We start from the raw sequence: 57671 nt of genomic DNA, 5'->3' as shown, positions 1-57671 counted from the left end.
GGGTGCGCGTGGAGCGGTGCGGGCCGGGAAAGGGCCGACGAGCCGACCCGGCCATGTCAACGAGTGACAGAAAGTGTCGGATATCTTACGTCTCGTGAGATGGCTGCGGTCGACCCCGTTACTGACGCGCGAGCAGGGTGCGCAGCGCCCGGACCACCTCCGCCGGCGCCTCCTCGGCCATGAAGTGCCCGCAGGTGACCGTCTGGTGCGACAGATCTGGCGCCCAGGCCCGCCACAGCCCGGCCGCGTCGTAGCCGAGCGCCGCGCCCCAGTCCTGCTGCAGCACCGTGACGGGCATCCGCAGCTGGTTGCCGGCCACCCGGTCGGTGGTGTCGTGGGCGACGTCGATCCCGGCGGACGCCCGGTAGTCGGCGACGATCGAGGTGACCGCGGCCCGGGACGCGCTCAGGTACGCGGCCCGCACATCCGCCGGCAGGGCCGCCGGGTCGCGGGTCCAGGCGTCCAGGAAATGGCCGAAGAAGGCGTCCGGGCTGCCGCCGATCAGCTCCTCGGGCAGGCCGGGCGGCTGCGCCATCAGATACAGGTGGAAGGCGACCGCGGCGGTGGCGCCGTGCAGCACGTCCCACATGTCCAGGGTGGGCAGCACGTCGAGCAGGGCGAGCTGGCTGATCGCCTCCGGATGGTCGAGACCGGCGCGGAACGCGACCAGGGCGCCCCGGTCGTGCCCGGCCAGCGCGAAGCGCTCGTGGCCGAGAGCCCGGGCGAGCGCCACGACGTCGGCCGCCATGGTGCGTTTGGCGTACGCGCTGCCGTCGACGTCGACCGGCTTGTCGCTGTCGCCGTAGCCGCGCAGGTCCGGGCAGATGACGGTGTGGTCGGCGGCCAGGTCGGCCGCGACGTGCCGCCACATGAGGTGGGTCTGCGGAAAGCCGTGCAGCAGCACGATCGCGGGTCCGGAGCCGCCCACGGCGACGTTGAGCGTCACGCCCTCGGCGACGGTGACCCGCCGGTAGTCGAATCCGTTGATCCTCGGGTCCACGGGGAACCTTTCTGGTGAGCAGGTGTCGGCGGGGCCGGTGGGCCCGTCGCCGTGGTACCTGGTCGAGCCTGCCCGGCAGTGATCAGCAGGTGGTCAGCGTCGGATCAGTGCCGACAGTCCGGGGCCGGCCGGGTGGACCCGCCTAGATTGGTGCCATGACCAGGCGGCGGCACCCGTGGCGGTGACCTTCGGCGTGCTCGGGCCGGTGACCGCCGCGACCGAGCAGGGCCCGGTCCTGCTCAAGGGGCCCCGTCAGCGCACGGTGCTGGGGCGGCTGCTGATCGCCCGGGGCCGGGTCGTGCCGGTGGACCGGCTCGTCGACGACCTGTGGGAGGTTCCCCCGGAGGGTGCGGTGGGCGCGATCCGGACCTTCGTCGCCGACCTGCGCCGGGCCCTGGAGCCCGACCGGCCGCCCCGGCAGCCGCCCCGGCTCCTGGTCACCGAACCACCGGGGTACGTGCTGCGGGCCGCCCCGGACGCGGTGGACGCCGGACGGTTCGAGGCGGCGGTCGGCGAGGCCGGCCGGCTGCTGGCGGCGGGACTGCCCGCACCGGCCCTGGCCGCGCTCGACGCGGCGATCGGGCTCTGGCGCGGGCCCGCGTACGCCGACTGCGCGGGTGCGGCGTGGGCCGTCGCGGAGATCAACCGCCTGGACGAGCTGCGGATGCTCGCCGTCGAGCGGCGGGCGGAGGCTCTCCTGGCGCTCGGTCGGCCGGACGAGGCCGCCGCCGACCTGCCGGCGCACCTCGCCGCCCATCCGCTGCGCGAGGATGCCTGGCGGCTGCTCGCCGTGGCCCGGTACCGCTCCGGGCGACAGGGCGACGCGCTGGCCGCGCTGCGCCAGGCCCGGGACGTCCTGGTGACCGAGTTGGGCGTGGACCCCGGGCCCGAGCTGCGCCGGCTGGAAGCCGACATCCTGGCCCAGGCGCCGCACCTCACCGGGCCCGCCGCCGTCCCGCCCGCCGCCGCCTCGCCTGCTCTGGATCTGGCCGGACCCGTCCGATCCGTGTGGACGGGACCGGTGCGGGAGCGTCCGTTCGTCGGCCGCGACGCGGAGCTGGACCGGCTGCGGCAGGCCGCCGAGGTCGCCTTCCGGCACGGCCAACCGACCCTCGCCCTGCTCAGCGGGGACCCGGGCGCCGGCAAGACGGCACTGGCCGAGACGCTGACCCGACGGCTCGCCGCCGACGGCTGGGCCACGGCGTGGGGCCGCAGCCCGGAGTACGAGGGCGCCCCGGCGGCCTGGCCGTGGACGCAGATCACGGACGCGCTCGCCGGACCGACCGCCCCCACCGACGGCGCCGGCACCGACGACGCGGTCGATGGCGCCGGGGCCACGAGCGATCCCGCGGTGGCCCGGTTCCGCCGGCACCGCGCGGTGGCGTCGCTGGTCTCCGCGGTCGCCGACCGGCGGCCGGTGCTGCTGGTCCTCGACGATCTGCACCGCGCCGACGGGGACACCCTGGACCTGCTGACCGTGCTGCTCACCGGCCCACAGCCGGCCACCGGGCCGGTGCTGATCCTCGGCACCTACCGGGCCACCGAGATCAGCCCGGAGCTGACCGCCGCGCTGGCCCGCGCCGCCCGGTTGGAGCCGGTGCGGGAGTACCTCGCCGGCCTGTCCGCGTCGGCGACCGGTGACCTGGCCCGCGTCGTGGCCGGGGCGGAGCTGGACCCGCCCACCGTTCGGTTGATCCACCAGCGCAGCGGCGGGAACCCGTTCTTCGTACGGGAGCTGGCCCAGCTGTACGCGGTCGAGGGCGGCCGGGCGCTGGCGGCGGTGCCGCCCGGGGTGCGCGACGTCATCCGGCATCGGCTGGCGCAGCTGCCCGCGCCGACCCGCACCGTGCTGCGGCAGGCGGCGGTACTCGGGCGGGACCTCGACCCGGAGGTGCTCGGCGCGCTGGCCGGCGACCCCACGACCCTGCTGGACGCCGTGGACCGTGCGTTGCGGGCCGGCTTCCTCAGCGAGCAGGAACCCGACGGGCGGCTGAGGTTCACCCACATTCTCGTCCGCGACACGCTCTACGCCGACCTGTCCGCGCCGCGCCGCGCCGCCCTGCACGCGGCCGCGGCCGAGGTGTTGCAGCGGCGCCAACCGACCGATCCCGCCGCGTTGGCGCACCACCTGCTGCACGCCGGTGGACCGGAGGCCGCCCGGAGCGCCGCCGGCTACGCCGGTACCGCCGCGGAACAGGCCGAGCGGGCCGGCAACCCGCACGAGGCCGCCCGGCTGTGGGCGCAGGTGGTCGACGCGTACGACCGGACCGGCGGGAGCGGGCGGCGCGAGCGGCTGAACGGGGTGCTCGGTCTGAGTCGCGCGCTGGCCGTGACCGGCCGGCTGGACGAGGCGCGACGGCGCCGGGCCGAGGTGATCGCCGACGCCGAGTCGATCGGCGACCCTCGCCTGGTCGCGGAGGTGCTGGCCGGCTTCGACGTGCCCGCCATCTGGACCCGCAACGACGACGACCGGCTCTCCGGGCGGATCGTCCAGGCCGCCGAGCGCGCCCTGACCGCCCTCGGCCCGACCGGCTCCGCGCAGCGCAGCCGGCTGCTGAGCACCCTCGCGCTGGAGCTGCGCGGCACCACCACCGACCGTGGCCGCCGGGCAGCGCAGGAGGCCGAGGAACTCGCCCGGACCGCCGCGGACCCCGGCCTGCTGGCCTTCGCGCTCAACGCCCGCTTCATGCACGCCTTTCACCGCGTCGGCCTGGCCGGTGAGCGGACCCGGATCGGCGCCGAGCTGGTCGACCTGGCCGCCCGCCACCAGCTGGTGACCTTCGAGGTGCTGGGCCACCTCGTCGTGGTGCAGGCCCGCTGCGCGCTGGCCGACCCCGCCGGCGCCGACGCGCACGCCCGCGCCGCCGACCGCCTCGCGGAGCGGTACGAGCTGCCGCTGGTCGGTGTCTTCACCCGCTGGTACGCCGCGCTGCGGCTGGCGCTGGCCGGCGAGCGGGCCGCGGCGGCGGACGCGTACCGGGCGGCTGCCGACGGTCTGCCCACCGACGCGATGCCGGGCCTGAGCCGGGGGCTGCTCCCGCTCGCCCTGCTCGGGCTGCGCCTGGCCAATGCCGTCGGCCGGCCGGAATCCGGGCCGGACGGCGTCGTCGACCAGCCCGTCCCCGGGCTCCACGGCGAGGAATGGGCGGGCCTGGACTGGGGCCCCCACGAGCCGTGGGTCCGACCGGTGCTGCTCGTCGCCGCCGGCGACCGGGACGCTGCCGGAGCGGCCCTGCGCGCCCTCCCGGAGGGACCGCACGATCTGCTGCGCGAGGCGCGGCTCTGCCTCACCGCCCGCGCGGCGCTCGCCCTGGGCGACCGGGCCACGATGGAACGCGTCGCCGCCGAACTCCGGCCGGCCGCCGATGAGCTGGCCGCCGGCAGTGGGGTGCTCACCGTCGGCCCGGTGGCCGGGCACCTCGCCGACCTGGCCGCCGCCCTGGGCCGCGACGACGAGGCGGCCGGGCACCGCCGTACCGCCCGCGCGGTCACCGCCCGGGCCCGCGCCGCCGCCTCCCCGGCCTGACCGCAGGCGGCGGGATCACCCGCCGCCCCCGGCGACTTGCCGGTTCGCCGGGAACCGACCGGCGGGGTGCGGTCAGATGGAACCCGGCGGCGCGGCCACCGTCCGCCGTGGATCAAGGGGGTACGCGTGGAGGCGCTCGTCCTGATCGTGGTGCTGGGCGTCACCGTCCTCGTCGGCACCACGCTCGGCGGCCGGTACAGGGTCGCGCCGCCCGTCCTGCTCATCGCGTTCGGGGTGCTGCTCGGGCTGGCGCCGCCGCTGTCCGAGCTGACCCTGGAGCCGGACCTGGTGCTGCTGATCTTCCTGCCGGCGATCCTCTACCGGGAGAGTCTCACCATCAGCCTGCGTGAGATCCGTGCCAACTTCCCGGTGATCGGGCTGCTCGCCGTGGTGCTGGTGGTGCTCACCATGGTCACAGTGTCGCTGACCGCGCAGGCGTTCGGAGTGAACCCCGCCGCCGCCTGGGTGCTCGGGGCGGTCCTCGCGCCGACGGACGCCGCTGCGGTCACCGGGCTGGCCAAGCGGCTGCCCCGGAAGCTCCTGACCACCCTGCACGCGGAGAGCCTGATCAACGACGGCACCGCGCTGGTGCTCTTCGCGGTGACCGTGGGTCTGCTCACCCGGGAAGCGGAACCCGGCGCGCTCGGGATCGGCGAGGAGTTCGTCGGGGCCAGCGCCGGGGGAGTGATCGCCGGCCTGCTGGTCGGCGGCGCCGTGGTGCTGGTCCGCAAACGGCTCGACGATCCCCTGCGCGAGGGCGGGCTGAGCGTGCTGACGCCGTTCACGGCGTTTCTGCTCGCCGACGCGGTGCACGCCAGCGGCGTGCTGGCGGTCGTGGTCGCCGGGCTGGTGCTGGCCTACGCCGGCCCCCGGGTGATCCGCGCCCGATCGCGGGTGCTGGCGTACGCGTTCTGGGACCTGTCCACGTTCCTGATCAACGGTGGGCTGTTCGTCCTGCTGGGCACGCAGATACCCCGGGCGGTGCGGAGCATCACCAGCGCCTCGCCGCAGCGCGCGCTGACGATCGTGCTGGTGGTCACCGTGGTCGTCCTCGTCACCCGGCTGCTCTTCGTCTACATCACGGCGGAAGCGGTGAAGCTGCTGGACCCCCGAGTGGCGCGCACGAGCCAGGGAGGAGGCGGCTGGCGGGTCGGCACCGTCGCCGGCTGGTCGGGTTTCCGGGGTGCCGTCTCGCTCGCCGCCGCCCTGGCGGTCCCGACGGCGACGGTGTCCGGTCAACCGGTGGCCGAACGCGACCTGATCATCTTCGTCACCTCGCTGGTGATCGTGCTGATCATGCTCCTTCAGGGCACCACCCTGCCGGTGGTGGTGCGCTGGGCGGGGCTGGTCGGCGACCCCGAGCGGGCCGACGAGTTGCGGCAGGCACGCCAGCGGGCCACCGAGGCGGGCCTGGCCGCGCTGCCCGGAATCGCCGAGGAGGTCGGCGCCGACGAGGAGGCGGTCCGCCGGCTGCAAGCTGAGTACCAGCGGCACCTGGAGGACGCCAACGAGGGCACCGGGCGTACCGCCGAGGAGATCCGGATTGAACGCCAACTGCGCCTCGCGGTCCTCGACCACAAACGGCGGGAGATCACCCGGTTGCGCGACAGCCGGGAGATCGACGACCTCGTGCTGCTCGACCTTCAGTCCGGGCTGGACAACGAGGAGATCCGGCTGCTGGGCCGCGAGAGCACCGACTGATCGCGGCCGCCCGATGGCGACGGGCGTCGGGGGTGGGCGGATCGGCGGCGAGCCGACGGATTGGTGACAGTTCCCGGAACGCGTGTGGGGCGCGGGCCGGACCGCCGCGCGGGTACCGTGGACACGGTTCGGCGTTGGTCGATGCGTCCGGTCCGCGAGGGGGTGCCCATGACAACCGGGGCGACGGATGCCGACCTGCGGGTGGTCACCGAGCGGGAGTTCCTCGACGAGCTGACCTCGGTCACCCGCGAGCGCGGAGCGACCGAATTTCTCTACCTGATGGCGCAGGGCGACGGCGTCATCGGGGTGCAGTGGGAGCAGCCCGGCGTCGACCATCTGCGCCGCTACCGCCTGCGGGAAAACGGTGGCCCGCCCTGCCCGCACTGCACGATCTTCGAAGCGGTGCTGGCGCTGGCGCCCGTGCTGCCACTGGACCTGATGCGGACCGCCCGCACCCGACCCCAGTACGAGACGGTGCTGCGCACCGGCCGACTGCCCCACCTGGCGTTCGCCCGGCCGGTCGGCCAGCCCGGTGCGAGCTGGCTCGGCGACTGCCACGCGGTTCCCGGCGACCCGCACACCGACGCCGACTGCCCGCGGCACGCCGTGCCCGCACCGAGCGGCGACCCGCTGGACCTGCGCCTCGGGTCGCTGCCCCGGGCGATCCGGGAGCTGTACCCGCACGACGCCGCCGCGACGGCGGACCTCCAGCAGCGGCTGCGGATCGCCCGGGACTGGCGGGCCGACGCGCAGGCCGTCGCGAGCGGGGTCCGTGAGGCGGCGGCGACCTGGGCGTTCCTGCGCAGCTCCTGCGTGCTGGGTGTTCCGGTGCCCGGCGCCAACGGTCTCGTCCTCACCCTCCCGCCGGCTCAGACCCCGGACGACCGGCCGCTGGCCGAGCTGCACGCCGCGGCGGTTCGCGCGCTGCCCACCGGCGGCCCGGTGGCCTACCGGGAGCGGGCCTGCCTGGTGCCGGAGCCGGCCGCGGGCGCCCAGCGGATGCCGTCGTACGCGGGCGCGCTGGACCTCACCGGTGCCGGGCCGGTGCGCACGCTGCGACTGCCGGCGCCCCGCCGGCCGCTGAGCACCACCGGCCGAGGCGTGCTGCTGCTCTACGAGGCCCGGCACGCGATGGGCCGGCACTTCGCGAGCGCGCCGGTGCGTGACGACGCCTACTGGGAGTCCGAGGCGGCGTTGAACGTCTTCGAGTTCACCCTCCTGGAGCGGGTGGCCGGCCGGCACTACCAGGAGGCGGTGGCCGCCTACCTGCAGGCCCTGCGCCGGGAGGGCGACCTGCTCGCCCGCCCGCACAAGGTGCTCGACCGGCGCCGGCGCAAGGCGTTGTCGTCGGCTTTCGGCGGGCTGGACGACGAGGAGCTGCACCTGTGGGCGTCGGTCGCCTACCGCAACGCCATCCTGGTGCTGCTCGGCGACCTGAAGGCGTTCGCCGCACACCTGCGCCGCCAGGCCGCCTGACGCGAGGGAAGACCCCTGCGGGGACGGTTCAGAGCACCTGGGCGAGGAACCGTTGCAGCCGGGGATGCTCGGCCCGCTCGAAGATCGCCTCCGGCGGGCCGGCCTCCAGCACCACGCCCCGGTCCATGAAGGCCACGGTGTCGGCGACCTGCCGGGCAAAGCCCATCTCGTGGGTGACCACCACCATGGTCATGCCCCCGGCGGCCAGGTCGGCCATCACGCCGAGCACCCCCTTGACCAGCTCGGGGTCGAGCGCCGAGGTGGCCTCGTCGAAGAGCATCACCTCCGGCCGCAGCGCCAGCGCCCGGGCGATCGCGACCCGCTGCTGCTGACCGCCGGAGAGTTGCGCCGGCCGGGCGTCGGCCTTGCCGGCCAGCCCCACCAGCTCCAACTGGGCCCGCGCGACGGCCTCGGCCTCGTCCTCCCCGAGCTTGCGCAGCCGGCGCAGCGCCAGGGTGACGTTGCGCAGCACGCTCATGTGGGGAAAGAGGTTGAACTGCTGGAAGACCATGCCCACCCGCTGCCGCAGCGCGTCCGGGTCGTCGCGCAGCACGCTGCGCCCGTCGAGCAGCACGTCGCCGCGGTCCGGCTCGATCAGACGGTTGATGGTGCGCAGCAGAGTGGACTTGCCCGACCCGGACGGCCCTATCACGCAGGCTGTCGCGCCGCGTGGCACGGTCAGGTCGACGCCGCGCAGCACCCGGTTCGGTCCGAAGGCCAGGTGCACGTCGCGGACGTCGAGGCTGACCGAGGTCGTCGTGCTGGCGGTCATCGCCGGTCCCCTTCCGTCGCGGCAGAGAGCGCCGGCACGGTGTCGTCGTCCTCGTCGATCGGCGTGGTGGCCGGCCGGCCGTGGCGCAGCCGCCGGTCGATCCAGTTGACCGCGTGCGTCAGCGGAACGGTCAGCGCCAGGTAGCAGAGCCCGGCCAGCAGCAGCGCGGACTCGTTGCCGGTGGTGGCCGCGTAGTCCTGCCCGATCCGGAACAGCTCCCGCTGGCTCGCCACCAACCCGAGGAAGTAGACGAGGCTGGAATCCTTGATCAGCGCGATGAGCTGATTCACCCAGGCCGGCAGCACCCGCCGGATGCCCTGCGGAATGATCACCATCCGCATCGCCTCGGACCAGGAGAAGCCGAGCGCCCGCGCGCCCTCCAGCTGCGCGGCCTCCACCGACTGGATGCCGGAGCGGAAGATCTCCCCGATGTACGCCGCCGCGATCAGCGACAGCGCCAGAATGCCCAACGGGTAGGGGTCCGGTCCCCAGACCTGCATGCCCAGCGGCGCGAGCCCGACGCCGATCAGCAGGATCGTCGCTGCGGCCGGCAGTCCGCGGAACACATCGGTGTAGACGCGCGCCGGCCAGCGCAGCCACCGGCTGCGGGAGATGCCGGCGACGGCCAGGAGCAGGCCCAGCACCGAGCCGAGCAGGGCGGCGGAGACCGCCAGGATCAGCGTGTTGGGCAACCCGACGGTCAGCATCTCGGGTAGCGCCTCGCGCATCGCGTCCCAGTCGAAGAACGTCTCCCACAGGGTGCTCAACGGATCCATCGGTCGCCTCTCCTACCGCCCCGCTCGCTCGTCACCGGATGTCTCAGGACGCAGCCGACGCCGACGCCGACGCCGACGCCGACGCCGACGGTGCGGCCGGCACGGTCACCGTGCCGCTGCCCGGCTTGAAGTCCGCCGGTACCGGTCGGCCCGGGTAGTACTGCGCCTGCAACCGGCTCCAGGTGCCGTCCGCGATGACCTCGTCGAGGCCCTTGTTCAGCGCCTCCCGCAGCTTGTCGCTGCCCTTGGCGACGGCGTACGCGGTCGGCGCCGGGCTGAGCTGCTTGGCCGCCACGGTGATCTTGCCGTTGCTGTCGGTGGCCGACTTCTCGCCGATCTCGGCCGGGGCGATCCACGCGTCGGCGGTGCCCGCCTTGAGCTGGTTGATCGCGCCGTTGTAGTCCGGCACCCGGACCGGGTCGAGCCGCTCGCCGGTGGCGTAGTCGTCCTGCACGGTCCCCTGTACGACCACGACCCGCTTGCCGGCGAGCTGGTCGAAGCCGGTGATCGGTGAGCCGGCCGGCACGTCCAGGCCGAAGTAGCCGAAGTCGTAGCCGTTGCCGAAGTCGACCGTCTTCTTCCGCGCCTCAGTGATGGTGATCGAGGAGCTGCCGACGTCGAACTTGTGGTTGTTGACCTGGGAGAGCAGCGCGGAGAAGTCGGTGCCGACGAACTCGACCTTCAGGCCGAGCTTGCCGGCGACCGCGGTCAGCAGATCGTTGTCGAAGCCGGTGAACGTGCCGTCCTTGAGGTACACGTTCGGCGGCGCGTCGGTCAACGTGCCGGCGCGCAGCACGCCCGGCTGCGCCAGGCCGTACGGATTGCCGGCGGTGTCGGACGAGGCGTCGTCGCCGCAGCCGGTGAGAGCGGTGGCGGCCAGAATGGCGGCCGCGCCGAGGGCCGCAGCGCGGGTCAGGGCAGGAAGGATTCGCACAGGTGTCTCCGAAGGTTGCACAGCGGCGGGCACAGACGTGCGCCGCCGACGGTGCGCCCGGTCAGGGGCGTACCGCTGGGAATGGGTTCGAAAAGGGGTGCGCTAGGACGCGGCGCGGCCGGGACAGGCGGCGCTGCACACCCGCATCATGTCCACGTGCCGCCGCCGGGTCAGTGCCGGTGGTGGCCAGCCGGTGCGGGAATCCGCGGCGTCGGCCGATGGGGTGCTGCTGCTGAGGATGCGCATGGTTCTCCCGGGTCTGTGCTGACCTGGGTGCCAGGCCACGCTTGCACCGACGTCGTGCCGGTGCCTGGTCTTCACCCGGGGCACCCCACCGCGGAGGAGGGTTGCCGGCCAGCGAGCCGGGGCTTCGCGCTGGCGCTCATGACCTGCGCCGAGGCTAGCAGCCCGGGGAGGTGGATCGTCCAGTCGTTATGACCACGCTCACCGTCCGCGACGGGCGTCCGGCCGGCAGTCAGCTGGCGTGCACGTGCGGCCGGCGGCCGGGGTCGGGTTCCTGGCGGCGCAGGATCTCCCGGGTGATGGGGGCGATCTCGCCCTGGCCGAACGCCAGGTAGCGCAGGAAGTTGCCGGCCGGGTTGCCCTCGGTCCACTCGAAGTAGATGTGCGGGCACCGCCCCGCCCGGTCACGGATCTCCAGCAGCAGGGCGGCCACCGCGCTGGGCACCGAGGAGCTGGTCAGGCTGAGCACCGGGTACCGGTCGTGCTGCACGCTGCCGCGGATCAGCAGCTCGGTCTCGAAGTCCGACGGATCGGTGACCGTCACCTCGACGAAGATCACCGCGCTGTCGGCCGGGAAGTCGTTGTCCGCGATGGTCTGGGCGAGCTTGTCGCGGTACTCCGCGCGGTCCCGGGTGGCCGGCTCGTGTGCGATGAGGCGGATGCGACGCCCGCCGCACTCGTCGATCAGCCGGGTGGCCTCGTCGTCCAGCTCCACCCGGTCGACCCGGAGCTCGAAGGCCCGCATCAGCCGGGACAGCAGCGACACCACGATGATCCCGCCGATGAAGCAGGCCGCGATCTTCACGCCGTCGGGACGTTCCACCACGTTCGCCGCGGTGGTGTAGAGAAAAGCCGTCGCGATGATCCCGAACGCGACCGTCCGGCCGCGCTGGCGCCGCCGCCGCGCCGCGAGGGTCACCGCCGTCGCCGCCGACGTGATCAACACGAGGACCCCGGTGGCGTACGCGCCGCCCTGCGCGTCCACGCTCGCCCCGAAGGCGACAGTGATCAGGAACGCCACGGCGGTGAAGACCAGCACCAGCGGCCGGACGGCCCGGGCCCAGGTCGGGGCCATGCCGTAGCGGGGCAGGTAGCGGGGTACGAGGTTGAGCAGCCCGGCCATCGCCGAGGCCCCCGCGAACCAGAGGATGCCGATGGTGGACAGGTCGTAGACCGTGCCGAACACCTCACCGAGGTACTCGTGCGCCAGGTAGGCCAGCGCCCGGCCGTTCGCGGGCCCACCCGGCTCGAACGCCTCCGGCGGAATCAGGACGGTGGTGGTCACGCTGCTGGTGACCAGGAAGACACTCATGATCACGGCCGCGGTGGTGAGCAGCCGACGTGCGCCCCGGATGCGGCCCAGCGGACGGTCCTCCGAGTCCTGCCGATCGCCGCGGATGTGCGGCATCACCGCCACCCCGGTCTCGAAGCCGGACAGGCCCAGCGCCAACTTCGGGAACACCAGCAGCGAGAACCCGATCACCAGCAGGGGATCGCCGTGGCTGGTGGTCAGCGCGGTGGTCCAGTCCGCGACCGCGCTCGGGTGCGTCACCACCCGCCACAGGCCGACGGCGATCACCACCGCGTTCAGCGTCAGGTAGACCGCGACCAGGACGATGGCGATCCCGATCGCCTCACCGAACCCCTTGAGGAACACCGCGCCCAGCAGCGCCACCAACAGCAGCGTCACCAGGACCTCGTGTCCCTTGAGTCCGCTGGGCCAGAACGGGTTCTCGTCGATGTGCGCGGTGGCGTCGGCCGCGGAGAGGGTGATGGTGATGATGAAGTCGGTGGCCGCGAAGCCGAGCAGCACCAGCACGAACAGCTTGCCCGGCCAGTAGCTCAGCAGGCGTACCAGCATCGCGATCGAGCCCTCGCCGTGCGGGCTCTCCACCGCCACCCGCCGGTAGACCGGTAGCGCGCCCAGCAGCGTCACCAGCACCAGCACCAGGGTCGCCACCGGCGAGAGCGCGCCGGCGGCCAGCGCGGCGATGCCCGGCTGGTAGCCGAGCGTCGAGAAGTAGTCGACGCCGGTCAGGCACATCACCTTCCACCACCGATGGTGGCGATGCTCCGGCGGGCGCCCGTGCGGACCGTGCCGCTGCACCGTCTGCTCCGAACCGCCGTCGAGCAGCCAGGCCCGCAGCCGACCGGCCCGGCGGCCGGCGCGCCTGTCGACCCTCATCGGCGCTTCCCCCGTCGTCCGCCCACGGTCACCGCGAGTATCCGCCCGCCAGCCCGGGCGAGTCGGCCAGTGCGGGGATCCCACCCTCCCGGGCACCCCGGTCCGGCGGCGCGTCGGAGGGTTTCGGGCCGTGGGCACGGGGGAAGCAGCGCGTCCCGCCCTGGACCTGCCCGGGCGGTTCGGGCAGTCGTCGGTTGGTGCGTTCGGGAGGGAGCGGGTCATGGTCGGCGGCCGTCGGTTCCGCCCGGGCGGTGGCTTCGGCCGTCGGCTCGACGAGCACGAGGTCCGCGTCGGCGAGCCGCCGCAGAACGAGCCGACGACACCGCCCACCGGCGGCTTGGTCGACAGCGCCGTCTACGTCCGCGGGCACCGGTTCGCGTCGCCGGACGGTCTCGCCGAGACGTACCGCTGCCTTCAGGAGCAGGACGGCGCGATGGCCTGGATCGGGTTGTACCGGCCCGACATCGACCAGATCACGTCGCTGGCCCGGGAGTTCCGGCTGCACGACCTGGCGGTGGAGGACGCGATCAACGCCCACCAGCGGCCCAAGCTGGAACGGTACGGGCACACGCTCTTCGTGGTGCTACGCGCCGCCCGCTACGACGATCAGCGCGAAGAGGTCGAGTTCTCCGAGCTGCACCTGTTCATCGGACCCGGCTTCGTGATCACCGTCCGGCACGGTGAGGCACCGGACCTGGCCGCGGTGCGGCGGCGGATGGAGACCGACGCGCAGATGCTCGCCCAGGGCCCGGAGGCGGTCCTGTACGCGATCCTCGACCAGGTCGTCGACGGGTACGCGCCGGTGGTGGCCGGGTTGGAGAACGACATCGACGAGATCGAGACCGAGGTCTTCGGCGGCGACCCGAACGCCAGCCGACGCATCTACGGGCTCAGCCGCGAGGTCATCCAGTTCCAGCGGGCCGCCCGCCCGCTGCTCGCCGTGCTCGACGCGCTGGCGGCCGGCGCCGGCAGTTACGGCACCGACGAGGAACTGCGCCGCTACCTGCGGGACGTGACCGACCACCTCACCCAGGTGGTGGAGCGGGTGGACGGCTTCCGGCACCTGCTGCAGAACATCCTCACCGTCAACGCCACCCTGGTCTCGCAGCAGCAGAACGAGGAGATGCGCAGCCTCACCGCGGCCAGCTACGCGCAGAACGAGGAGCTGAAGAAGGTCTCCTCCTGGGCGGCGATCCTGTTCGCCCCCACGCTGATCGGCACCGTGTACGGGATGAACTTCACGCACATGCCGGAGCTGAACTGGCGCTACGGCTACCTGTTCGCGCTCCTGTTGATGGCCCTGGTCTGCGGCAGCCTCTACCTGATCTTCAAGCGGCGCGGCTGGCTGTGACCGGACCGTCGAAGGTCACTCGATGCCACGCAGGATGTGCCGTTCGTCCTCGCTGTCGTCGTCGCCCGCGCTGATCCGGCCGAGCAGCACGGCAGCGGCCCAGATGGTCAGGGGCGTGGCCGCTCCGGTCATGCCGCCGCCGGTCCGGTCGTCCCGGGTCTGGCTCCGCTCCGTACGCGGTGGCCTGCGCTGAGCCTGCATGGGCACTGCCTCTCCTCGTCGAAGCCGCCCCGGGCGACGCGGCGTGCGCTCGCGCCTCTCCGGCCGGGCCACCCGCGTGTGGGCAGGTCGCCGGTGCAGCAGCCATCTCGCACCATCCCACGCCCAGGCTCGTCCGCACCCCTGGTTTTCGGTTTCCCGACTCTCGCCGCCCCCCGGGGGCCCGCTGAGCAGTGGTGCGGTTGGGTCCGGGGGCCCGGCCCCGGCGGGTGCGCTCACCGCGCGGCCGGACCACGCTCAGCCGAGGAGGTCTCTCTTGACGAGTGCGGCCAGCTCCTCGAGTGGGGTGTCGCCGTCGCAGTCGAAGAGATGCACTTCGCCTTTCGGCCCCTTGATGTGAACTTCGATCCGCTTGTCGGGTCGCTTCTGCGCGAGGGCGCGGAACGCGCGGGCGATCCGCAGCACGGTCTCCGGTCCCTGCAGGAGCGAGACGAACGTCGCGGCGCCGGTGGCGCCCGTCACGATGAGTTCGACAATGCTGCCGCGTGGTTTGGGCCGCTGGCGGGCAGCACCGGTCGCGACCAGCTCGGTGGCCAACTCCGGCGGCACGCAAAGGTAAATCATGGTTCCCTCCTAGATCGCCTGATACATCGCCCAGACCATGGGATTTGGGTGCGTGATGTCCTCGTCCGAGGTGACACCGCCACGGACGGAGAAGATCCGCCACTCGTCGTACATCCGCAGCTGAAGTCGTCGCAACGCGAGGTCATGAGGAAGCGGGGAGGTCATCGCCTCCGCCAGAAGGTCGTCAAAAGCTGTTGCGAAGGAGCTGTCCGGGATGTCGTATCCGGTCGCGACGACCTCGCGTGCTCCGCCTCCGAGGATGCAGGCCGCAGCCAGGCCCACCGCTTCGCCGCCGAACAGTGATCGGCCCGCGCTCGAACAGCAGGACAGCACCACACGGGACGGCAGAGGCAGGTACGCGCTGCCGTCCTCGAAGCGACCGAAGAACTCGCCGGCATAGACAGCCAGGGAGTCTTCCCCCGGATCGAGCGATTTCGGGAGGTCCAGGCAGGCGCGCGCGGGGTCGCTCCAGGAGTGGGCGTGCCCCCGGTAGTAGAAGATTCCAGGCGGATGCCCCACGCACTCTTCATGCAGTGCAGCACGGAGCGCAGCCTTGGCGTCCCTGCTCGGGGTCGACGCGGCTCCGAAGTAACGCCGTGCGTTGGAGGTGAGAAAGGCGCTCGATCCGCTGAGATCCCCCTGCGGGTCGTCGACAGCCACGAGGAGTTCGAGTGGAGCGTTCGGCGGTTGGGTCGCGCGTCGCTCGTCGACCTGCTGCGAGATCGAGTGTCGGATGCGTGCCCGTTCGATGAGCCGGAACCCACCGCGATCCGCTCCGCCGACCTGCACCACCGGCCACGGAACGCCGCTCAGCCCTGACCCGGCCGCGATGACGAGTTCGACGGGTTGCTCGGCGGACGCCGCCGTCAGTGCCGTGACGAGAGACGGTGGCAGCAGGCGTCCGAGCGACAGCGACGCGATCCGTTCCTCGGCGGTCCCCCACTCGGCGAGGTGATGGATTGGATCGAAGTTCGGTGGAGCACCGTCTGACGTGGCGCCGAAGGCGAAGGCTCCCACATCGGCATCGATGCCGAGGAGCACGTCGTTGAGACTGTGGTCGTCGACCAGGTCGATCGCGCCGCATTCGAGGGGAACGCCGTGCTGGAACACCGACCAGTAGACGGATGAACCGTATCGGGAGATGCCCAACCACCACGGCACGCTGTCCTGGAAGCGGCGCCCGCCCGCGGAGGGCGGAGGCGGGACCAGCGTCGTGGCGTTCATGGCGTCCTCGAGCGCCAGGAAGAACGCGGCGGGCGCCGTGCTCTCCGACGGACCGGGGGCGGACACCTCGCCCGGCCTCTCCGAGCTCGTCACCTCGACCTGCGTCGCCGGATCGGGCGAGGTGACCGTTTCGATTGTCGCGGCGAGCGAGGCGCGGAGACGGTCCTTCTCGATGAACGCGGCGACGAGGTCCGGCTCGCCTTTCCGCACCGCGCAGTCCAGCGCGATCTGGCGTGCCGTCAGGTAGCGCGCCCACATCGACTCGCGCAGAGGATGGTCGCAGGATCCGTAACGGAGGTCCTCCGAGAGATCCCACGCTGCCAGCGCCTCGCTCAGCGCCTCCTCAGCCGCGCCTGCCCCGTGGAGCGCCCGTGCGCGTTGCTGCCGGATCGCGGCGTGTATCCAGTGTTCCGAGGGGGTGTCCGCCAGGATCTCCTGGGTGATGTCGCAGTGGACCAGCGCCTCCTGATAGCGGCCCGCGTCGTTGAGAGCCATGACGGCCCGTTCGGTGATCAGCGAGCCGGCCAGCCTGCCGAAGCTCCATAACGGCTCGAACCATTCGAGATCGCTGGGCAGTTGATCGCCCAGCTGGATGATGTCCATGGCGGTCATGACACGTCGCAGAGCCTCGTTGGTCTCCGCGGCCTCGTCCATCTGGGATCGCAACGTCCGGTAGGTCTCCCGATCGTCGGAGTTGAAGAGGCAGATCAACGCCAACGTCGCGTTTCGGCTCGCGAGCTCGGGTTTTTCGGTCGTGGTGAACGCGTGGTAGAAGAATTCCCCGGACAGTGACCACTGGGCGTAACGCAGGTATTCGCGGCCGAAAAGGTAAAGCGCGTTGGCGAGCAACGGATCGGGTCGACCGTTGCCGCTGGCGAAACCGCGTTCCACGTACCGCGCCGCCGCGATGGGAAACAACCCCACCACGGCCTGGTGGTGGTCCCTGCGGTCCAGGGCGGTGAGCGCCTCGAGATAGCTCAGCAGCTGAAACGCGGTGGCATTGTCGACCCGGGCATTTCCGTCTTCGTCTCTGAGATGGGCGGCCAACTTGTCGGCCGCGGCTCGGCTGGCCTCGTTGGACGACAAGCCGATTTCGGGCACAGCGGCACAGGCGACACGCTCCGCGCGCCTGACGGTGCGGGCGAGTGCGGTCGGGACCCAGGACATCTACCCTCCGGGCTGCATTGTCCGCGCGAGATATTCAGAATGTGAGCATGTCGATACGGGTCGTGAAACTGTCCCGCGCCGGGGGTGTATTGCCGTCAGTGGTTATGCGGACTGCGGGTGTGATCAATGGATCCTCCACCAGGAGGCCTGATCTTGCCACGCACGCAAAACAGCAATGTCGGAGTGTCCGGCTTCGGTCACTTGGGTTCCGATGACCGAGGCGGCTCATTCCCTCCCACGGTTATCTGTGGGCGGGGTGGTCAGGGCAGCGGGTGGGCGATGCCGCGGGCGTGGTCGGTGAGCGCCGCGCCGACCACGGTCGCGGCCACCGGCAGCACCTCCAGGCAGCGGCGCACCGCGGCGGCCATCAGCGCGTTCGGCACGCGCATGGAGAGCGTGCAGTGCGGCACCCAGCGTCCCGGCTGGTAGTGCTCGACCAGGGTGATGCCGGCGGCGGCGAGCCGGTCGTGCACCAGCCGGTGATGGGCCAGCAGCTCCGGGGTGACCGTCGGGCCGAGCCACAGCACCCTGCCGACGAACTGACCGGCGTGCTGGAAGTCGAGCCGCAGCGGTGCGGCCACGACCGTGCCGCGCAGCGCCGCGGCCACCTGCTCGGGGTCGAAGCGGGGCGCCACCGCGAGCGAGACGTGCGGGCGGTGGCGCTGTTCCAGCAGCGACCGCATGCTCTGCACGCCCTCGGCCTCCAGCGCGTCCCAGAGCACCCGGATCCGGCGGGTGGCATCCGGATCCAGGTACAGCTCCAACGCGGCGACCACGTGATCACCGTAACGGCAGAGGTTTGTCCGCCGGTCTCGGCGGTACCTGATCGGAAACAGACCAGGAGGCGTGGCCCGTGGACGTGAGTGACCTGCTGATTGAGGCGTACGACCGCCTGCCCGACCTCGTCCGCGCGGCGGTCGACGGTCTCACCCCGGAGCAGCTGCACCGGGCGCCCGGTCCGGGCGCCAACACGATCGGCTGGCTGATCTGGCACCTGACCCGCGTCCAGGACGACCACGTCGCCGACCTGATGGACACCGACCAGATCTGGGCGAGTGGTGACTGGGCGGGACGGTTCGGGCTCACCGCCGACCCGAGCGACACCGGCTACGGCCACTCGCCCGCGCAGGTCGCGGCGGTGCGGCCGGAGAGCGCGCAGGCGCTGATCGACTACTACGAGGCGGTCTCCGGACGGACCCGCCAGTTCCTGGCCGGTCTGCGGCCCGCGGACCTGGACCGCGTGGTCGACGAGGCGTGGGATCCGCCGGTCACCCTCGGCGTCCGGCTGGTCAGCGTCGCCGAGGACGACCTGCAACACGTCGGTCAGGCCAGCTACGTCCGCGGCCTGATCGGGGCCGACTGAGCGGCGGCGTCCGCCGGGCTCCTGGAACGCCCGTCGTCACCCGCTTCGGGTGAGCCGGCCTCACCCCGTAGCGGGTGATCCTGCGGGGAAGCGGGGGAGGGGGCGTGATGGGAACGACCGTGGCGGAATACCTGGGACGGCTGGACTCCGGCCGGCGTACCGACCTGCCGGAGACGACCGCCGGGACCCTCCGGCTGGACGCGCGCGAGGACGGCCATACCGAGCACTGGTACCTGACCGTCGCCGACCAGCACGTGCGGGTGACCAAGTCGGGCGACGACGCGGACCTGGTCGTCCGCGCCGCCCCGGCGGTCCTCGACCGGTTGGCGAGCGGGGAGACCCACGTGGCGACGGCGCTGCTGCGCAACGAGCTGACCGCGCAGGGCGACATCCAACTGCTGATGCTGCTGCGGCGCATCTTTCCCGGGCCGGCCGGCGCCCGCCATCCACGCGAGCTGGGCCGGGCCGCGATGGCCGGGCGGGAGGGGCGGCGGTGAGCCGGGAACGGGTGCACGTGATCGCGGGGAACGCCTTCGCGATCAGCGACGCACAGGGCGACGTGGTGGAGGATCCGACCACTCCGGTGGGGCTGTTCTCGTTCGACACCCGCTTCCTGTCCCGCTGGGTGCTCAGCGTCGGCGGTGAAGAGCTGAATGTGCTCTCCCGCGACGACATGACGTACTTCGAGACCCGGTTCTTCCTGGTCCCGGGCGCGGCGAGCCACTACGTCGACGCCGACGTGTCGGTCATCCGGCACCGCTCGCTCGACGACAGCTTCAATGAGCGCATCACGTTGCTCAACCACTCGACGCAGCCGGCCGAGTTCACCGTGCGGATGGACATGGGCAGCGACTTCGCCGACCTGGCCGACCTGGCCGACGTAGCCGAGGGTCAGGAGCTGCGGAGGCGGGCCGTCGAGGTCGCCGCCGACTCCGCGCGCAGCCAGCTCGTGCTGCGGTACGAGCGGGAGCGGTTCGTCCGCGAGACCCTCGTGAGCAGCACGGCTTCCGCCGACGTGGACGCGCGGGGAATGACCTTCCGGATCCGGATCGAGCCCGAGGGGAGGTGGGAGACCGACCTGCACGTCACCATGACCATCCGGGGCGAGGGCGGCCGGGACCTGCGCAGGGACCTGGAGTCACACCGGGAGCACGTACGCGGGGGGATGCGCGAGGATCTGGCGGCCTGGATGGACGGGGCCCCGCAGCTGGTGGCCGAACGCGCCGGCCTGGAGGACACCTACCGGGGCAGCCTGGCCGACCTGGGGGCGCTGCGGTACATGCCGCTGGCGTACAACGCCCGGGTGCCGGTCGGCGGCCTGCCGTGGGCGATGGCGCTCTGCGGGCGGGACAGCATCATCACCTGCCTGCAGACCATCGCGTTCACCCCCGAGCTGACCCCCGCGACGCTGCGGTTGCTGGCGCTGTTGCAGGGCGGCCAGCTCGACGACGCGCACGACGAGGAGCCGGGCAAGATCGTCGGCCAGCTCCGCTACGGCGAGTCGGCCGCGTTCGCCGACCGGCCGAACGCGCTGTACTACGGCGCGGCGGACACCACCCCGCTGTTCGTCGTCCTGCTCGACGAGTACGAGCGCTGGTCCGGCGACGCGGACCTGGTCCGCGAGCTGCACCATCCGGCCCGGATGGCACTGGATTGGATCGACGAGTACGGCGACCTGACCGGCGACGGGTACCTGCGCTACCAGCGTCGCAACGAGCGGTACGGCGTGCTCAACCAGTGCTGGAAGAACTCCCCGGACGCGATCATCGATTCGTGCGGGCGGCAACCGGCGCTGCCCCGGGCCACCTGCGAGTTGCAGGGCTACGCGTACGACGCGAAACGGCGTGGCGCGCGGTTGGCCCGGGAGCTCTGGGGTGACCCCGGGTACGCCGACCGGCTGGAACGGGAAGCGGCGGAGCTGAAGGACCGGTTCAACCGGGACTTCTGGCTACCGGAACGCGAGTACTACGCGTTGGCGCTCGACCCGTACGGCGAGCCGGTGGACGCGCTGTCGTCCAACATCGGGCACCTGCTGTGGAGTGGGATCGTCGCGGACGACCGCGCCGAGGCGGTCGCCGAGCATCTGCTCGGGCCACGGTTGTTCAGCGGCTGGGGAGTGCGCACCTACGCCACCGGGCAGCAGCCGTACAACCCGATGGGCTCACACCTGGGGGCGGTGTGGCCGTCGGACAACGCCCTGATCGCGGCCGGGCTGCGGCACTACCGCTTCGATGCGCAGGCGGGCCGGATCGCGGCCGGCATCTTCGACATGGCGCAGACGCTCGGCGGGGCGGTGCCCGAGCTGATCGCCGGCTACGAGCGCAGCCGGACGAAGTATCCCGTGCAACTGCCCGCGGCGGGTCGCCCGCAGTCGTGGTCCTCGGGCGCGCTGCTGATGCTGCTGGGCACCCTGCTGGGGCTGCGGCCGACCGGCGGCAACCTCCTGGTCAACCCGGCCCTGCCAGCGGGCTTCGGCAGACTCGAGCTGCTGGACATCCCGGGCCGTTGGGGCCTCACCGACGCGTACGCCGGAGACCGCTCGTCCACCGTTGCCGGCCGTCGCCGACTTCGCTGATCGGACCTGCGTCAGGGCAGGCCGTCGACGGTGACGCCAGTGTCGCGAGCGCTGTGCGCGGCGGGGGCGGGTGGGGTGGGGGTGCGGCGGGACAGGGTGCGATCGATTCCAACGAGGAGCAGGCCGAGCAGCCAGAACGCGATGGCGAGGAACACCGCGCTGATCGCCACCCCGTCGTAGCCCAGCTCGCCCACGTCCAGGAACGGGTACGGGTAGGCGTGCACGACCAGCCCTCGCAGCAGGGCGAAGCCGAGGTAGCCCAGCGGAAACGCCAGCCACCAGGCCGCGTACCGCGGGCGCAGCCGGCCGCGCTGGTCGAACAGCACCCAGTCGGCGACCGCCAGCAACGGCACCACGGTGTGCAGCAGCTGGTTGCCGAGTGCCTCGCCGACGGCCCGGTCCGGCTGGGCCATCGCAAACGGGCTGGCCGGGTTGGCCAGCACCAGGTGGTAGACCACGCCGGTGATGGTGATGTAGAGGGTGACCGCCCCGCGCAGCGCCGACGGTGGATCGGGTCGGTCCCGCCACGCGCTGAGGCCCGCGTATCCCGCGAGGGCGCCGACCGCGACGTTGCTCTGGATGGTGAAGTACGGCAGCAGCCCGGTGACGGTGGCCGGGCCGAGCGCGGTGAGGACGATCCCGGCCAGCACGCTGAGCACCACCACCAGGCGCAGGACCGCCGCCGCCGCGCGTCGCCGCCGCAGACTCATCGGGGCAAATTATCAGTACGAGGTGTCCCGCGCTCTGCTGGACGAGCCGCTCGGCCGTACCGTCCGAGGGCCGACGGGCGGTCGAGGCGCGCGCCCCGGCCGGTCAGGTCGGTGGGCCGACCGGCGGGGATTGCCGGCCGTCGCCCCGGTGCGGTGCGGTGTGGTCCGGTCCGGCAGCGGTGGGGCGCGTCTTCGGGGAGCCCGGCGTTTGTGGACGCCGACTCGGCGCGGCCCCGGGTCGCCCGTCGCTCGCCCCGCGCGGCGCGGCGGCCAGGACCCGCTCGCAGTAGCCGGGCACCCGCTGCCGGTCCCCGGCGGCGACGATCAGCCCGGAGAAGACCGGGTTGTCGAGTGCTCGACCGTGGTCGTTCCCGGCGATCGCCTGGTACGCCCGGCACAGGCCCGCCATCTCGGCCGCGACCGAGGAGGAGGGCGCTGGCCCGCTCGTGGCGGGTGCGCCCGACCTGGCCTCCCCACCGGTGACCGGGTCGGTAACGGGTGGTGGACCGACGGGCGCCGGCGGGGTGGCCGTGGGCGGCTGCGGCGGACGGGGCGCAGGGCCGCCGGTGGCCGCGGCCAGCGCCACCCCGCCGCTGACGATGAGGGCCAGGGCCGCCACGGCGGCCCTGGCACCGAATCCGGCCAGGCCGCGTGGATGGCGGGCAGGCCGTCGGGAAACGGTCGGTGCGCCCAGGGCGACGCCCTCCCCGGCCCGCCGTTCGGGATCCGGATGGAGGCGGCCGTGGCGCTCGCGACGAAAGGCCAGCACGGCGACGTCCTCGCCGGCCAGCTCCGCGGGGCGCGGCGCGGCGCGTGCCGCGGTCAGCAGCAGCACGACCGGTCGTGATCCGGTCGATGGCTCGATCGTCCCGCCGAGCAACCGCTCGGCGGTCTCCTGGTCCATCCGGTCCGCGTTCATCTCGTGTCCCTCAGCGCCGCCCACCTGCGTGGTGTCACATGTCGAGGCGGGAAGGGACCGGGTGACACGAGGTGGAGGGTGGGAACCGCCGGCGAACGGCGGCGGCGGAGTGGCCCGCTCAGCCCATGGTCTTGGCTCCGTCGATCGTCTCGCGCAGGATGTCGGCATGCCCGGCGTGCTGGGATGTCTCGGCGATCAGGTGCAGCAGCACCCGGCGGACGGTCCAGCTCGCCCCCGGCTCGAACCAGGGCGCCTGCGGCAGCGGGTGCGCGGCGTCCAGGTCGAGGGTGCCGATCAGCTCGTCGGTCCGGTCGGCGACCTGCCGGAACCGCTCGACCAACCCGGCCAGGGTCTCGCCCGGCGCCATCCGGAATTGGCCGACCCAGTCGATCTCCTCGCGCTGCATCGCCTCCGCGCCGCCGACGGCGAAGAGCATCCACCGCTCCTCGGTGCCGGCCACGTGCTTGATGAGGCCGCCGAGGCAGAGCTCGCTGGCGGTGCTGCAGGTGGCAGCCTGCTCGTCGGTCAGCCCGTTGACGGTGTGCAGGAGAAAGCCCCGGTGTCGGCGCAGCGTCTGCAGCAGGTCGGCCCGCTCCCCGGTGAGCCGCTCGGTGCTGATGGTCATGGCGCCGCCTCTCCGTCGATGTCCGCTCCACCCGAGCGTAGGAGGCGGCACCGACATCTTCGGACCGACACGACGGCCGCGCGGGCCGCCAGCGGTTGCCGATCCGGGCGCGGAGCGGTCCACTGAATGACATGGGTGTGATTAAGGTGGGCACGTCGTCCTGGGCCGACCAGTCGCTGCTGCGCTCCGGGTGGTACCCGCGCTCGGCCAGCACCCCGGCCGGCCGGCTCGCCTACTACGCCGGCCGGTTCCCACTGGTCGAGGTGGACACCTCCTACTACGCGATCCCCGCGCCGGAGATCGCACAGGGCTGGGTCGACGCCACCCCGGCGGAGTTCACCTTCGACGTCAAGGCGTTCAGCCTCTTCACCGGTCACCCGACACCGGTCGCCGCGCTGCCCCGCGACCTGCGCCCGGCCGCCGGCCCGAGCCGGATCCGTCGCCGCGACCTGCCCGAGCGGGCGTACGACGAGCTGTGGTCCCGGTTCCGGGCGGCGCTGGAGCCGATCGCGGCGGCCGACAAGCTGGGCGCCGTGCTGCTGCAGTTTCCGCCGTGGCTGGTGCGCAGCGCCGCCGCGGAACGCCGGATCGTCGAGCTGGCGCGGCGATGCCGGCCGTGGCGGGTCGCCGTGGAACTGCGGCACGGGTCCTGGTTCGACGAAGACGCCGCACCCGCCACGATGGACCTGCTGCGCGCGCACGACCTCTCACTGGTCTGCGTCGACATGCCGCAGGGCCACCCGTCGTCGGTGCCGCCGATCCTGACGACCACGGCGGAGCCGGCGATCGTTCGGTTCCACGGCCACAGCGACGCCTGGCGTGACGGCGACAAGCAGGACAAGTTCCGCTACGCGTACGCCGAGGAGGAACTGCGGCACTGGGCCGGGCTGCTGGCCGAGCTGGCCGGCCCGGCCGACGAGCTGCACGTGCTGTTCAACAACTGCTGCGCCGGTCAGGCGCAGCGCGACGCCACCCGGCTGGCCCAGTTGCTCACCGAGAACATCCTCGGCGTCGAGCCGGAGCGGCAGACCGTTCCGGCCCGCGCCACGTCGACCGGCTGACGTCCGGCAACCCGACGCCCGCCGGGCCGAGGCTCGGTCTGCGGGCCGTCAGGAGCGCCGACCTCGGGTCCGCAGCGCGTCCTCGGCCCGCTCGTCGATGTCCGCGTCGTCCGGGAAGGACCGTCGGCTGGGTGCCGGGTCCGGGGGCGCGCCCGGTCCAGCCGCGGTGGTACGGGTGGGTTCCACCGAGCCGAAACCGTGCCGACCGGCCGGGCCGGATTGGCCAGCCTGGGCGCCGGCGCGGCGCTCGCCGCGCCGCCCCTCGGGCACCGCGGTCTCCTCGCTGCCCTCGTCCATCGGCGAGTCCTCGTCCGCGCCCCAGGGCGGCTCCGCATCGAAGCCGTCCTCGGTCTTCCACGGCGTGACGGCCTCCGGCTCCAGCCGGTCGCCGCTGCCACTGGATCCCCTGTGCGCCGTCATGGCCACCCCGCTCGTCGGGTCCGCCTCCAGCGGCGGACGGTTGCCCTCCCCGGGCCGGTCCGGCTCGCCCGGTCGCACGCCGTGCCACCGCGCCCTTTCGCACCAGCGACACAGAGCCGGCCGGCGCCCCGCCGTCGAGGTGCCGGCGGGACGTCGGCCAGCCCGGCGCTCAGCGCCCGGCCATCGCCATCTGCCGCTTGCCGGCGCTCATGCCCGCCATCTTCGCCATCCCCTTCGGGGCGCTCACGAGCATGCCGGCCCGGCCGAGCATCCCCCGGAACACCTGGCCGGGTTTCTGCTGCTCACTCATGTACGCGGTGACCACCACCAGGGTCCCGGTCAGCGCCGGGATGGCCCACTGGAGCAGCTTCATCTGCCGTTGCGAGGCGGCCACGCTGGCCGGAGTCTGATGGTTCGGCTCGGTGGCGCCGTTCACCGGTGGGGCGCCCGCCTTCTCCAACCGCATGCCGATCAACCGGCTGTAGCCGGTCACCGCGAGTGCGCCGATCGTCAGCGCCGTCTTGATGGTGCTGGCGCGGGCGACCCCGGACTGACTGGCCACCCGTGGGCTCTCCGTCACCAGTTCACCGACCGCTCCGGCCAGGTGAGCGCCGATGGCGGCCGCGTTGACCGGGGTCCACTTGGACCATCCGGCTGAGGCGGCCGGGAGCCGCTGTGTGGTGTCACTGATCTTCGCCGCTGCGCCGTTGACGCCGAGCGCTCCCATGAGGGAGCCGCCGAACCAGGCCGCCAGACCCAGATCGTGCATCGAGCGCAGTGCGGTATGCCGTTCGGACATCTGATCCCCTTCCGCCGTGTCGGGCGCTGCGGCTTACCCGCCGCCCGGGCGGCTAACCCCGTCCCTGGCCGGCCGATCCGCGCCGCATCCGGCATGCCCGGGACATCCGGGCACGGGGTTGCCGCATCGTCGCCGGCAGGAGTCGTTCGGTCCGTGGTGGGTAGATCTCGACGGACGCTGAGGAGAGGGGAACGGGATGTCGCAGCCGGAGGAGAGCCGGGAGAAGACCGCCAGTACCGACGCGGTGCTCATGCACCCCGACAACGACCCGCACAAGAACACCGCGGAGGTCCCGCCGCGCAAGGACCACGGTGAGGTCCGGGTGGAGCGCGACGGGGACCTGGTGCCGCTGGATCAGGACGAGTGAGCGAGCCGGCCGGGCCACACGATGACCGGCCGGCACCTCTTCAGCGGCGCGGCAGGCCGCCGGCGAAGCGGGCGACCCGCTGTGCCAGCGGGATGCCCGCGCGGACCCAGGTGAAGTGGTCCAGCGCCGCGCCGGCCTGCGCCACTGTGTACCGCTCCCGGGTCAGCGGCGCCGCGGTGAGCTTCGCGCAGAGGTGGTCCATGGACTCGTGCGGCGTGTACTGGTCGTCGTCCACGCTGACCGCCAGCACCGGGGTTCGTACCGCGCGTACCGCCGCCTCGGTGTCCGTTCCGTCCAGTCGGGGGAAACGGCCGGTCCGCGCGGTGTACGCCCAGTCCCTGATCACCCCGCGTGCCTGCCGGCCGCCGAAACCCCAACCCGGCCAGACCCCGAGCAGCGCGGCGGTCGCGGCGATCCCCTGCGTGTACGGGAGCACGCCGAAGCCGCGCCGGCCCGGATAGCTTCGCCAGTAGGGGAGGCCGACGGCGACCAGCGCCAGTCCGTCCACCGCGTCACCGCCGTGCAGGGCGAGGTGCAGCAGCGCTGCCTGCCCGCCGAGCGAGTGCCCCAGCAGCAGCCGGGTACGCCCGTCCAGCCGCGGCTTGAGCGCGGCCAGCACGGCACCGACGTCGGCGGCCAGTTCGCTGTAGCCGTGCCGGTCGGCGCGGCTCGGCGCGGGGGTGCTCGTGCCGGTGCCGCGGAGGTCGACGACGACCACCGCCAGCCCGGCGGCGCGCAGCGCGGCCGCGAACGGCCGGTAGTAGCGGGCCCGGACCCCCATGGCCGGCCAGATCACCACCATCGGCGCACCCGCCGGTCCGTCCGGCTCCGGATACACCTGTACGCCGACGCGACCGCCGTCGACGTCGACGAACTCCTGCGCGTACTCCGTGTCCCCGCTCACCGGCCCAGCTTACGGGCCGACATTACCGGCGGGTAGCCGCCGCCGCCCGCTCTTCTCCGTGTACGCGACGGAGGCCCCGCCGGGGTGGCGGAGCCTCCGGTCGTGCTGTCGGTCAGGAGACGGAGATCGTCCCGTTGCCGGCCCGGACACACGCCACCGCGCGGGCGCTGGTGGTGGCGGCGCCGCTGAGGCACTGACCGAGCACCTGGTGCCCGGTGGCGTTCGGGTGCCACGACTCCTGGCAGGTCTGGAAGTAGCTGACGCAGGTGTTGGCGATGCGCTGGATCGCGATCTTGTCCTTGCCGGAGAGGCTGGTGACGAAGGTGCCGTTGGGGCTGTCCTGGAGCCGGATCGGGGTGGCCAGCGCGCCGGTCGGGCTGCTCGACGACTCGCAGAGCCGCGCGCCGTCGAAGGCCCGCTGCACGTTGAGGTAGACCAGGTCGGCGGCGGGGAACTCGGCGGCCAGGGTGTCCCGAGTGGACTTCACCAGCGTGCCGAGGCCCTGCGAGAAGCGGTGTCCGGGCAGCAGGCTGGCCCGGTGGATCGGGCAACCGGCCGCGTACCGCTCGGCTCCCAGGTCACGGAACTTGTCCCGGGTGTCGTCCCGGCCGTCCTCGGTGTGGAAGGTCGGGTTCAGGTCCATCGGCAGCGGGTTGGTGTAGTCCTGGAACACGATCCGGTGCTGCCCGTCCGCGTCCACCTGGTCGAGGGTGGTCAGCAGCTGTCGTACCGCGGCGGTGGTCTCCGCGGTCGCGGCGCTGAGCTGTGCGGCGGTGGCGAGGTCGGCGTCGGTGCACGGCTTCTGCTCCACCGGGCCGCCCAGGTACGCCCAGAACTCCCACCAGCCCGTCCAGGCGTCGGCGATGAACCGGTTGGCGCACTTCTCCGCCACGCTGCCGAAGGTGAACGAGCTGTTGTTCGACCCGAGGCCGATCAGCACCAGGTCGATGTCCTGGGTCTGCGCGACGGCGCGCAGCTGGTCGATCTGCGCGGCCACCGTACGGCCGTTGGCCCGCGCGCTCGACGCGGTGGCGATGTCGTGGGGCTGGCCGCCGGAGCAGGCCAGGTTGAACCGGTTCTGGATGCCCGGCAGGGTGGCCTGGTTCAGCGAGGCGTTCGCCGATCGGTGGCAGAAGAACGCGTTGTTGTTGGGCGCCGTCCAGCCGGGGAAGCCCTGGGCGACACCGTTGACGTCGACGACCGGGGTGTACGCCCCGGCGCCCTCGCCGCTGATGAAGCTGTCGCCGAGCGCCACCGCGGCGGTGGGCAGCGCGGCGGACGCGGGGGCGGGCAGCGCGACGGCGGTCGACAGCGCCGCCGTGACGATCGTGAGTGCCGCGGCGAGCGCGGTACGCCGGAACCTGGGCATGGGGCTCCCATCCATCGAAAGATGAAAGATTCTCTGAGAGCGCGATCAGATCACCCCCGTGCAACGGGCGTCAATGGCTCGTAACGGAATCGCGGCAGTCGGGAGGGCGACGCGGCGGCCGAGGCGCTGCACCGGGACCGGTACCTCGCCGCCCAACGCGCCTACCTCGCCGAGGCGGACCCGCTTCCCCGGGTCGACGCGACGGTCGACAACACCGACGTCACCGACCCTCGCCTGCTGCCGCGCTGACCGACCTGCCGGGCGGGTTGCCGCGGCGCCTCGACGCGGCCGCGCCGGCGGCGTTCAGACCGACACCCCAGATCAGCAGGACGCACAACCACTGCACCCACCGCAGCACGCTCATGTCCCCCGAGAGCAGGTTGCGCACGCTGCCGTACGGGGTGAGCCACGGCTGCGCGGGACGGAGGGCGTCCACACCGCCCAGCAGCGCGTACAGGCCCAGCGGCAACACGATGGTGGCGAGGAACGCGACGACCGGCGAACGCAGCAGCAGGCCCAGGCCGGTGCCCACCAACCCGGCGACGATCTGCACCAGCACACCGCCCACCGCGACGGTCCCGACGTGTCGCCACGGATCAGCGGCGACATCGGCCGGCGTGAGGGCGAGCGTCGCGGCGCAGACCAGCACCCCGCCAACACCGATGACGACGGCCGGCAGGCACACCGCGAGCACCGTGGGCGTGACCCGGACGGCGTCGGGCGCCCGACGCAGGTCCCGCACCAGCAGGATGCCGAACAGCGGCGTCAGGACCGACATCAAGCTCTGGACCGTGTCCGAGAGCGCGGCGAACGTCCGGTCGTCGGGAGCCGCCGCCGCGGTCAGCGCCACCGCGGCGAGCACACCCGCCAGCAGCGTGCCCGCGAGCAGCCAGCGGCGGGCGCGCGTACCGACGGCGCGCTGGAGAGGGCGCCGCATCGTCCCGTCCACCACGATCGCCTCCTGCGGGCCGGTCGTACCCGGATCGTTGGGGTTCCTCGATGCGGTCACCGGATCGGCCCGCGGTGGAACTCGGCGCGCCAACGGCGTACCCCGCTCTGGTCCTGGATCTCCTCCACCCGGACCGGCGCGAGCCCGGCGCCGGCGAACGCGTCGATCTCGACGCGGGTCAACGGCCAGGGCGGCGCGACCGGTGTGGGCTCCTCGTCGGCGCGGCCAGCGGCGATCACCAGCAGCGTGCCTCCCGGCGCGACCAACTCGCCCACCGCGCCGATCGCGGCGGCCCGGATCTCCGCCGGCAGCGCCTGCACGGTCATGCTCTCCACCACCAGGTCGAACGACCGTCGCCAGGCCGGTGGCGGGGCCAGCACATCGGCGACGCGGTAGTCCACCGTCGAGCCGGGGTGCCGGTCGCGGGCGGCGGCCACCGCGGTGGGGGAGATGTCGAAGGCCGCCGTTTCGAAGCCCAGCCCCGCGACGTGCTCAGCGTCCCGCCCGTACCCGCAGCCGACCACGACCGCCCGGCGGCCGGCACCCGTCAGACGCCGCTCGGTGGTCCACTCGACGAGCAGGCCGTGCGGGGCGTCGCGATCCCACGGGACGACCGCCTCGCCGCGCTCCGCCTCGGTGTAGAGCCGCTCGAACCAGCCCATCGGATCGCCGGCGGCCAGCGACGCCGCAGCCAGCCGTCCGGTCGCCTCGTCCTCTGCCATGTCCGCCCCCGCCCCGCGCCGGCGCGTGCCGCTCGCGATCGCCGGTCAGCCTAGCGACCGAACCGCCCGTCCGTGGCCCCGCGACCACCGCCCGGCCGCCCGGTCGGGGCTGGCCGCAGGCTGTTCGTTGGCTCACGTCCGGGCGCCGAGGCACGGCGGGTCGCGTAGGTCCTCCGAGAGTTGTCCCAGCCGCGGGCTAGGCTCGCTGCGGCGCGCCGCGCCGGCTGATGTCGCCGGTGACCGGCAGCACACCGCCGAGACCGGGGAGTACGACCAGTTGACCGCAGAGCCTGACACCCTGTACGGGGCCGATGACCTCACCCACCTCGAGGGGCTGGACGCTGTCCGCAAGCGGCCCGGCATGTACATCGGTTCCACCGACAGCCGTGGCGTGGGTCACCTCGTCAACGAGATCCTCGACAACTCCACCGACGAGGGTGTCGCCGGTCACGCCACCAACGTCGAGGTGACACTGCACGCCGACGGCTCGGTGCAGGTCGACGACGACGGCCGGGGCATCCCCACCGACGTGCACGCCAAATCCGGCATCTCCGGCGTCGAGCTGGTGCTCACCCGGCTGCACGCGGGCGGCAAGTTCGGCGGCTCCGGTTACAAGACCTCCGGCGGCCTGCACGGCGTCGGCGCCTCCGCGGTCAACGCCCTGTCCCGCCGGTTCGACGTGACCGTCCGCCGCGCCGGCAAGATTCACTCGATGTCCTTCCGGCACGGCGTGCCGGGGATCTTCGACGGCGACGGGCCGGACGCTCCGTTCACCGCCGGCCCCGGGCTCCAGGTGATCGGCGCGATGAAGCGCAGGCAGTCCACCGGCACCTCGATCCGCTGGTGGCACGACGCCCGCTACTTCGAGACCGGCGCGGCGCTCGACGTCGACGCGGTCCGGATGAAGCTGCGCAACACCGCCTTCCTGGTCCCCGGCGTGCTGTACCTGCTGCGCGACCTGACCGGCGAGGCGCCCGCCGAGGAGAAGTTCCACTACCCCAACGGGCTCAGCGACATGGTGGAGTTCCTCGCCCCGGCCGGCGACCGACCGGTCTCGGGCACCCTGCTCGTCAACGGCGAGGGGACGTACCGGGAGAACGCCGCCGACGCCAACGGCGTCATGCAGTCCAACGTGCAGCGCCGCGCCGAGGTCGAGGTGGCGTTCCGCTGGGGCACCGGCTACGAGCGCACCGTCGAGTGCTTCACCAACACCATTCGCAACGCGCACGGCGGCACCCACCGCAAGGGCTTCGAGCGGGCCCTCGTCCGCACCCTCGCCGACGCGATCCGCAACACCCGCGGCCTGCTCAAGGCCAAGGAGGAGCCGCCCACCCTCGACGACGTCCTGGAGGGGATGACCGCGGTCGTGCACGTGCGGATCCCCGAGCCGCAGTTCACCTCGCAGACCAAGGACGAGCTCTCCACCACCGGCATCACCAAGGTCATCCACACCCTGGTCGAGGCGCACCTCAAGGCGTGGCTGGAGGACCGGCGCACCAAGGCCGAGGCGCGCACCGTCCTGCAGAAGATCGTCGACGCGGCGCGGGTACGGCTCACCCAGAAGCAGCAGAAGGACGCCGCCCGGCGCAAGACCGCCCTGGAGGGCGCGTCGATGCCGCCGAAGCTGGTCGACTGCCGCGCCACCGGCATCGACCGCAGCGAGCTGTTCATCGTCGAGGGCGACAGCGCCCTCGGGACGAGCCGCATGGCCCGCTCCTCGGAATACCAGGCGCTGCTGCCGATCCGGGGAAAGATCCTCAACGTGCAGAAGGCCAACCTCCAGCAGGTGTTGGACAACGCCGAGTGCGCGGCGATCGTCCAGGTGCTCGGCGCCGGCTCGGGGCGCACCTTCGACCTCTCCGCACTGCGCTACGGCCGGGTGCTGATCATGGCCGACGCGGACGTGGACGGCGCGCACATCCGCACGCTGCTGATCACCCTCTTCGCCCGGTACATGCGCCCGCTGATCGAGGCCGGCCGGCTCTACGCCGCGATGCCGCCCCTGCACAAGATCACCACCAAGGGGCGCAACCCGCAGACCACCTACACCTACACCCAGGCCGAGATGGAGGCGACGGTCCGCAAGCTGGAGAAGGCCGGCAAGCAGATCGTCACCCCCATCCCGCGCTTCAAGGGCCTCGGTGAGATGGACGCCGACGAGCTGTGGGACACCACGATGAACCCGGCCACCCGCGCCGTCCGCCGGATCACCCTCGACGACGTGGACGCCGCCGAGCGGATCCTCGAACTGCTGATGGGGGAGAAGGTCGAGCCGCGCCGCAACTGGCTGATCGACTCGGCCGACCGGGTCGACCGCGAGGCGATCGACGCATGAGCACGCGTACCGTCCGAGGGGAAAGCTGAGTCATGGCACGCCGCAAGGAAAACAAGGTCGATCTCTCCTCGTTCGACCAGGCCGGCGCGCGGGTCTTCGACAACCCGCTGGTCACCGAGGTTTCCGACTCCTATCTGGAGTACGCGTTCTCGGTCATCCACTCCCGCGCCCTGCCCGACGCCCGCGACGGCCTCAAGCCGGTGCACCGGCGCATCCTCTGGTCGATGTACGAGCAGGGCTACCGCCCGGATCGCGGGCACGTGAAGTCCGCCCGGGTGGTCGGCGACGTGATGGGCAAGTACCACCCGCACGGCGACACGGCGATCTACGACGCGATGGTCCGTCTCGCGCAGGACTTCTCGCTCAACGTCCCGCTGATAGACGGGCACGGCAACTTCGGCTCCCCCGACGACGGTCCGGCAGCCGCGCGTTACACCGAGGCGCGGATGTCGCGGGAGGCGATGCTGCTCGTCGGTGAGCTGGGCGAGGACACCGTCGACGTCGAGCCCAACTACGACGGCTCGCTGACCCAGCCGACCGTGTTGCCGGCCGCCTTCCCCAACCTGCTGGTCAACGGCGCGTCCGGGATCGCCGTCGGGATGGCGACCAACATGATCCCGCACAACCTGGCGGAGGTGGTCTCCGCCGCCCGCTGGTTGATCAACCACCCGGACGCCACTCTGGACAAGCTCATGGAGTTCGTCCCCGGCCCCGACCTGCCCACCGGCGGCGTGCTGCTCGGCCTGGACGAGGTGCGCCGGGCGTACGAGACCGGGCGCGGCGTGGTGCGGATGCGCGGCAAGGTGGAGATCGGCCCGATCGAGGGCAGCCGGGGCCGCCAGGGCATCACCGTGGTCGAGCTGCCGTACGGCATCGGCGCGGAGAAGGTCATCGCGGCGATCACCAACGAGGTCACCAAGACCAAGCGGCTGACCGGCATCGCCGACGTCAAGGACCTCACCGACCGGGAGAGCGGCACCCGACTGGTCATCGAGTGCAAGGTGGGGGTCAACCCGCAGGCGTTGCTCGCCGACCTCTACCGGCTCACCCCGCTGGAGCAGTCGTTCGGCGTCAACAACCTGGTCCTGGTGGACGGGCAACCGCGCACGCTCGGGCTGAAGGCGCTGCTGGAGGTGTTCCTGGCCCACCGGTACGAGGTGGTGACCCGGCGCAGCTCGTACCGCCGCCGCAAGCGTCAGGAGCGGCTGCACCTGGTCGACGGTCTGCTGATCGCACTGCTGGACATCGACCGGGTGGTTCGGCTGATCCGGGGCAGCGACGACGCGCAGGCCGCCAAGGACGGGCTGATGAACCAGTTCGGCCTCTCCGACATCCAGGCCACCTACATCCTGGACACTCCGCTGCGCCGCCTGACCAAGTACGACCGGATCGAGCTGGAGGCCGAGCAGGAGCGGCTGCGCGCCGAGATCGCCGAGCTGTCCACCATCCTCGACGACGACAAGGTGCTCAAGAAGCTGGTCTCCGACGAGCTGGCCGCCGTGGTCAAGCAGTTCGGCACCGAGCGGCGTACCACGCTGGTCGACGGCGACCTGAAGGAGGTGCTGGCCGCGTCCGCGCCGGCCGGGCCGCTGGAGGTCGCGGACGACCCGTGTCAGGTGATCCTCTCCGCGACCGGGCTGGTCGCCCGGACCGCCGCCGAGTCGGAGGAGAGCGCCGAGGGGCGTCGCCGCAACGGTCGGGTCAAGCACGACACGGTACGCGCGATCGTGCACTCCACCGCCCGTGGGCGGGTGTTGCTGGTGACCAGCGCCGGCCGGGCCTTCAAGATCGACGTGCTGCCGTTGCCGGTGCTGCCCGAGCAGGCTGGCACGGTGTCGTTGCGGGGCGGCATGTCCGCCGCCGAGCTGGTGCCGCTGGAGGCGGGGGAGACGGTGGTCGGCCTGGCCCCGCTCGGCGGGCCGGCGGACGGCTCGCCGGGGCTGGCGCTCGGCACCCGGCAGGGCGTGGTGAAGGTCTGCGCGCCGGAGTGGCCGGTGCGCTCCGACGAGTTCGAGGTGATCGGCCTGCGGGACGGCGACGAGGTGGTCGGGGCGACCTGGCTGACCAGCGGGGCCGAGACGCTGACCTTCGTCACCTCGGAGGCGTCGCTGCTGCGCTTCGCCGCCGGGCTGGTCCGCCCGCAGGGCCTCAAGGGCGGCGGCATGGCCGGTATCAACCTGCCCGCCGGAGCCCGGGTGGTCTTCTTCGGCGCGGTCGCCACCGACGATCCGGGGCACGGTGAGCCGATGGTGGTCACCTCCACCGGGGCGACGGTGAAGGTGACGCCGTTCAAGGCGTACCCGGCGAAGGGGCGGGCGACCGGCGGTGTGCGTGCGCACCGCTTCCTCAAGGACGAGACGGACGTGGTGGTCGCCTGGGTGGGGCCGCGGCCGGTGGGCGCCACCGGCACCGGCGAACCGGTCGAGCTGCCGGCGGCGGATCCGCGCCGCGACGGTTCCGGCTTCGCCGTGATGCTCGGCCCGACGGTGGTCGGCCACCTGGTCGAACGCGACTGACCCGATCCCGGTCCGGGGTGGCGGGACGGGGATGGTGTTCACCGTCCCGCCACCCCGACGGGATCATGTGCCGCTGGGCACCCGCTCGCGCTCGCGCTCCGGGCCGGGCTGCCGGACGATCGTCGGCGTCGGGTGGGCCGGGCGGAGCGTGAGGAGACTGCCGACCAGTCCGGAGAAGAGCACCACCACGCCGAGCGCGATCGCGGTGGCCGACGGCAGCACCACCCGCAGCGTGTCGTGCGGGTTGAGGTCGCCGAAGCCGTCCAGCCCCCAGTACGAGACGGCGCCGACGGTGCCCGCCGTGCCGGCGGCGAGCAGCAGCAGACCGATGGTGACGCTGGTCTCCAGCCGCAGCAGGCGGATCCACCGGTCCGTCGCGCGCTGGGGGACCAGCCGCTCCTGCCGGCCGTAGATCTCGGCCAGTCCGCCGAAGAGCACGAGCTGCACGCCGACGAGCACCATCAGGCACGCGTACACCAGGGTGCTGACGTCGAGTCGGACCGAGCCCAGCGACAGCGGGCCCGGGGTGAGCGCGCCGACGCCGACCAGCCCGAGCAGGGCGAGCGACGTGCCCGGCCGGACCAGGGTCTTGCGCGGGGCGAACACCAGCAGGAACCGCAGGTGCCGCCAGCCGTCCCGCCAGGTGCGCAGGTGCGGCGGCCGGGACCGCCCGTCCGGCGACAGGGTGGTCGGCACCTCGACGATGTCGTAGCCGGCCAGCGCGGCGCGTACCACCAGCTCCGAGGCGAACTCCATGCCCGGCATGCAGAGCCCGAGCGCCCGGATCCGCTCGGTGTCGAAGCCGCGCATGCCGCAATGGAAGTCCCGGACCTCGCGTAGGCCGAACAGCGCCCGGCCGAGCCAGCTGAGCACCGGGTTGCCCAGGTACCGGTGCAGCGGTGGCATGGCGCCGGCCGCGATGCCACCCCGGAACCGGTTGCCCATGACGACGTCGTGCCCGGCTCGGAGGGCCTCGATGAACGGCCCGAGGTCCGACAACGCGTACGAGTCGTCCGCGTCGGCCATGATGATGTACCGGCCGCGGGCCTGCTCGATGCCGTTGAGCAGGGCGCCGCCGTAGCCGCGGATCGGAGCGGACACCACGCGGGCGCCGGCCCGCTGGGCGATGTCCTGTGAGCCGTCGGTGGAACCGTTGTCGGAGACCAGCACCTCCCCGACGACCCCGCACTCCTCGAGTGAGCGCAGTGCCTTGCGGACGCAGGTTTCCAGCGTCTCAGCCTCGTTGAGGCACGGCAGCAGCACCGTGACCTCGATCTCCCGTTCGTTCGTCATGATCCCCGTTGCTTTCGGACGAGATGGTGGGTGCGAGCCGTTCCGGCTCGCCGTCGGCCGGCGTGTGCCGGTCCGTCGAGACTGGTGTCGATCGCAGCCGTTGCCAGCCGACGGCGGCAGCGATCGGGAGGAACGCGAGCGCGGGCAGGCCGTAGCGGTGGTCGAACATGGAGGTGGCGACCGAGAAGACCATGATCCCGACGCCGATGCCGGCGTACAGGAGAGCGATCATGCTGAGTCGCAGCCGGCCCCGGCGCGGCCACAGCGCGCCGACCAGCGCGATCAGGACCATGGCGGCCATGACCGGCGCCGGGGTGACGCCGTATCGGCCGTACCCGTGCAGGAACCGGCTCGCCGCGTTCGCCTCCACGTCCCGGGAGGGCGCCGGAAGCGGCTCGTAGCCGGGGCGGGCGGTGCGCGGCACGCAGTTGAAGTCGGCCGCCCAGTTGGTCGGCGCCAGCTGCGGTCGCCACCAGTTGGCCAGGCACTCCTCCATCGGCTTGAGCCGGGTCGGCCAGAAGTAGCGCGCGGTGTCCGACGCGATGGCGGCCAGGTAGTCACCCGGCTGCTGCTTGATCACCTCGTGGGCGAACTCGTCGAGGTCCTCGGGTCGTTCGGCGTCGAGGATCGGGCTCTCGATGTTCCAGATGTACCAGTCCGGCCGGTCGGGCCGCTGGTCCAGCGGCTGCACCGGGCAGAGTTTGCGTAGGCCAGGGCGCAGCTCCAGCCGGTCGCAGTCGGCGAAGTGCGCGGTCCGTCCATAGAGGAACCGGCCGCCCTCGAGGCCGAGCGCGCCCTGGACCGTGCCGACGCCGACGAAGGCGGCGCCGAAGAGGGCGACGATGCCGAGCAGGAACGCGGTCGGCGCCCGCCAACCCCGCCACGGCAGCAGCAGGAACAGCACCAGCGCGCCGATGGCGACCACACCGGTGGGCCGGGTCGCCATGCCCAGTGCGACGGAGACGCCCGCGACCAGGCTCGCCACCATGCCGGGCCGTTCGCGCCGGACCAGCAGCAGCGCCGCGACCGCGAGTGCGGTGGTGAAGAGCGTCTCGGTGAGCAGGTACTGCTCCAGTGTGAACTGGGTGGCGTCGAGCAGGACCGGCGTCACCGCGAGGGTGGCCACCCACGGGCCGACGCCGATCCGGCGCAGCACCAGGTACGTCGCGACGGCGAGGGCGACGCCCGCGAGGTGCTGCACCGCCACGAGCGAGGCGAAGGTGCCGGTCCACTCGAACGCCTTGAGCAGCCACGCGAACGGCCATCGGGGTGGCATGGCCGGCCAGGCTCGGGACAGCCGCACGTACGTGCCGGAGTCGCCCTGGAACCACAGCGCGGGCTGATAGGCGGCCATCGTCACGATCCGCAGTGCGATGCCCGCGGTGACCACAATGGTGAGCCCGACGTGGCGACGTAGCAGGTCGGCGAGGGTACGAGTGGTGCGGGCCGATCGGGCGATCAGGCGTCCAACGGGCACGGAGCGCTCCAGGAAACTGCGGAGAGTGATTGGCCGCCAAGCTAACACGGTGACCATTCACCGTGTGGGGTTCGGCGCGGGCGCCGACAGCAGCGTGTCAATGCCGCAAACTGCCGTTCACCTGTCCGAAAGGACCGAAACGGCCCCGACCCTGGGGGCCCCGGGCCGAACGGCCGGGCGGAGCGGTCGAGCGGACGAACTCGCCGACCCGTTCGGCCTGCCCCTCGTGCGCCGGCGCAGCGCGCCTCAGGCGACGCCGGCGGGCCGGAACTGGACGCTGACCCGGGGGCCGACGGGCCGGGCGGTCTTCGGGATCGCGTGCTCCCAGGTGCGCTGGCAGGAGCCGCCCATCACCACCAGGTCGCCGTGCCCGAGTGGGAACCGCAGGCTCGCGCCCCCGCCGCGCGGGCGCAGCAGCAGCGGCCGCGGTGCGCCGAAGGAGACGATGGCGACCATCGTGTCGGTGTGCGCGGAGCGGCCATGGGTGTCGCCGTGCCAGGCGACGCTGTCCCGCCCCGAGCGGTAGAGGCACATGCCGGCGGTGACGAACGGCTCGCCCAGCTCGGGGGTGTAGTGCCGGGTGAGCGCGGTGCGCGCCTCGGTCAGCAGCGGGTGTGGCAGTGGCCGGTCCGGCCCGTACCAGGAGAGCAGGCGGGGCACCTCGACCTCGGTGTCGTACATCGTCCGCCGTTCGCCCCGCCAGGGCACGTCGTGCAGCAGGGTGTCGAAGACCGCGTCCGAGCCGGCGACCCAGCCGGGCAGGTGGTCCACCCAGGCGCCCCGGGAGAGTTCTCGCCGGCGTAGTCGCCCGGCCAGCGGGCCGAGCGTCGGCTCCGCGGCGGCGAGATCCAGCATCGACGGCTGGTAGGCGGGCCCGGACACACGCTCACCCTACCCGCCGTGTTGGTACAGGTGTACGACCGGGGCGTCTTTTCGCCCGCTGGTTACCTGCCGCACATGTCGGTGTCGCCGGACATCGTCGGGGCGGCCCTAGCGTGAGGCGGCTCCGCCCGGCCCGGGCGGGCGGTGCGCGAGGAGACGACCAGTGCAGAGCAGCTCCACCAACCTGTCGGTGGCGCCCCGATCGACGGCTCCGCCGGTGGAGCCGCCACCGGTTGTGGCCGGCCGGCGGGCGCTTCTGGTCGCGGCGGGGCTCGCCGCCGCGTGGGTCGTCCCGGTGCTGGCGTACGCCCTCGGGCTCGCCGGGCTGCTGCCGCCGCTGGTGCTGCTGCTGACGGCCGGGTTGCTGCGCGTCGGGCGTACCCTGCTCGACCGGCTGGTGCTGGCCGTGGCGTTGCTGGCCGGCGCGGTCTGCGCCGCGGCGCTGCTCTTCTCGTTCTGGCCGTGGGGCCTGCACCCGGTGCCGGTCGCCGGCTCGGCCCTGACCGCGCTGCTCGGGCTCGGCCTGCTCACCGGCCGCCGGCCGCGCCTTCCCCGGCCGGTCCCGGCCGACCTGGCGCCGGTGGCCGCCGCGGTGCTGTCCGGGCTGGCGCTGGCGTGGCCCTACCTGCGCGCCGACGGTCTGACCGGCCGGCTGGCGTACGCCATGATCGGCGAGGACAACAGCCGGCACCTGGCGGCCGTCGAGGGAATCCGGGCGGTGGGCGGCTACCTGTTCGCCGACCCCGACGCCGCGGCCCGGATCGCACCGGAGGCGATGGTCTACTACCCGCAGGGCTTCCACGTCACGGCCGCGCTGCTGGACACCTTCCTGCGCTCGTCGACCGCGGCCGGCGGACCGGCGAGCACCCTCGACCACTACCTGGGTTGGGCGATCTCCGCGTACGCGCTGCTGGTGCTGGCCGTGGTCTGGGCCGCCGGCCGGATCGCCGGACGGCTGCTGGACCCGGTCCGCGCGTTCGTCCTGGCCGGCGTGGTCACCGCGCTCGCCCTCGGCTCCGAGCTCACCCGGTTCGTGGTCTACGGCTACCCGGGCGAGAGCCTCGGCCTGGCGCTCACCGCGGTCCTCATCGCGCTGGTCTGCCGGCCGGTGGCCCGCACCGGCACCCAGCTCTGCCTGCTCGGGGCGCTCTGCGTCGGGGTGGGCTTCGCGTACCTGATGTTCCTGCCGGTGGTCGGCGTGCTGGTGCTGGCCTGGCTGGTCCGGCACCGGCGGGCGGTGCGCCGGCGACCCTGGCTGCTCGCCACGGTCGCGGTGGTCACCGCCGTGCTCACCCCGCTGCCCAGCGTGGCCGGCCTCCTCTTCACCGACCAGGTCGACAACGTCGCCACCGGTGGCGGGGTGTTTCCGCGCTACGACGCCTACCTGGCGCTGACCGCGGTGATCGGCGCCGGGTTGTTCGCCGGCGGGCTGCGGTTGCCGGTGTGGCGCCGGTACGCCGGCGCGCTGGCCGCGGCGCTGGCCTTCGCCGTCGGGTTCCTCGTCTACTTCCGGGTGCTCGGCCTCGACCCGCGTTACTACTACGGCAAGACCCTGCACCTGCTGCTGGTCGTCCTGCTCATCGGCGCGGGGGCGGTGCTGCTGCTGCGGCCGCTGCCGGCGCGCGCCGCGGCGGCCCGTCGGTCCGGCTCCGCCCCGGTCGTCCTCGCCCGGGTGCTCGTCGCGCTCTGCCTGGTGGCCGCGACGGCGGGGATCGCCGGTCTGCCGCGCGGGGGTGGGATCTTCGCCCAGCCGTTCGGCCCGCGCAGCACCACCTGGTCGGCCGCCTGGTGGTCGGGGCTGCTGGAGCGGCCCCGGCAGGCCGACGTGACGGCCCGCGCACTGCCCCAGGCGCCGGTACGCGACGGCCAGGTGACCGTCGTGGTCAGCGACCACCGGCGCGAGGGCTACCTGGAGACGCTCTTCCTCGCCACGTTGCAGGGCACCCACGGCGCGTCCGCGCCGGCGTTCTACAACCTGCCGCTGGCCGAGCCGGCCCGCGCCGCGGCGGTGGTCGAGCGGGAGCGGCGGCCGATCCGTTTCCTGGCCACCGGGCCGGAGCCCGCCGCGGTGGTCGAGCGGCTGCTCGCCGAGCGTCCGGAGCTGCGCTCACGGGTGACCCTCGAACTGCTGCGCTGACCCGGTGCGGGTCGGCCGGTGCGGGTCAGGCCGGTGCGGCGGTGCGGGCCTCCAGCACGGCGTCGGCCACCCGCCGCCGGCCGAGCCCGTCCACCGTGGACCACGCCCGGGCGGAGAGGGCCGCACGGCGGGCCGGGGAGGCGAGCAATCCGGTCAGGGTCCGCGCGGCGGCCGCCCGGGCGGCCCGCCCGGCCAGCCCGCTGGCGGCCAGCTCCGGCAGCTCGCCGAGGCCGGCGACCAGCCCGTGCTCGACCACCCGGCGGTACGACTCGCGCTGGTTGTCCACCACGCAGACCAGCGCGGCGGGCGCACCGAGGCAGCACAGCTCCCAGGTGGAGGTGCCGGCGGCGCTGACCACCAGGTCCGCCGCCCCGATCAGGGCCGGCAGCTCGTCGGTGGGCGGCACCGGGCGCAGCGACTGCCCCCGCCCGGTCGTCACGGCCGCCAGCTCCGCCTCCACCTCGGGCCGGCCCACCACGACGGTGAGGTCCATCGGGTGTCCGGTGGACAGCAGCACCCTGGCGAGCACGGGTGCGGCGCCGACCGCGTCGGTGCCACCGAAGAAGGCCAGCACCCGGGGCCGGCTCACCGGCGTCGCGGTCCGCGGCGCCGGCGGCCGGGCCGCCACCACCGAGTCCCGCAGCAGCGCGTACCGGACGCCGGCGAGCAGCCGCTGCGCCGGCGCGGCGATCTCCGTGCCGAAGTTCTGGTCGAGGTACAGGTCGGCGTCCTGACCCCGGGTGTCGCCGTCGACCACGGCGAGGGTCAGCACGCCCGCCGCGCGCAGCGCGCCCGCCGCGGCCGGTTCGAGCTCGTAGGAGTCGACCACCATGACGTCGAGCTGGTGCCGGCGGGCCGTCTCGACCAGCTCGGCGACGGTCGGCGGACCCGGGTGCAGCGGGATGCCCCGCGCCGCGAGCTGTGCGGCGGCCCAGCCCACCCCCTCGACGGCGCCGAACATCTCGACGCGGCTGCCGCGGGCCAGGAACTCCTCGCCCAACGCCAGCGAGCGGACCAGGTGGCCGACGCCGCGCCGCGGCCCGGCGTCGCAGCGCAACCCGACGCGTAACGTGCTCAGGACTCCTCCAGCGGCTTCTGCCGTACGCCGGCGTTGAGCGCGCGCAGCGCCGGCTGCCCGTCGAGCCAGTCGGCGAGCTTGGCCAGCGGCACGCTGACGTCGCCGAAATGGTCGGCCACCGCGCGTACCAGCGTCCAGTCCTGCTCGGTGTCGAGGGTGAGCCGGAGCCCGGACCGGTCCGGTGTGAGCGTCACCCCGAGCACCCGGAACAGCTCCGGGTGGGTGTACGCGTACGAGGTGACGTGCACCCGGTGGTGCTCGGTGGCGAGCCGGTCCAGCGTCCGCAGCGCGTCCGCTCGGATGATCTCGACGTCCAGCCCGCGCGGCAGTGTGCGCGCGATCGACGTGCTCGCGTAGTCCAGCCCGGGGACCGCCCGGTAGACCGAGGCCACCAGAGTGATGATCTCCGGGTCGAGCAGCGGGCAGTCGGCGGTGAACCGCATGACCGCGTCACCGGGGTGCGCGTCCAGCGCGCCGATGAACCGGCTCAGCACGTCGTCGACCGGGCCGCGGTGGCACGGCACATCGAGCCGGTCGCACTCGGCGGCCACCGCGTCGTCGACCGTGTCCGTGCTGGTCGCCACCACCAGGTCGGCGAGCACCCCGCTGTCCCGGGCGGCCCGGACCACCCGGCCCAGCACACTGCGGCCGGCGAGCGGTCGCAGCACCTTGCCCGGCAACCGGGACGAGCCCATCCGGGCCTGCACGATCCCGACGATCCGCGTCACCGATGCCTCCGTCCGGTCCCACCACGGCCGCTCACTGCTGCTCCTGCTGCTTCGGCGCCAGCGCCTTGCGGGCCCGCCGCTTGGCCGCGCGGGCCCCACGCCGGGCCAGCCGGGCCGGGGTGAGGGCCAGCCGTCCGACCCGGTAGCTCAGCGATCCGCTTAGCAGGTTGATGGTCGCGTCGGCCCGGCGCAGCGCCCGCTCCCGCGAGGTGAGCAGGTCCTCGGTCCACTTCAGCGCCGCGGACATCCGGGTCAGCTCTTCACGCTGGCGCAGCCACGCCTCGCGCATCTGCTGGTAGTCGCGGGGCCCGGCCGGCGGGTCGGTCGGCTCGATCGACCGCAGCTCGCCGACGAGGGTGACCCGCCCGTCGGCGTCCAGCCCCCGGAGCGCGGCGGTGACCGCCGCCTCCGCCTCCACCGCGGCCGACACCGTCGCCCGGTCGAGGTCGTGCCCGGCGAGGCCGCTCAGCACCACGGTCAGTCCCGCGACGTCCAGCGTGGAGGACCAGGGGTGGGCGTACCCGCCGGTGAGCAGCGCGGCGGCGAACCGCCACAGACCCCGGGCGAGCACCACGTCGCGGTGGAGCGGCTCGGTGGCCCGCCAACTGGGATCGAGCACGGCGTACCGGCCGGCGGAGACCACCACGTTGTCGGCGCCGGCCAGCGCCGCGGCGCCGGCGATCCGGCCGTCGTCACCGGCCTGCCCCGCGAGCCACTCCGCGTACCCGCGCAGCAGCGTCCGCAGCGTGTCCAGGTCGCGCCGCAGGGCGCCGTCGATCAGCAGGGTGCGCAGCAGTCGCCCGTCGGGCACCGGTTGCCCGATCAGCGCGGACGGGTCCCGGTACGCCGCCTTCCGGCTGGCGAACGGCGCGGCGGCCGTGCCGGTGCGGTCGGCGCCGGGGGTGGCCCGCCACCGCCAGCCGTCCGGCCCGTCGACCACCTCCACCACGTCGGAGCCGGGCGGTCCGGTCTGGAGCAACGCCACCGGAAGGTCGTCCGGCGACCCGAGGGCCGGGGCGGCGCCGGGTGCCGGGGCCCTGCGGGCCAGCACCAGCCAGCTCGGGGCCAGCGCGGCGCCGTGCCCGGCGTGCAGCGCTTCCACGGCCAGCCGGGCGGGGTCCTGGAGCACCGGCGCTGCGGCGAAGCCCTCGATGCAGGCGTCGTGCAGGACCGCGTCGAAGAACCCGGCGGTGGTCCACCGGTCGAGCTGGTCGGCGTCGAGCAGCGCGGTCGGCGCCCCCGCGTTGGGGTAGGCGGCGAAGCAGACGCCCGGCTGCAGCCCGGCGTCGATCAGCCGGGCGCGCACCTGCTCCCGGTTCGCGGGGTGGTCGGAGTCCAGGACCCCGCCGATGGTCCAGGCGGCGTCGTCGCGTCGGGCGTACCAGGGGGCGGTGTCGACCAGCCGGTGCAGCCCGAGCGGGTTGTCCACCCGCAGCAGCAGGGTGCCGCCGGGGGCCAACGCGACGGCCAGCCGGCCCAGCACGCCGCCCCAGCCCAGCCGGGCACCCTCCACCGACTCCACCGGGTCGAGGCCGGCGCCGGCGATGACCACGTCGAACCGCTCGTCCTCCGGCAGTCCGGCCGGCCCGCCCACCACCACCCGGGCGGTACGCGCGGCCAGCGCCACCCCGTCCGGGTAGCTGCGCAGCAGGCACGTCACCTGGGCGTGCGCGAGCCGGTCGAGCACCGCCGGATCGTGCGGCCCGGCCAGGAGAACCCGGGCGCCGGCCGGCACGATCCGCGCCGCCAGCGCGGCCAGGGTCACACCGTCGGCGGGGCGCTGCTCCGGCAGGTCGGACCAGGCCAGCATCTCCCCGCCCGGCAGCACGATCCGGTCGGTGGGTGCCGTCTCAGTGGTCAACTCGTTCCTCCTGGAGGTTCGCCCACCCGAGCAGCTCGCGCAGCTCGGCCGGCGTGCAGCGGTGGTCGGTGCCCAGTTCGGCGCGGGCGATCGCGACGGCGGTCGGCAGGTCCACCGACTCGCCGTGCAGCTCCGGCCACTGGCGGCGGATCCGGGCGGTCCCGCCGAAGGTCGGATCCTCGTCCGCGAGCACCATCGGGTCGCCGTACACCGCCGGTTCACAGCCGGCGGCGATGCCGTAGAAGATCGCGCTGGTCAGCCGGTTCGACGCCACCCGGCGGTGCCGGCGCAGCTCGGTGAGCTGCTTGTCGAGGAAGAGCCGGTCGGTGTCCTTCCACCAGTGCCCGCGGTAGCCGTGGCAGATCACGCGGAAGCCGGCGTTCTCGTAGAGCCGGCGCACCCGCCGCATGCCGTACTCGTGCCAGTAGAGGCAGACGGTCACCGGGCCCGGCTCGGTGTCGCGGATCCGGGCGATGAGCTCCCGGTGGTCGCCGCGGACGTGCTGACCCTCCCAGCCGTGGAACGGATACCAGATGGTGCCCTGCCGCTCCGACTCCGGCGGGTCCTCGGGACGCAGGGCCAGCAGGTACGCGAACGGCGCGCCGATGACGACGACGTTGCGCCGGCCGACCGACCAGGCCCGCCGCCGGGTCTGCTCCGACCAGAGCAGGCTGGGCGTGCCCTCGGCGTACGGGTGGCCGGGGGCCAGCCCGTCGCCGATGTTCCAGCCGTGCTGGACGTACCCGTTGATCCGCGGCGGGTGGCCGTCGCCCAGCCCGGCGTAGCGGGCCAGCACGTGGGCGTGGCCGTAGAAGTGGTTGGCGTGGTGCATCAGCGTCCCATCAGGCGGCGACCGGCCGAGCCGGGCGGCCCCGCAGCGCCGCAGCGAGCGCGTCAATGACGCGGTCCTGGTCGGCGTCGCTCATCGTCGGGTAGAGCGGCAGCGAGAGTTGCTGACGGTAGAACGACTCGGCGACCGGGCAGGATCCGCGCCGGTAGCCGAGGTCGGCGAAGACCGGGTGCCAGTGCACGGGGATGTAGTTGACCTGCACGCCGATGCCGGCGGCGCGCATCGCGTCGTACACCTCGCGGCGGCGACCGTCGAGCACCCGGATCGGGTAGAGGTGCCAGGCCGGTTCGGCCCACGACCGCCGCACCGGCAGCCGCACCCCGTCCAGGTCGGCCAGCGCCTCGTTGTAGCGGGCGACCAGCTCGGCCCGCCGGGCGAGGAAGCCGTCGAGCTGGCGCAGCTGGCTGCGACCGAGGGCGCAGAGCACGTCCGGCAGGCGGTAGTTCAGCCCGAACTCGTGCACCTCCTGGTGCCAGCCGCCCTCGTCCGGCCAGCGCTGCTCGTCGCGCTCGCGTACCAGGCCGATGTTGCGGAACCGGCGGGCCCGCTTGAGCAGCTCCGCGTCGGTGCTGGCGACCGCGCCACCCTCTCCGGTGGTGAGGTGCTTGGTCGGGAAAAACGAGAAGGTGGTCACGTCGGCGAGCGAGCCGACCGGCCGGCCCCGGTAGGTGGCCCCGACGGAGTGCGCGGCGTCGGCCAGCAGCACCGCGTCCGAGCCGCTCAGCGCGGTCCGCAGCGCGTCGTAGTCGGCCGGGTGGCCGGCGTAGTCCACAGCCGAGACGACCCTGGTGCGCGACGTCGTCGCGGCGGCCGCCGCGGCCGGGTCGAGGGTGAAGGTCTCCTCCTCGACGTCCGCGAAGACGATCTTCGCGCCGAGCAGCGCGGCGCTGCTCGCGGTGGCCACGAAGGTCATCGGCGGTACGACCACCTCGTCGCCCGGGCCGACGCCGGCCGCCGCGTACGCCACGTGCAGCGCGGCGGTGCCGTTGGAGACCGCCGCGCAGCCGGCGCCACCTGCCACCTTCGCCAGGTCCGCCTCGAACCCGTCGACCTGCGGGCCGGTGGTGAGCCAGTCACCGCGCAGCACCTCGGCGACGGCGGCGACGTCGTCCTCGCTGACCGAGTGCCGGCCGTAGGGGAGCATCGCCATCACTTGGTGAGGCCGAGCATGTCGCGCAACTGCTCGACGCTGAGCCACTCGTCGTTGGTGTCCGACTGGTACGCGAAGCCGTCCGACACCGGCTCGCAGTCGACCGGCGGCTGGTAGCCCCAGCCGGCGATGGTCGGCTGGACGATGTACCGGTCCGCGGTGCGCACCGTCCGGCGGCTGTCGTCCGGCGCGATCATCTCCTCGTGCAGCTTCTCGCCGGGGCGGATGCCGATCTCGTGCGTGGTGGCGTCCGGGGCGACCGCCTCGACCAGGTCGAGGATCCGCATGCTGGGGATCCGGGGCACGTACAGCTCGCCGCCCTGCATCCGGTCGAACGAGTCCATGACGAACTGGACGGCCTGGTCCAGGGTGATCCAGAAGCGGGTCATCCGCTTGTCGGTGACCGGCAGGCTCTTGCCCTCGGCGGCGAGCCGGCGGAACAGCGGGACCACCGAGCCCCGGCTGCCCACGACGTTGCCGTAGCGCACCACGGCGAACCGGGTCGGGTGGTGGGCGGCGTAGTGGTTGGCCGAGACGAAGAGCTTGTCGCCGACGAGCTTCGTCGCGCCGTACAGGTTGATCGGGCTGGACGCCTTGTCGGTCGACAGCGCGATGACCTTCTTGACGCCGGCCTCGATCGCCGCGTCGACGACGTGCTGGGAGCCGGTGATGTTGGTGGCGATGTACTCCGACGGGTTGTACTCCGCGGTGTCCACCTGCTTCAGGGCCGCGGCGTGCACGACGTGGTCCACCCCGTGCATCGCCCGGGTCAGCCGGTGCCGGTCCCGGATGTCGCCGATGAACCAGCGCAGCCGGGGGTCGTCACCGAGCTGCTGGCGCAGCTCGTACTGCTTGAGCTCGTCGCGGGAGAACACCACGACCCGGGCCGGGTCGGCCTCGGCGAGGACGTGCCGGAGGAAGGTCCTGCCGAAGGAACCCGTTCCCCCGGTGATGAGAATGGAAGACCCATTCAACTCACTCAATTGGTGCTCCCATGGTCGTGGTTGTTTCCGCGGTGGCCTTCGGCTGACCGACCGGATCGAGACGCTAGACCCGGCGGGTTAACAGCCCGGCGCACCCCGGTGAACTGATGCCACGTGGGAAGTGAATGCGGAATGCCTTGCAGGCAAACACTTTTCGCTCATTCGGGGCCCGATGGAGCAGCTTAGAACCTCGGCTACACTCGGCCGGCACGCCAGTCGTGCGTACCCGTTACGGAGGAAAGACCAGTGGAACTGCAGCGACTGAGAGTCGTCTTCCGCACGGCGTTGGAACTGCCCGACAACGCCGCCGTGGACAGCCTCGAATACCGCGGAATTGAGAAGTGGGACTCGCTCGCGCACATGTCCCTGGTGGCCGCGATCGAGGATGAGTTCGGCGTCATGTTGGACACCGACGAGGTTATTGATCTCAGTTCCTTCGACCGCGCTCGCCAAATCCTGGAGAAGCACGGTGTCGTTCTCCTCACCGACTGATCCGCCGGCCCGCCGGGTGCTGGTCACCGGATCCACCCGGGGCATCGGTCTGGCCGTGGCCCGGCGGCTCGCCGAGCAGGGCTGCGTGGTCGCCGTGCACGGCCAGTCGCCCGGCGCCGCCGACGAGGTGGTCGCCACCCTGCCCGGTGGGCCGCACCTGGCGGTGCACGGCGACGTGGCCGACCCCGACCAGATCCGCGCCCTGACCCGCGTCCTGTTCGAGCGGTGGCGCGGCCTGGACGCCCTGGTCGTCAACGCCGGCACGCACGCAGCGGGGCTGCTGGGCGGGGTGTCGGACGAGACCGTGACCCGGCTGTTCGCGGTCAACGCCGCCGGCGCGGCGCACACCCTCCAGCAGGGAGTTCGCCTGCTACGCCGGGGCGAGCGCCCCGCGGTGGTGCTTACCGCCTCCCTGGTCGGCTCGGCCGGGGCCGCCGGCCAGACGGTCTACGCGGCCAGCAAGGCCGCGGTCGAGGGGCTGACCCGGGCCGCGGCGAAGGAACTCGGCCCCGCCGGCATCCGGGTCAACGCGGTCGCGCCCGGCTTCATCCGTACCGACCTGCTCGCCGATCTGGACGACGCGGGCCGGCAGGCCCGCGCCGCCGCCACCCCGCTGCGCCGGCTCGGCGAGCCGGCCGAGGTCGCCGAGGTGGTCGCGTTCCTGCTCTCGCCGGCCGCGGCCTTCGTGACCGGCCAGGTGGTCGGCGTGGACGGCGGGTTGACGCTGTGAGTGACCTGCTGCACGCCGACGCCCGACTGGTGGACGCGGGCACCGGACGGCACCTGGGTGGCCCGGATCTCGCCGCCCGGGTCGCCGACCTCGCGGCGTCGCTCGACCGGGAACCCCCGGGCGTCGTCTTCGCCACCGTGCCCGCCGACATCGACGCCGTGGTGGCCGTCCTCGCCGCCTGGCAGGCCGGCCGCCCGGTGGCGCTGCTCGATCCGCAGATCCCCGCCGCCACGCTGCGGGACCTGGTCGACCGGTTCCGCCCCGCCCTGCTGCTGACGCACCCCACGCCGCCGGACGGTTACCAGGCGACGGCGGTCGGGCCGGGCCTGGCCTGGCGGCGTACCGGGCCCGCCGGTCAGGCCCCGCACCCGGACCTGGCCCTGCTGCTCACCACGTCGGGATCGACCGGCAACCCCAAGCTGGTCCGGCTGTCCCGCTCGGCCGTGCGGGCCAACGCGGCGGCGATCGCCATCGCGCTGGGCCTCGACGGCGACGACGTGGCGCCCACCACCCTGCCGCTGCACTACACCTACGGGCTCTCGGTGCTCACCAGCCATCTGCACGCCGGCGCCACCGTGCTGCTGGAACGCTCCGGCCTCACCTCCCGCGACTTCTGGTCCGCCGTCGACCGGCACCGGGTCACCTCGCTCGCCGCCGTGCCGTACCAGTACGAGATGCTGCGCCGGCTGCGCTTCGCGCCCGGCCGGTACGAGCGGCTGCGGACGCTCACCCAGGCCGGCGGCCGGCTGCATCCCGACCTGGTGACCGACTTCCACGGCCGGATGACCGAGGTCGGGGGCCGGTTCTTCGTGATGTACGGGCAGACCGAGGCGACCGCCCGGATGACCGTCCTGCCGCCCGACCGGCTGCCGGCCAAACTCGGCTCGGTCGGCCTGCCGGTGCCCGGCGGCACGGTGTCGATCCGTACCGACGACGGCGCCGAGACCACCGAGGCGGCCCGGACGGGCGAGATCGTCTACCGCGGACCCAACGTGATGATGGGCTACGCCGAGAGCGCCGCCGACCTGGCCCGCCCGGACGAGCTGGGCGGCACACTGGCCACCGGCGACCTGGGGCGCCTGGACCCGGAGGGCTTCCTGTTCGTCACCGGCCGGATCAAGCGGATCGCCAAGGTGTTCGGCGTCCGGGTCAACCTCGACGACGTGGAACGGTCGCTCGGCCACCACGGTCCGCTCGCCGCGATCGCCGGAGTGGACCGGTTGGTGGTGGTGGCCGAGGGAGCCGACGCGGACCGGATCGCCCGGATCCGCACCGAGGTCGCGGCGGCGTTGGGCACCCACTCGTCCGGCGTCCAGGTGCGCAGTGTCGACGCGCTGCCGTTGACGCCCGCAGGCAAGCCCGACTACCGCGCGCTGGAGGAACAGTGCTGACCGACGTGTTCACCCGCACCCAGCCGGAGAAGGAGGAACGGCTGCGCGGCGAGCTGGTCGAGCTGCTGGGACACCACCGGCGGCACTGCCCGCCGTACGCCCGGATCCTGGACGCCCTCGACCAGGACGGTGAGCCGGCGACGCTGGCCGACCTGCCCTGGCTGCCGGTGCGGTTGTTCAAGACCCGCAAGCTGTCCAGCGTGCCCGACGACGAGGTGATCCGGGTGCTCACCTCCAGCGGCACCACCGGCGAGGTCAGCCGCATCCACCTGGACCGGGCGGCGGCGGCCACCCAGTCCCGGATGCTGGCCCGCACGCTCGGCACGGTCCTCGGACCGCGGCGGCTGCCGATGATCGTGGTGGACCGCTCCGGGGTGGTCGGCGACCGGCGCTCCTACTCCGCCCGGGGCGCGGGAGCGCTCGGCATGGTGAACTTCGGCCGCGACCACCTCTGGCTGCTCGACGCCGACGACCGGCCGGACGTGGCCGCCCTCAAGGAGTTCCTCGGCCGGCACGGGGACTCGCCGTTCCTCGTCTTCGGCTTCACGTTCATGGTCTGGCGCTACCTCTACGAGGTGGCCCGCGACCATGGCCTCGACCTGTCCCAGGGGATCCTGGTGCACTCCGGCGGCTGGAAGAAGCTCGTCGACCAGGCCGTGGACAACGCCGAGTTCCGGCGCCGCCTCGGTGCCGACACCGGCCTGACCCGGATCCACAACTTCTACGGAATGGTCGAGCAGATCGGCACCGTCTTCCTGGAGGGGCCGGAGGGCGGCTCGCTCTACTGCCCGGACTTCGCCGACGTCATCGTCCGCGACCCGGTGACCTGGCGGGAGGCGCCGATCGGCACCCCGGGCGTGATCGAGGTGCTGAGCACCCTGCCCACCTCGTACCCGGGCAACGTGCTGCTCACCGAGGACCTCGGGGTGGTGCACGGCGTCGACGACGGCCACTGGCCGGGCAAGCGGTTCAGCGTCCTGGGCCGGCTGCCCCGCGCCGAGGCCCGCGGTTGCAGCGACACCTACGTCGGAGGTCGGTCATGACGGTACGGATGCGCTTCCCGGCGGGGCCGGAGCTGCCGGTGGACGAGGTGGTGCCACCGCCACCGGAGACGCCGCTGACGGTCGGTGACGAGCGGATCATGGACTTTCTGACCGCCGTGTCACGCCGTCTGCTGACCCCGGCCCTGGCCCGGCGGCACCCGGAGCTCGGCTCGCTGGGCTTCTTCCTGCGCCGTCGGGAGCTGCTGCGCGGGGTGGAGCGGCTGCGCGCCGGCCTCGACGAGCGGGTGCTGGCGTTTCCCCGGGGCGTGGTGTTCCACGTCCCTCCGGCCAATGTGGACACCATCTTCGTCTACTCCTGGGCGTTGGCCGCGCTGGCCGGCAACATCAACGTCGTCCGCGTCTCCCCCCGCTCGGCGGCGGCCGCCGACGCGATCCTCGAGGTGTTGAACGACAGCCTCGCCGAGGCGGACCCGGTCGTCGCCCGGACCCAGCGCATGGTCACCTACGGCCACGACGACGCGGTGACCGCCCGGCTCAGCGCCGACTGCGACGTCCGGGTCATCTGGGGCGGGGACCGGGCGGTGACGACGGTCCGGCGGCATCCGTTGGCTCCGGCGGCCCGCGACCTCACCTTCCCGGACCGGTCGTCCTTCGCGGTGCTGTCGATCGCCGGCTGGGAGGCCGCCCCGGTCGTCGCACGGCGGGACGCGGTGGCGAAGTTCGCCAACGACGCCTACTGGTTCGACCAGGCGGCGTGCTCGTCGCCCCGGGCGGTGTTCCTGGTCGGCGACGCCGCGCGCGCGGACGCCGTCCGGGCCGAGTTCGTCGCGTTGCTCGGCGTCGCGGCCCGGAACCGGGGCTCGGACGTGGACGCGGCGATGGCCGTGGAGAAGCGGGTCGGGTCGTACGGGCTGGCCGCCGACGGGGGAGTGTCCCGCATGGCCTTCCCCGACAACCTGGTGGCGACGCTGGAGCTGGACTCGCCGGCCGCGGTGCCTCGGGAGTGGCTCGGCACCGGCACGTTCGGCTTCGTGACGATCGCGGAACTGGCGGAGCTGGTGCCGTTCCTGCGCCGGCGGGACCAGACCCTGACCCACTTCGGGTTCGACCCGGCCGAGCTGGTCGGGTTCGCCCGGGAGCTGGGGGGCCGGGGCATCGACCGGATCGTGCCGTTCGGTGCGGCGCTCAACTTCGCCCCGGTCTGGGACGGCTACGACCTGCTGCGCGAGTTCGTCCGGCTGGTCAGCGTCGACGGCTGACCGCCCGCCACGACACCGCGGGCCCGGTCCCTGACGGACCGGGCCCGTCATCGTGGGTCGGGGCTCAGATCAGGTCCCAGGCCAGCGGCGTACCGCGCGGCACATCGCGGGCGAAGGTGCGACCGAGAACCCGGTCGAGGTCGGCCGGGGGGAGCCCGCCCGCCGGCCGGATGGAGCGGACGTTGGCGGCGGTGACCGGGTCGCCGGCGCGCACGTCGGCGACCACGAACAGGGACCGGCGGAACCGCAGTCCCTCCCGCTCGGTCGGGGTCGGTCCGATCGTCGTGCCGCCCAGTGCCGCGAAGGCCCGCTCCGACTCGACGGTGAGCGCGGCCAGCTCGTCCGGCTCCAGCGAGAAGTCGGAGTCGACGCCACCGTCGGCCCGGCGCAGCGTCACGTGCTTCTCGATCAGGCAGGCGCCGAGCGCCACCGAGGCGATCGGCACACCGATGCCCGGCGTGTGGTCGGAGAGCCCCACCGGAACACCGAAGGCGTCGGCCAGCACGGGCAGCCGACGCAGGTTGCTGTCCTGCGGCGGCGCCGGATAGGACGCGGTGCAGGCCAGCAGCACGATGCCGCCGGCGCCGCCCTCGCGGGCCGCCCGCACGGCGGCGTCGATCTCAGCCATGGTGGCCATGCCGGTCGAGATGACCATCGGCTTGCCGGTGCTCGCCACGAGCCGGATCAGCGGCAGGTCCACCAGCTCCGAAGAGGCGATCTTGTACGCCGGCGCGCCCAGTTCCTCCAACAGCTCCACGGCGGTGTGGTCGAACGGGGAGGAGAAGACGGTCAGACCGTGCTGGTGGGCCCGCTCGAAGATCGGCGCGTGCCACTCGTACGGCGTGTGAGCCCGCTCGAAGAGCTGCCAGAGACGCTCACCGCCCCACAGGTCGTGGCCGTCGGAGATCCGGAACGCCGGCGCGTCGACGTCGATGGTGATGGTGTCCGGCCGGTACGTCTGGAGCTTCAACGCGTGCGCACCGCTCGCGGCCACCGCGTCCACGATGGCCAGCGCCCGGTCCAGGCTGCCGTTGTGGTTGCCGGACATCTCCGCGACCACGAGTGGCCGCTCCCCGGCGCCGACAGCGTGCGGTCCGATCTTGATTGTCATGTTCCTCTGCTCATTTCCGTCCACACCACCTGGTGCGGTCTACCGTCGACGTCCTGCTCGTACTGCCGGACGACGCGAAATCCGAAGCGCCGGTGCAGGGCCAGCACCGGCCGGTTGGTGGCCAGCGTCTCGCCGCCGAGCGTCCGTGCTCCGAGGACGTCGAAGGCGTACGCGATCCCGGCCCGCTCCAACGACATCCACGCCGGCAACAGCTCGCCCCGCGCGTCCAGCCCGGCGATGTCCAGGTAGAACCCCCAGGTCAGGGCCCGCTCGGGCGAGGTGACGCCGGAGAAGGTGACCACCCCGGAGGGCGCACCCTCGTGCAGGTGCACCAGCACCCGCCGATCGGGGTCCGCGCGGACCCGCGCCCACCAGGCGGTGTGCTCCACCAGGCTGATCTCGTGCCGGGTCAGGCTCACCGCGCGCACCTGCGGGTGGTTGCGCCAGCGCAGCATCCGGTGCAGGTCGCCGTCGTCGGCCGGGCGGAGCGGCGCGGTCATCCGCGACCCGCCAGCGCACGCGGCCGCTTCGACGGCGCCGGATCGTCCGCGGGCGCGTTCTCGGCGGGCGCGTCGGACGACGTTCCGGTCCGGGCGCCCAGCACCCGGCCGGCCACCCGGTGGGCCCGGCGCAGCGCCGCGTACGCGAGGTAGTCGTTCCGCCCGACCAGGCGGTGCTTGAGGCCGGCGACCCCGTCCGGCATCGGGTAGCCACCGGCCGGCAGATAGCGGCGGTAGTGCTGGGCGACGCGGCGGAAGAAGGCGCGCCGCAGGTGCGGATGCAGCCGGTCGTCGTTGCCCGCCACCACCAGGTAGTGGTTCACCATCAGCTGGAACAGCTCGGCCCGGAGCCGCTCGTCAGGGTGGCGGCGGCCCACCCACTCCATCAGCCGCTCGTACTGGTCGAAGGCGTCGAAGTGCCGGCCGCTGCGGGTGGAGGTGATGGCGCCGAGCCGGCCCTGGCGGTACAGGTAGCAGACCCGGTCCAACACGGAGATCCGCTCGGCGCCGATCAGCAGCGGGTGGCTGAACGGGATGTCCTCGTACCAACCCGCGTAGAAGCGCAACTCCAGCTCGTCGAGGTACGCGCGGCGGACGACCTTGTTCCACGCGGTGTGCTGCACCCGCAGCAGCTGCGGCTGCTCGGCGAGGCGGACCGCGCCGGTCACGCCGCGCAGCAGGTGACTGCTCGCGTCGACCTCGCGCCGGCCGTCCTCGTGCACCCGGAGGTGGTCGAGCATCAGAACGTCCGGCTCGTGCTGGCGCAGCCGGTCGAGCACCGCGGCAATCGTTCCGGGCGGCAGCCAGTCGTCGCTGTCGACGAACCAGACGTACCGCCCGGTGGCCACGTCGAGACCGGCGTTGCGGGCCAGCCCCAGGCCCACGTTGTCGGTCAGGTGCACCACGCGCACGCCGACCCGACCCGCGGCATACGAGCGCAGCATCGCGGGGCAGCCGTCGGGGGAGGCGTCGTCGACGGCGATCAGCTCGACCGCATCCGCCTCACCCGCCGGGATGTCGGCCCGGATCGACTCCAGGCACTGGTACAGGTACGCCTCGACGCCGTAGACCGGCACGACGATACTCAGCAGCGGGGCGTGCGTCGGCTCGAAGACCACCTCGTCACCATTGACGACGCGGATGGACGGCCTCGGAACCTCACGTGGCGCCCGAGCGTGGGCCGCCTGAACAGCGGCCCAGCACGGGGTTAACGCTTGAGGATCCGGCGCACCGGCTCGGGCAGGGCCCGCTTGACCCGGGCCCGCAGCCGCTGCTCCCCCAACGTCGCGATCTCGCCCCGCAGCTCACCGTTGCGGTCGCGCAGCCACTGCACCCGGGCCAGCAGCTCCTCCGTCGACGTGGCGGCGGCCGGGCGTACGGCGGGCGGGAAGGTGGTGGCCCGGACCTGCGCGTCGAAGCGACTGGCGCTGTCGCCGTCGGCGAACGAGTTGCCCAGATCGTGTTTGGCCAGGAACGAGAGCATGGTGGCGTACCGGGCCTTGTGACCGTTGTTCATCGCCGTGTAGTCGGCCTCCTCGTAGAGGTCGGCGGCGTCGACGTCGGCGGGCACGTCCTTCATCACCCGGTGCGGGATGTCGAAGTAGCGGGCCAGTTCCAGAGTGCGCGAGTCGTGCGCGAACAGGTAGCCGGGCGTGCCGGCGACCAGCGCGGTGATGGTGCCGTGGATGCGAGTGCCGAAGGCGAAGTCGAAGCCGGCGAGGTAGTCCATCCAGGTCCACGGGTCGAGGAACATCCGCACCTTGTCCTCGGTGAACAGCGGGTGCGAGCTGTGGATCGGGATGGTGCTGGTCTTCCCCCGGTCCTCCGGGGCGTCGCCGTAGAGCAGGGTGCCCAGGGTCTTCAGGTCCTGCGGGAGGTAGCGCAGGTTGGGGTAGCGCTGCTGGTGCGAAGCGATGATCTTCCCCATCGACTTCACGTACGGCGAGACGGTCAGGGCGACCTTGTCCTGCGGCTCCAGCGCCGCCTTGCCCTTCTCCACCCCGAGGGTGTCGCCGTGCAGGAACATCGACGGGCAGCCGATCACGTCGACCGCCGAGAAGCCCAACGTGCGCAGGTAGCCCTCGGTGATCTCGCCGCGCACGCCGATGCTGTGCGAGCGGTTGAGCACCGCGCGGACGAACCGGCTGACCACATCGTCGATCGGGCGCAGGTACTCCCGGTCGCCCGCGACGTTGGTCTGTACGCCCACCCCCAGCACCACCACCGGGATCTTCAACCGCTCGACCAGCTTGGTCATCGCCTCGATGCGGTGCGCGTAACTGCGGCGGAACGCGTTGGCCAGCGGAATGACGTAGACGTCGTACTGCTCGTTGATGCGGTCGACGTCGCGCGGGTCGACCCTGAAGCCGGTCGAGGTGATCTCGGCGGTGCTGGTACGCAGGATCTTGTGCGCGGCGTGACTGAACACCAGATTGCCGTTGTTCTCGCCGATCCAGTTGCCTTCGAACGCCTCCTCGGGGGAGTAGACATCGAAGGGGCCCTTCTTCGCCCGCATCAGGATCCGTTGGTGCATTCGGGCTCCACCTCTCGTCTGCTGGCGCCCGGGCACAGCGCCGCCCAGGCCTGGATGGACGGGCGCGCCGTCACCTCCGGGTCCCGGAATATTAGGACACAAGCCAGCCGGAACAAATCCAAGCGTCACCCTCGTCGAGGTGACGGGCGCCACCGCCGCCGGTAGGGTGCCCGGTCGGGGCGGCGCGGGGACCGCGGGCCCGCCGTTGGACGCGCTCGCCGGGCCGTCCGCCGAGCGACGGAGGAGACGTGCGTGTTGGGGAGCCGGCCGTCGATCGCGGGCCGGACATGACCGTCCCCGCAGCTGCCGGTCGTGGCGCTCCGACCGCTGGCGTGGCGAACCGGCTGCCATCGCTGACCGGGCTGCGGTGGATCGCCGCGTTGCTGGTGTTCGGCTTCCATGCCGGGACGATGCGGATCATCGCTGAGCCGGACTACCGGGCGGTGGTCGACGCGCTGTTCACCCTGGGCCTGTCCGGGGTGCAGTTCTTCTTCATCCTCAGCGGCTTCGTGCTGGTCTGGTCGGCCCGGCCCGGTCAGCGCCGGCGTGACTTCTGGCGACGGCGGGTCGCCAAGATCTATCCGAACCACCTGGTGCTCTGGGCAGCCGCGCTGCTGGTCGCCCTCTGGTTCGCCGACCCGATCTCCCCGGCCGCCGCGGTGGAGAACCTGCTGCTGCTCCAGGCGTGGGACCCGCGGCCCGGATGGTTCTACAGCGTCAACACGGTGAGCTGGTCGCTGTCCTGCGAGGTCTTCTTCTACCTCTGCCTGCCGTTGGCGCTGCCGTTGCTGCGCCGGGCCCGGCCCGCGTTGCTCTGGGCGCTGGTCGTCGCGGTGCCGCTGCTGATCCTCGCGCTCTGGCCGGCCCAGACCCTGGTGCCGGAGGCCAGCCGGTGGTGGTTCACCCAGATCTTCCCGCCGGTGCGGTCGCTGGAGTTCTGGATGGGCGCGGCGGCGGCCGAGTTGATGCGTCGGGGCAGTTGGCGGGGGCCCGGGCTGGCCGGGGCCAGCGTGATCTTCATGGTCACCTGGGTCGCCGCCGCGCAGTGGATCCGCGCCGAGCTGTGGACCACCCTGCTCGCGGTGGCGTACCTGCTGGTCATCACCGCTGCCGCGGACGCTGACGTGCGTGGTCGGCGCTCACCGTGGCGGTCGCGCCCGCTGGTGTGGCTGGGGGAGGTGTCGTTCTCCTTCTACCTGGTGCACGTCCTGGTGATGACGACCGTGCTGCGCTGGAGCGGGGACTGGGGTGTCGGCTTCACCGGCTGGCGGGGGCCCGCTGTGGTGCTCGGCTTCCTGCTGGTGACCCTGTTCCTCGCCGGGCTGCTGCACCGCTACGTGGAGACGCCGATGATGCGCCGGTGGGCCCGCCGCCGCGCCCATCCAGCACTCCAGCGACCGCACCGGCGGGATGATCTGGGTGAACCACCACCGGCTGGCC

49 protein-coding genes and 1 riboswitch are annotated in these 57671 nt (G+C 73.0%); of the genes, 18 read left to right on the top strand and 31 right to left on the bottom strand.

Going from position 1 to position 57671, the window contains the following annotated elements:
- Positions 1-118 precede the first annotated feature (118 nt).
- Positions 119-1000, bottom strand: coding sequence for an alpha/beta fold hydrolase (locus tag EAD98_RS13260; RefSeq protein WP_121654347.1), 882 nt, complete (start codon positions 998-1000; stop codon positions 119-121).
- Between the two features lie 175 nt (positions 1001-1175).
- Between EAD98_RS13260 and EAD98_RS13255 the strand changes: the two genes are divergently transcribed.
- The 3 genes from EAD98_RS13255 to EAD98_RS13245 all read left to right on the top strand — a co-directional run bounded on the left by EAD98_RS13255 (position 1176) and on the right by EAD98_RS13245 (position 7703).
- Positions 1176-4526 (top strand): AfsR/SARP family transcriptional regulator, encoded by a 3351-nt coding sequence (locus EAD98_RS13255; RefSeq protein WP_199723390.1) that lies wholly within the window; start codon positions 1176-1178, stop codon positions 4524-4526.
- Between the two features lie 126 nt (positions 4527-4652).
- Positions 4653-6227, top strand: coding sequence for a Na+/H+ antiporter (locus EAD98_RS13250; protein WP_121654346.1), 1575 nt, complete (start codon positions 4653-4655; stop codon positions 6225-6227).
- Between the two features lie 168 nt (positions 6228-6395).
- Positions 6396-7703 carry a hypothetical protein gene (locus EAD98_RS13245; protein ID WP_121654345.1) on the top strand — a complete coding sequence of 436 codons (1308 nt, stop codon included), beginning with the start codon at positions 6396-6398 and terminating at the stop codon, positions 7701-7703.
- 28 nt (positions 7704-7731) lie between these two features.
- Here EAD98_RS13245 and EAD98_RS13240 read toward each other — a convergent pair whose 3' ends face one another.
- From EAD98_RS13240 to EAD98_RS13225, 4 genes are all read right to left on the bottom strand, one after another.
- Positions 7732-8475 (bottom strand): amino acid ABC transporter ATP-binding protein, encoded by a 744-nt coding sequence (locus tag EAD98_RS13240; protein WP_121654344.1) that lies wholly within the window; start codon positions 8473-8475, stop codon positions 7732-7734.
- Positions 8472-9251, bottom strand: coding sequence for an amino acid ABC transporter permease (locus EAD98_RS13235; RefSeq protein WP_121654343.1), 780 nt, complete (start codon positions 9249-9251; stop codon positions 8472-8474). Before EAD98_RS13235 ends, EAD98_RS13240 begins: the two co-directional genes overlap by 4 nt.
- A 43-nt stretch (positions 9252-9294) precedes the next feature.
- Positions 9295-10185 carry an ABC transporter substrate-binding protein gene (locus EAD98_RS13230; RefSeq protein ID WP_121654342.1) on the bottom strand — a complete coding sequence of 297 codons (891 nt, stop codon included), beginning with the start codon at positions 10183-10185 and terminating at the stop codon, positions 9295-9297.
- Between the two features lie 278 nt (positions 10186-10463).
- A riboswitch (SAM riboswitch) is annotated at positions 10464-10575 on the bottom strand.
- Positions 10576-10660: 85 nt separating this feature from the next.
- Positions 10661-12613, bottom strand: coding sequence for an amino acid transporter (locus EAD98_RS13225; RefSeq protein ID WP_121654341.1), 1953 nt, complete (start codon positions 12611-12613; stop codon positions 10661-10663).
- 220 nt (positions 12614-12833) lie between these two features.
- Between EAD98_RS13225 and corA the strand changes: the two genes are divergently transcribed.
- Entirely contained in the window at positions 12834-13964 is a 1131-nt protein-coding gene (gene corA / locus EAD98_RS13220) for a magnesium/cobalt transporter CorA (protein WP_121654340.1), read from the top strand.
- Between the two features lie 15 nt (positions 13965-13979).
- On the opposite strand, the gene EAD98_RS13215 is transcribed toward corA, so the two are convergent.
- From EAD98_RS13215 to EAD98_RS13200, 4 genes are all read right to left on the bottom strand, one after another.
- A complete protein-coding gene (locus EAD98_RS13215) occupies positions 13980-14171 on the bottom strand; it encodes a hypothetical protein (RefSeq protein WP_143728595.1) in 192 nt (63 codons plus the stop codon).
- A gap of 249 nt (positions 14172-14420) precedes the next feature.
- A complete protein-coding gene (locus EAD98_RS13210) occupies positions 14421-14747 on the bottom strand; it encodes a hypothetical protein (protein WP_147457378.1) in 327 nt (108 codons plus the stop codon).
- 9 nt (positions 14748-14756) lie between these two features.
- The gene (locus tag EAD98_RS13205) at positions 14757-17138 is read right to left on the bottom strand and encodes a CHAT domain-containing protein (protein ID WP_121654338.1); all 2382 of its coding nucleotides are present in this window, start codon (positions 17136-17138) and stop codon (positions 14757-14759) included.
- A 260-nt stretch (positions 17139-17398) separates the two neighbouring features.
- Positions 17399-17914 (bottom strand): 2'-5' RNA ligase family protein, encoded by a 516-nt coding sequence (locus tag EAD98_RS13200; protein ID WP_074318353.1) that lies wholly within the window; start codon positions 17912-17914, stop codon positions 17399-17401.
- 77 nt (positions 17915-17991) lie between these two features.
- Here EAD98_RS13200 and EAD98_RS13195 point away from each other — a divergent pair, with 77 nt between their 5' ends.
- The 3 genes from EAD98_RS13195 (at position 17992) to EAD98_RS13185 (ending at position 21076) form a co-directional block, all read left to right on the top strand.
- Positions 17992-18501, top strand: a complete 510-nt coding sequence (locus EAD98_RS13195; protein WP_121654337.1) for a DinB family protein — start codon at positions 17992-17994, stop codon at positions 18499-18501.
- Positions 18502-18608: 107 nt separating this feature from the next.
- On the top strand, positions 18609-18998 hold the full coding sequence (locus EAD98_RS13190) for an SCP2 sterol-binding domain-containing protein (protein WP_121654336.1): 390 nt from the start codon (positions 18609-18611) through the stop codon (positions 18996-18998).
- A complete protein-coding gene (locus tag EAD98_RS13185) occupies positions 18995-21076 on the top strand; it encodes a glycogen debranching N-terminal domain-containing protein (RefSeq protein ID WP_121654335.1) in 2082 nt (693 codons plus the stop codon). Before EAD98_RS13190 ends, EAD98_RS13185 begins: the two co-directional genes overlap by 4 nt.
- Positions 21077-21087: 11 nt before the next feature.
- On the opposite strand, the gene EAD98_RS13180 is transcribed toward EAD98_RS13185, so the two are convergent.
- From EAD98_RS13180 to EAD98_RS13170, 3 genes are all read right to left on the bottom strand, one after another.
- Positions 21088-21786, bottom strand: a complete 699-nt coding sequence (locus EAD98_RS13180; RefSeq protein WP_199723389.1) for a Pr6Pr family membrane protein — start codon at positions 21784-21786, stop codon at positions 21088-21090.
- Positions 21787-21889: 103 nt separating this feature from the next.
- Positions 21890-22705 (bottom strand): hypothetical protein, encoded by an 816-nt coding sequence (locus tag EAD98_RS13175; protein WP_121654334.1) that lies wholly within the window; start codon positions 22703-22705, stop codon positions 21890-21892.
- Positions 22706-22823: 118 nt separating this feature from the next.
- Positions 22824-23330: a DinB family protein gene (locus EAD98_RS13170; protein ID WP_121654333.1), complete on the bottom strand. Its 507-nt coding sequence runs from the start codon at positions 23328-23330 to the stop codon at positions 22824-22826.
- 131 nt (positions 23331-23461) lie between these two features.
- Between EAD98_RS13170 and EAD98_RS13165 the strand changes: the two genes are divergently transcribed.
- Positions 23462-24391, top strand: a complete 930-nt coding sequence (locus EAD98_RS13165) for a DUF72 domain-containing protein (RefSeq protein WP_121654332.1) — start codon at positions 23462-23464, stop codon at positions 24389-24391.
- 48 nt (positions 24392-24439) lie between these two features.
- On the opposite strand, the gene EAD98_RS13160 is transcribed toward EAD98_RS13165, so the two are convergent.
- Entirely contained in the window at positions 24440-24889 is a 450-nt protein-coding gene (locus EAD98_RS13160; protein WP_233583810.1) for a hypothetical protein, read from the bottom strand.
- A gap of 91 nt (positions 24890-24980) precedes the next feature.
- Complete coding sequence (locus tag EAD98_RS13155) at positions 24981-25610, bottom strand: hypothetical protein (protein ID WP_121654331.1); 630 nt, start codon at positions 25608-25610, stop codon at positions 24981-24983.
- A gap of 196 nt (positions 25611-25806) precedes the next feature.
- Between EAD98_RS13155 and EAD98_RS30935 the strand changes: the two genes are divergently transcribed.
- Complete coding sequence (locus EAD98_RS30935; protein WP_158609791.1) at positions 25807-25977, top strand: hypothetical protein; 171 nt, start codon at positions 25807-25809, stop codon at positions 25975-25977.
- Positions 25978-26017: 40 nt separating this feature from the next.
- Here EAD98_RS30935 and EAD98_RS13150 read toward each other — a convergent pair whose 3' ends face one another.
- The 4 genes from EAD98_RS13150 to EAD98_RS13130 all read right to left on the bottom strand — a co-directional run bounded on the left by EAD98_RS13150 (position 26018) and on the right by EAD98_RS13130 (position 29921).
- Positions 26018-26881 carry an alpha/beta fold hydrolase gene (locus EAD98_RS13150; RefSeq protein WP_121654330.1) on the bottom strand — a complete coding sequence of 288 codons (864 nt, stop codon included), beginning with the start codon at positions 26879-26881 and terminating at the stop codon, positions 26018-26020.
- A 112-nt stretch (positions 26882-26993) separates the two neighbouring features.
- Positions 26994-28250, bottom strand: coding sequence for a hypothetical protein (locus tag EAD98_RS13145; protein WP_121654329.1), 1257 nt, complete (start codon positions 28248-28250; stop codon positions 26994-26996).
- Between the two features lie 220 nt (positions 28251-28470).
- Positions 28471-29259 (bottom strand): hypothetical protein, encoded by a 789-nt coding sequence (locus tag EAD98_RS13135; protein WP_121654328.1) that lies wholly within the window; start codon positions 29257-29259, stop codon positions 28471-28473.
- On the bottom strand, positions 29256-29921 hold the full coding sequence (locus EAD98_RS13130) for a bifunctional 2-polyprenyl-6-hydroxyphenol methylase/3-demethylubiquinol 3-O-methyltransferase UbiG (RefSeq protein ID WP_121654327.1): 666 nt from the start codon (positions 29919-29921) through the stop codon (positions 29256-29258). The genes EAD98_RS13135 and EAD98_RS13130 overlap by 4 nt, the downstream gene beginning before the upstream one ends.
- Positions 29922-30198: 277 nt before the next feature.
- Between EAD98_RS13130 and EAD98_RS13125 the strand changes: the two genes are divergently transcribed.
- Positions 30199-32256, top strand: coding sequence for a type IIA DNA topoisomerase subunit B (locus tag EAD98_RS13125; protein ID WP_121654326.1), 2058 nt, complete (start codon positions 30199-30201; stop codon positions 32254-32256).
- A 32-nt stretch (positions 32257-32288) separates the two neighbouring features.
- Positions 32289-34772 (top strand): DNA topoisomerase (ATP-hydrolyzing) subunit A, encoded by a 2484-nt coding sequence (locus EAD98_RS13120; protein WP_121654325.1) that lies wholly within the window; start codon positions 32289-32291, stop codon positions 34770-34772.
- Between the two features lie 63 nt (positions 34773-34835).
- Here EAD98_RS13120 and EAD98_RS13115 read toward each other — a convergent pair whose 3' ends face one another.
- The 3 genes from EAD98_RS13115 to EAD98_RS13105 form a co-directional block, all read right to left on the bottom strand.
- Positions 34836-36065 (bottom strand): glycosyltransferase family 2 protein, encoded by a 1230-nt coding sequence (locus EAD98_RS13115; protein WP_121654324.1) that lies wholly within the window; start codon positions 36063-36065, stop codon positions 34836-34838.
- Positions 36007-37542, bottom strand: a complete 1536-nt coding sequence (locus EAD98_RS13110; RefSeq protein WP_158609790.1) for a glycosyltransferase family 39 protein — start codon at positions 37540-37542, stop codon at positions 36007-36009. The genes EAD98_RS13115 and EAD98_RS13110 overlap by 59 nt, the downstream gene beginning before the upstream one ends.
- A 246-nt stretch (positions 37543-37788) precedes the next feature.
- A complete protein-coding gene (locus EAD98_RS13105) occupies positions 37789-38397 on the bottom strand; it encodes an alpha-ketoglutarate-dependent dioxygenase AlkB (RefSeq protein ID WP_121654366.1) in 609 nt (202 codons plus the stop codon).
- Positions 38398-38587: 190 nt separating this feature from the next.
- Here EAD98_RS13105 and EAD98_RS30930 point away from each other — a divergent pair, with 190 nt between their 5' ends.
- Positions 38588-40561 carry a hypothetical protein gene (locus tag EAD98_RS30930; RefSeq protein WP_158609789.1) on the top strand — a complete coding sequence of 658 codons (1974 nt, stop codon included), beginning with the start codon at positions 38588-38590 and terminating at the stop codon, positions 40559-40561.
- Positions 40562-40586: 25 nt separating this feature from the next.
- On the opposite strand, the gene EAD98_RS13095 is transcribed toward EAD98_RS30930, so the two are convergent.
- Genes EAD98_RS13095 through pseB form a run of 6 tightly spaced genes read right to left on the bottom strand, consistent with a single transcriptional unit; the run spans position 40587 to position 47211 of the window.
- Positions 40587-41639: a PseG/SpsG family protein gene (locus EAD98_RS13095; RefSeq protein WP_121654322.1), complete on the bottom strand. Its 1053-nt coding sequence runs from the start codon at positions 41637-41639 to the stop codon at positions 40587-40589.
- The gene (locus EAD98_RS13090) at positions 41636-42367 is read right to left on the bottom strand and encodes an NTP transferase domain-containing protein (RefSeq protein ID WP_121654321.1); all 732 of its coding nucleotides are present in this window, start codon (positions 42365-42367) and stop codon (positions 41636-41638) included. Before EAD98_RS13090 ends, EAD98_RS13095 begins: the two co-directional genes overlap by 4 nt.
- A 31-nt stretch (positions 42368-42398) precedes the next feature.
- Positions 42399-44228, bottom strand: coding sequence for a class I SAM-dependent methyltransferase (locus tag EAD98_RS13085; protein WP_121654320.1), 1830 nt, complete (start codon positions 44226-44228; stop codon positions 42399-42401).
- Positions 44218-45060, bottom strand: a complete 843-nt coding sequence (locus EAD98_RS13080) for a hypothetical protein (RefSeq protein WP_121654365.1) — start codon at positions 45058-45060, stop codon at positions 44218-44220. Before EAD98_RS13080 ends, EAD98_RS13085 begins: the two co-directional genes overlap by 11 nt.
- Before the next feature lie 10 nt (positions 45061-45070).
- Positions 45071-46222, bottom strand: a complete 1152-nt coding sequence (locus tag EAD98_RS13075) for a DegT/DnrJ/EryC1/StrS aminotransferase family protein (protein WP_121654364.1) — start codon at positions 46220-46222, stop codon at positions 45071-45073.
- Between the two features lie 5 nt (positions 46223-46227).
- Positions 46228-47211, bottom strand: coding sequence for a UDP-N-acetylglucosamine 4,6-dehydratase (inverting) (gene pseB / locus EAD98_RS13070; protein WP_121654319.1), 984 nt, complete (start codon positions 47209-47211; stop codon positions 46228-46230).
- Positions 47212-47457: 246 nt separating this feature from the next.
- Between pseB and EAD98_RS13065 the strand changes: the two genes are divergently transcribed.
- From EAD98_RS13065 to EAD98_RS13045, 5 genes are read left to right on the top strand one after another with little or no spacing between them, the layout of a single operon-like run.
- Positions 47458-47703: an acyl carrier protein gene (locus EAD98_RS13065; RefSeq protein ID WP_121654318.1), complete on the top strand. Its 246-nt coding sequence runs from the start codon at positions 47458-47460 to the stop codon at positions 47701-47703.
- The gene (locus EAD98_RS13060) at positions 47681-48433 is read left to right on the top strand and encodes an SDR family NAD(P)-dependent oxidoreductase (RefSeq protein ID WP_233583809.1); all 753 of its coding nucleotides are present in this window, start codon (positions 47681-47683) and stop codon (positions 48431-48433) included. Before EAD98_RS13065 ends, EAD98_RS13060 begins: the two co-directional genes overlap by 23 nt.
- Positions 48430-49824, top strand: coding sequence for an AMP-binding protein (locus EAD98_RS13055; protein WP_121654316.1), 1395 nt, complete (start codon positions 48430-48432; stop codon positions 49822-49824). Before EAD98_RS13060 ends, EAD98_RS13055 begins: the two co-directional genes overlap by 4 nt.
- Positions 49818-50867: an acyl-protein synthetase gene (locus tag EAD98_RS13050; RefSeq protein ID WP_121654315.1), complete on the top strand. Its 1050-nt coding sequence runs from the start codon at positions 49818-49820 to the stop codon at positions 50865-50867. Before EAD98_RS13055 ends, EAD98_RS13050 begins: the two co-directional genes overlap by 7 nt.
- Positions 50864-52087, top strand: coding sequence for an acyl-CoA reductase (locus EAD98_RS13045; RefSeq protein ID WP_121654314.1), 1224 nt, complete (start codon positions 50864-50866; stop codon positions 52085-52087). Before EAD98_RS13050 ends, EAD98_RS13045 begins: the two co-directional genes overlap by 4 nt.
- 64 nt (positions 52088-52151) lie before the next feature.
- On the opposite strand, the gene pseI is transcribed toward EAD98_RS13045, so the two are convergent.
- The 4 genes from pseI to EAD98_RS13025 form a co-directional block, all read right to left on the bottom strand.
- Positions 52152-53198 carry a pseudaminic acid synthase gene (gene pseI, locus EAD98_RS13040; protein WP_121654313.1) on the bottom strand — a complete coding sequence of 349 codons (1047 nt, stop codon included), beginning with the start codon at positions 53196-53198 and terminating at the stop codon, positions 52152-52154.
- The gene (locus EAD98_RS13035; RefSeq protein WP_121654312.1) at positions 53195-53698 is read right to left on the bottom strand and encodes a GNAT family N-acetyltransferase; all 504 of its coding nucleotides are present in this window, start codon (positions 53696-53698) and stop codon (positions 53195-53197) included. Before EAD98_RS13035 ends, pseI begins: the two co-directional genes overlap by 4 nt.
- Complete coding sequence (locus tag EAD98_RS13030) at positions 53695-54816, bottom strand: glycosyltransferase (RefSeq protein WP_121654311.1); 1122 nt, start codon at positions 54814-54816, stop codon at positions 53695-53697. Before EAD98_RS13030 ends, EAD98_RS13035 begins: the two co-directional genes overlap by 4 nt.
- An 89-nt stretch (positions 54817-54905) precedes the next feature.
- Positions 54906-56231, bottom strand: coding sequence for a polysaccharide pyruvyl transferase family protein (locus EAD98_RS13025; RefSeq protein ID WP_121654310.1), 1326 nt, complete (start codon positions 56229-56231; stop codon positions 54906-54908).
- Between the two features lie 248 nt (positions 56232-56479).
- Between EAD98_RS13025 and EAD98_RS13020 the strand changes: the two genes are divergently transcribed.
- Positions 56480-57671, top strand: a 1192-nt coding sequence (locus EAD98_RS13020; RefSeq protein WP_233583808.1) for an acyltransferase, incomplete at its 3' end; no start/stop codon positions are given.

Origin of the sequence: Micromonospora sp. CV4 (genome assembly GCF_003667455.1) — a bacterium.
GTDB lineage: Bacteria > Actinomycetota > Actinomycetes > Mycobacteriales > Micromonosporaceae > Micromonospora.
Note: the sequence above shows the minus strand (reverse complement) of the source record. Positions and strands in the feature narration are given on the sequence as shown.

Coding starts and splice junctions, on each gene's coding strand:
- EAD98_RS13245 (WP_121654345.1), top strand. CDS start 6,396: ATGACAACCGGGGCGACGGATGCCGACCTGCGGGTGGTCACCGAGCGG.
- EAD98_RS13240 (WP_121654344.1), bottom strand. CDS start 8,475: ATGACCGCCAGCACGACGACCTCGGTCAGCCTCGACGTCCGCGACGTG.
- EAD98_RS13235 (WP_121654343.1), bottom strand. CDS start 9,251: ATGGATCCGTTGAGCACCCTGTGGGAGACGTTCTTCGACTGGGACGCG.
- EAD98_RS13225 (WP_121654341.1), bottom strand. CDS start 12,613: ATGAGGGTCGACAGGCGCGCCGGCCGCCGGGCCGGTCGGCTGCGGGCC.
- corA (WP_121654340.1), top strand. CDS start 12,834: ATGGTCGGCGGCCGTCGGTTCCGCCCGGGCGGTGGCTTCGGCCGTCGG.
- EAD98_RS13210 (WP_147457378.1), bottom strand. CDS start 14,747: ATGATTTACCTTTGCGTGCCGCCGGAGTTGGCCACCGAGCTGGTCGCG.
- EAD98_RS13205 (WP_121654338.1), bottom strand. CDS start 17,138: ATGTCCTGGGTCCCGACCGCACTCGCCCGCACCGTCAGGCGCGCGGAG.
- EAD98_RS13190 (WP_121654336.1), top strand. CDS start 18,609: ATGGGAACGACCGTGGCGGAATACCTGGGACGGCTGGACTCCGGCCGG.
- EAD98_RS13180 (WP_199723389.1), bottom strand. CDS start 21,786: ATGAGTCTGCGGCGGCGACGCGCGGCGGCGGCGGTCCTGCGCCTGGTG.
- EAD98_RS13175 (WP_121654334.1), bottom strand. CDS start 22,705: ATGAACGCGGACCGGATGGACCAGGAGACCGCCGAGCGGTTGCTCGGC.
- EAD98_RS13170 (WP_121654333.1), bottom strand. CDS start 23,330: ATGACCATCAGCACCGAGCGGCTCACCGGGGAGCGGGCCGACCTGCTG.
- EAD98_RS13165 (WP_121654332.1), top strand. CDS start 23,462: ATGGGTGTGATTAAGGTGGGCACGTCGTCCTGGGCCGACCAGTCGCTG.
- EAD98_RS13155 (WP_121654331.1), bottom strand. CDS start 25,610: ATGTCCGAACGGCATACCGCACTGCGCTCGATGCACGATCTGGGTCTG.
- EAD98_RS30935 (WP_158609791.1), top strand. CDS start 25,807: ATGTCGCAGCCGGAGGAGAGCCGGGAGAAGACCGCCAGTACCGACGCG.
- EAD98_RS13145 (WP_121654329.1), bottom strand. CDS start 28,250: ATGCCCAGGTTCCGGCGTACCGCGCTCGCCGCGGCACTCACGATCGTC.
- EAD98_RS13130 (WP_121654327.1), bottom strand. CDS start 29,921: ATGGCAGAGGACGAGGCGACCGGACGGCTGGCTGCGGCGTCGCTGGCC.
- EAD98_RS13120 (WP_121654325.1), top strand. CDS start 32,289: ATGGCACGCCGCAAGGAAAACAAGGTCGATCTCTCCTCGTTCGACCAG.
- EAD98_RS13115 (WP_121654324.1), bottom strand. CDS start 36,065: ATGACGAACGAACGGGAGATCGAGGTCACGGTGCTGCTGCCGTGCCTC.
- EAD98_RS13105 (WP_121654366.1), bottom strand. CDS start 38,397: ATGCTGGATCTCGCCGCCGCGGAGCCGACGCTCGGCCCGCTGGCCGGG.
- EAD98_RS13080 (WP_121654365.1), bottom strand. CDS start 45,060: ATGCACCACGCCAACCACTTCTACGGCCACGCCCACGTGCTGGCCCGC.
- EAD98_RS13075 (WP_121654364.1), bottom strand. CDS start 46,222: ATGCTCCCCTACGGCCGGCACTCGGTCAGCGAGGACGACGTCGCCGCC.
- EAD98_RS13045 (WP_121654314.1), top strand. CDS start 50,864: ATGACGGTACGGATGCGCTTCCCGGCGGGGCCGGAGCTGCCGGTGGAC.
- pseI (WP_121654313.1), bottom strand. CDS start 53,198: ATGACAATCAAGATCGGACCGCACGCTGTCGGCGCCGGGGAGCGGCCA.
- EAD98_RS13035 (WP_121654312.1), bottom strand. CDS start 53,698: ATGACCGCGCCGCTCCGCCCGGCCGACGACGGCGACCTGCACCGGATG.
- EAD98_RS13025 (WP_121654310.1), bottom strand. CDS start 56,231: ATGCACCAACGGATCCTGATGCGGGCGAAGAAGGGCCCCTTCGATGTC.